We start from the raw sequence: 57,671 nt of genomic DNA, 5'->3' as shown, positions 1-57,671 counted from the left end.
CTTAAAATTTTCGCCTTTTCTTCAGAAGTACAAGATACAAGAGGTAAACGCAAATCACCGACAGCAATGCCTAAATGATTTAACACAGCTTTAACTGGCGCAGGAGATGGTACTGAAAACAGTGCATTCATCTTGGGCAGTAATTGCCGTTGAATCGCTGCTGCTTTTTTCAACTCCCCTTGATCCAGCGCTTGATACATGTTATACATTTCCGTACCAAAAACATGACTGGCTACCGAAATGACCCCTTGTCCACCTATCGCTTTATTTGAAAAAGCTAAGGAATCTTCTCCAGTATACACTAAAAAGTCTTTTGGCGCTTTCTCGACCAACTCAGTTAAGGCATCTAAACCAAAACATTCTTTGATAGCAACGATATTTTCTAATTCTGCTAAACGCAAACTTGTCGCTACATCAAGGCTTGCTACTGTTCTTCCCGGTACATTATACAAAATGATCGGCAAATCACTCGCCTCAGCAATGGCTTTAAAATGTTGGTATAGTCCTTCTTGATTTGGTTTATTGTAGTAAGGAACAACGGCTAAACCAGCATCGATGCCGCGAATAGCAGAAATTTCCTTCACAAATTCAACCGAATCTCGTGTATCGTTGGTTCCCACACCACAAATGATCGGTACACGTCCATCGACTAAACGAATCACTTCATTGAACAATTCAATTTCTTCATCATGGGTCAACGTAGGTGACTCTCCTGTTGTACCTGCTAAAATTATTCCTTCTGTATGATTATCAAGCAGATGATTCACCAATTGAGGCAATCTAGAAAAATCGATTGCACCATTTTCGTCAAAAGGTGTGACCATAGCTGTGATGATCGTTGCATTTTCTAAATTCATACTTACTTCCTCCTAATTTAAAAGCGGAACAAATCGTTTAATTCTGTAGAAAATTAAGAAATTGACTTTGAGACACTTCTTGTCTCACTGGCAATTTGTCTATTTTCCTAAGGATTGATTTGTGCAGCTAGATAACATTTAAAAGCGGAACAGGCTCGTCAAGCTCTGACAGAAAAATAGGAAAAATCGATTGAGACGCTTTTTGTCTCACTCTATTTTTATCTTTTTTCCGAAGAGCTAGCCTGTGCAGCTAGATAACATAACTGATCAACACTTTCTTCGAAAGTCTTGTACTGTTCAACATCAGTTCATTTCATTCACTGTGATTCTCAGCAAAAGCGGAATGAGCCTGTTTAGTCTCGACAAGAAAATAGGAAAACATGAATGAGGCGCTTTTTGCCTCATTCAGGTTTTATCTTTTTCTCGAGAGACTGGCTCATGCAGCTAGATAACAATAGATGCTGAACAGGCTCGTCAAGCTCTGACAGAAAAATAGGAAAAATCGATTGAGACGCTTTTTGTCTCATCTATTTTTATCTTTTTTTCGAAGAGCTAGCCTGTGCAACTGGATAACATAAATGATCAACACTTTCTTATGAAAGTCTTGTACTGTTCATCATCAACTCAAATACTTTTTGTTGTGATTCTCAGCAAAAACTGGCTCATGCAGCTAGATAATAACAAGCTCTCATTTCCCAAAGATCCAATTTTTGGAGCGATCTATTCAACACCAACCAAATTCATTGCATGCAATGTTTCAGCAATTTGAACGGAATTCCACGCTGCACCTTTTAACAAGTTATCAGAGACGACCCACATATGGTATCCTTTATCGATATCGATATCTTTGCGAATCCGTCCAACAAAAGTTTCCTTACGATCGATACTTGTCAAAGCCTGCGGATAAATTTGCTGACTTGGATCATCTTGTAATACAGCACCAGGCGCTTCTGCTATCAATCGCTTGATTTTAGCAACATCTGCGCCATCTTCTTTGACTTCGATATACACAGATTCTGAATGTCCAGACAACACCGGAATCCGTACACATGTCGCAACAACTTTGATGCTGTCATCTTCCATGATCTTCTTCGTTTCGTTGATCATTTTCCATTCTTCATATGTGTAATCCTCATCTGAAAAAACATCGATCTGCGGTAACGCATTAAACGCGATCGGATAATGTTTTTTATCTCCACCACTCGGTAAAATCGTTGCTTTCAGCTGATCGGCCGGTGTTCCATTGATATAGTCTACTGCTTGTGATTTTAGCTCTTCCATTGCGTGGATACCAGCTCCGCTAACTGCCTGATAGGTCGATACGATCAACCGGTCTAAGCCATATGCTTTACGGATCGGCTCAAGTGCCACCATCAATTGGATCGTTGAGCAGTTTGGGTTAGCAATGATTCCTTTGTGACGTTTCAATGCATGCGGATTGACCTCTGGAACTACTAGAGGAACTTCTGGATCCATTCTAAAATGACTCGTATTATCAATAACCACTGCTCCGCGTTTTACCGCTTCAGGAGCAAATTGTTTAGAGATACTTCCGCCTGCACTGAACAAAGCGATGTCAACATTTTCAAATGACTCAGGAACTAATTCTTCGATTACTAATGTCTGCCCTTTAAACATTAGTTCTTTACCAGCTGAACGTTTCGATGCCAAAAGTTTGACATGGTTCAACGGCAATGTCGAATCAGCCAACATCTCGATCATCTTTGTCCCAACAGCCCCAGTTGCTCCTACTATGGCAACATTATACTTTTCTTTCATACTTATTTATCTCCTCTCGTCTTCCTGAAGAAAGTTGCTTTTTTCATTTTACCATAGTATCGACTATTACTACATAGGAAGTAAAGTGATTTTTCTCCATTTTATTGAAATAATTCATTCTACTCATCGTCAAAGAAGTCCCTACGTCAATCTATTGACATTTGAAACGTATTTGTTATAGTTAAAAGCGACATTTACTTAATTTGAAGGAGTGAATACCATGGCACGTGTTGAAAGTTTTGAATTAGACCACAATACAGTAAAAGCCCCTTATGTGCGCTTAGCTGGTACAGAAAAAAATGGGGAAGCGCTGATCGAAAAGTACGACCTACGTTTCTTACAGCCAAATGAAGATGAATTGCCGACAGCAGCGGTTCATACACTGGAGCACTTATTAGCAGTGAACTTACGTGATCATTTAGAAGGAATCATCGACATCTCTCCAATGGGCTGCCGCACTGGTTTTTATATGATCATGTGGAATGAACATTCACCAAAAGAAATTCGCGATGCATTAGTAAACGTGCTTAATTTTATTGTTGAAACAGATTTCGTTCCTGCTGTTTCTGCAAAAGAATGCGGAAATTATAAAGACCATTCTTTATTTTCTGCACAAGAATATGCAAAAATCGTTTTAGAAAAAGGAATCAGCTTAGATCCTTTTGAGCGTGTGCTTTAAAACGACTAAAAAACAAGTGCTTGGATACTTATCCTAAGCACTTGTTTTTTTGATGCCGTCCATTACCCCAACGCCACATCTAAAATCATCATGATAATGAAACCAAGCATTACACCAAAGACAGCAAAGTGTCTTCTGCTGGTTACTGTTTGCTGTGCTTCCGGGATCAGTTCTTCGACTACCACATAAATCATTGCTCCTGCTGCAAAAGCTAGTGCATACGGCAATAGCATGGTGACCTTCGTTACCAAGATAGCTCCGATGATCCCTGCGATCGGTTCTACAATTCCTGAAGCTTGACCATACAGAAAGGCTTTTTTCCGACTTAGATTTTCTTGACGCAAAGGAATCGACACTGCTGCACCTTCCGGAAAATTTTGAATCCCGATTCCTAGAGCAACAGAAACTGCCGCCAAAACAGCTTTTGTTGGATCATCCGCTGAATTGGCTGCGCCAAAGGCTACTCCGACTGCTAATCCTTCTGGAATATTATGTAATGTAATAGAGAAAACGAGTAAAATCGTACGTTTTAGATGACTCGGTAACCCTTCTTTTTCATGATTAGGGCCGAAATGCATATGTGGCAACGTCTTATCAGCAATATATAAAAACAGTCCGCCTAAACCAAACCCGAAACTTACGACCAGCCAAGCAATACTGCCGTTCTCTTCTGCTTGTTTGATTGCCGGGTCAAGTAAAGACCAGAAACTCGCAGCGATCATCACACCTGAAGCAAATCCCAGCATCAAATTCAAAATATCTTTTTTTATTTCCTTAAAGAAAAAAACCAATGCTGCCCCCAAAGCAGTCATGAAATAGGTAAATCCTGTCCCAACCAACGCTTGCTGCCAAGCATCCATCGACAATAACCAATCAGTAAACACTCATATCCCTTCCTTCCACACTCTACTCCCTTAACTTTATCATATCAATGATTTTATGACTACGCTTTACAACAAAAATAAGGGCAAAACAAAACGAATCGTACGCTTTTGTCTCACCCTTATTCAATATTATTTGGTTATACAAGTAAACTTTGTCAGTTAAAAACTGCTTCTTAGTTTTTCAAATTACTACTTATCATCATGTTTGTGGAATTTTTCTTTGATATCTTCAAAGCCTTCTTTGATCTTATCGCCTAACTTTTCAGCACCGTCTTTGATATCATCACCGGCATCACGAGCTTTATCTTTTGCATCTGCAAAAGTTGATTGCGCTTTGCCTTCAAGTTCTTTCCCTTTATCATCGGTTACTTTCCCTTGAACTTCTTTAGCGGTACCTTCAACTTTATCCTTTGCATCATCTAAACGTCCATTTAAATCTGCCATGTCAAAATCCCTCCTAATATTTTTTAGTACACTATTACAATAGCACCATTTTAGGGTTGCCACAAATATTTAGCTTTTTTTGGGAGACGTGATCTTTATATAGGATAAAAAAATTTATTCTTCATACCTTTTGATTATCTTATTTTCTCTTTGGCCAAAGCTAAACACCCTATCGTACCCGGATCATCCACTAAGGCTGGCGTAACGATATACTCTTCTAATGGCGGAGTTTTCACATACCCATTCACTAGTTTTTTAAACTCTTTACGAACCTTTTCCAGCATATGTTCCTGCTTCATTACGCCACCACCAAAAATAATGACTTCAGGTGAAAACATCAGCGTTGTGTTATAGGCTACCTGAGCGATATAATACGCTTCGATCGACCAAAATGGATGGGATTCTTCTAATTCTTGTCCTTTGCTTCCTGTTCTTTTTTCAATTGCAGGACCGGCAACCATTCCTTCCAAACAGTCTCCATGAAAAGGGCAACTTCCTTCAAATAAATCGTCTGAATGTCTTCTAAGTGTTGTATGCCCCATCTCAGGATGACTGAATCCTGAGATGAAATGGCCATTTTGAATAGCACCAGCCCCTACACCTGTCCCGATCGTATAATAGACACAGCTGGATGATCCTATCCCGTGCCCTTTCACATATTCTCCATAAGCTGCAGCATTAACATCTGTCGTCCACGCAATAGGAAGATCGAAATGCTGCTTCATCTCTCCGACGAAATCAAATCCTTGCCAAGCCAACTTAGGAGTAGAAGTGATGTGACCATATGTTGGCGAATCCTCATGAATATCGATTGGTCCAAATGAACCAATACCGATCGCCTGAAGGTCATATTGCTTGAAAAAACCGATGACCAAAGCCATTGTTTCTTCTGGAGTCGTCGTCGGAAAACTCACTCTTTCTAAAATTTCTAGGTCATCTGTTCCAACAGCACATACAAATTTTGTCCCGCCAGCTTCAATACTACCTAATAACTTTTTCATTCTTTTTCACTCCTTATAATGATCTTTTTATTTTGTAGACCGTTCGGCTATGAAATGGACGATCTGGATATAATGAAATATCACCAAAACCATCAAAAACACCAGCACCAGGGCTCACTTGGGTTTCTAACGCGATTCCGCCATGGCTGACCATCTTAGTCCCTCTCATTTCTGGACTATTTTCACCAAATTGAGCTGTAAAAACAACAACAGCTGGACGATCTGTATACATTTCAATCGATACATCTGATTTAGGCGAAGTGACGATCGCCTGCGGCTTTTCAAAACCTGTTTGATTTAATAGGAATGGGTGATCTAACCCATCAACCATCATATTTTGTTTATAATTCGCCTCAAAAACTTGTTTTATTGGAGTATTGTTTCTAAAATCAAAAGGTGTATCCGTGACATTCTGCAGTTCTCCTGTGACAGAAGTCGCTTCATCTACCACTGCAAAACGATCTGCATCAATAAACAGAGAATGCTCACCAACCGTTTTTGTCACATCGCCTGTCAAATTGAAATACACATGGTTCGTCGGATTATAAATTGTAGGCTGATCTGTTATTGCCTGATAATCAATGATCCACTCATCTTCATTCGTCAAAGAATATATTACCTCTGCTTTTAAATTCCCTGGAAAACCATGCTCTTGATCAGGACTTTCATACGTAAAAATCACTGAAATTCTTTCTTCCGTTTCTTCTGTTCGAGACTCCCAAAGTCGTGATTCAAAGCTTTTGGCTCCTCCGTGAAGGGTATTTCCAGTAAGAGGATCGACTGGTAATTGGTATTTCTTATCATTGATTGTAAATTGTCCTTTTTCAATTCTACCAGCTACTCGTCCAACCGTCGCACCGATGTATAGATCTTTTTCAATATATTCTTTTGCGGAGTCAAACCCCAATACGATATTGCGCTTTTCACCGGCCACAGGCACGATCAAATCAACGATTCGTGCACCTAAATTAGATACGCATAATGTAACCCCGTTATTATTAGTAAGCGAATACAAAATTGTTGATTCGCCAAAATCTTTCTGTGTGATGTTCACTACTTCCATTCCTTCCTTCTTTTATCATGCATACTAGCTTGATTCACTGATTTTATTTTACCATTGATTTCTTAATTATAACTGAATTTCTATTTTTTTGTTATATTCATGTCGATTTATCTTCAGCGCAATAAAAAAACGAGTTTCCACAAAGGAAACTCGTACAATTGTTGAGTATTCAACAGAAATCTTATTCTGCAGCGTTTTCGTCTTTGAGACCGTATTTCTTGTTGAAACGGTCCACACGTCCGTCTGCTTGTGTGAATTTTTGACGTCCAGTGTAAAATGGATGAGAGTCAGATGTTACTTCGACACGGATTACTGGGTAAGTATTTCCGTCTTCCCATTCAACTGTTTCTTCAGAGTGCTTAGTAGAACCTGATAAGAATTTAAAACCAGTTGTTGAGTCCATAAATACGACTGGGTGATATTCTGGATGGATATCTTGTTTCATAGTCTTTTCGCTCCTTTGCCCTGATCCATTTGCTGCATCAGAGTTATTTTGTCGGTATACAACAGTACTATAATAGCATGATTCATTCATCGATGCAATTATCTTTTTACATTTCTTTTGCTTTGTTTTCCGAAGGATACATCATGGAAATCTTCAAAGAATTTTTCATTGCTTTTTGTTTTACGTAAAAATTTAACAAATTGCTCTGTATATTCCAGAGAATCGCCTGTCATATGATTACGCAACTTCCATGTTTCTTCTAGTTGCTCAGAAGACATTAACAGATCTTCTTTACGTGTTCCTGATTTTTTGATATCGATGGCTGGGAAGATACGGCGATCTGCTAAATCACGTGATAGATGCAGTTCCATATTCCCTGTCCCTTTGAACTCTTCATAGATCACATCGTCCATTCGACTTCCGGTATCCACTAAAGCAGTTGCTAAAATCGTTAGACTGCCTCCTTCTTCAATGTTTCTAGCTGCACCAAAAAAACGTTTTGGTCTATAAAAAGAAGAAGGATCGATACCGCCGCTCAATGTTCGTCCGCTTGGCGGTACGACTAAATTATAAGCACGAGCCAAACGTGTGATACTGTCCATCAGAATCACAACATCTCGCTTATCTTCAACTAAACGCATCGCACGTTCCAAGACTAGTTCAGAAACTCGTGTATGATTCTGCGGTTGTTGGTCAAATGTTGATGATACGACATCACCTTTGACGCTGCGTTCTAAATCAGTCACTTCTTCCGGACGCTCATCGATCAATAATAAAATCAATTCTACATCAGGGTAATTTTCAGTAATGCCGTTGGCAATTTCTTTTAAAACACTAGTCTTCCCAGCTTTAGGTGGCGCAACGATCAAACCGCGCTGCCCAAAACCTACAGGAGAGAAAATATCGATCATACGAGTTGATAATCTGCCGGGTGTTGTTTCTAATTTGATTTGTCTTTCTGGGTAGAGAGGTGTTAACGCTGGAAAGTGAGGACGCTCTTTAGCTTCTTCCGGATCTTTGCCATTCACACTTTCAACATGCATCAAGCCATAATAACGTTCCGATTCTTTTGGGGGGCGTGCCTTTCCAGCAACCTTATCCCCATTACGTAACCCGAATCGACGGATTTGAGAAGAGGAGATGTAAATATCTTCAGCACTTGGTCCATAATTGATTGGACGTAAGAAACCATACCCATCTTGAGAAACGATATCCAAAATTCCTTCCATAAAGAAGAAACCTTGCTTCTCGGCCTGAGCTCTAATCACTGCTAAAGACAATTCTTTTTTGTTCATTTGGCTGTAATAAGGGATCTTAAATTCCTTCGCATAGGCATAAATGTCCTTTAGTGTGCTATTTTCAAGTTCCGCCATCGTTAAATAGTCACTCATTTAGTCACCTCGATTTCTTCTTCTGTTTCGATCATTTGGATATCAGCACCTAAGGCTGTTAATTTTTCAATGATATGATCATAGCCTCGTAAAATGTATTCAACATTGTAAATCGTGGTCGTACCTTCTGCAATCAGTCCAGCAGTCACTAAACAAGCACCTGCACGTAAATCAGAAGCGACTACTTCAGCACCATGCAATTTAGCAGGGCCATTGATGACGATCATATTGCCTTCGATCGATGCATCCGCACCCATTCGTACTAATTCAGGAATATGTTTTGTCCGTTGCGTATAAATACTGTCGATCACTTCGCCCGTTCCTTTAGCTTTTAACATCAACGGCGTGATCGGCTGTTGAAGATCTGTCGCAAATCCAGGATATGGATACGTTTTGATCGTTGTCATTTTTAAATCGTGGGAAGGATGAACGATGATCTTGTCCTCTTCGATCGTCATTTTCACACCCATTTCTTGTAATTTTGCAATAAAGCTTTCTAGGTGTTCATAAATGACATTACGAACCGTTACACCTTCGCCCATTGCAGCAGCTAAAGCCAAATAGGTCCCTGCTTCGATACGATCAGGAATAATCGAATGGCGGCAGCCGTGCAGCTGTTCCACACCTTCGATACGGATAATATCTGTGCCTGCTCCACGGATATTGGCTCCCATATTGTTCAATAAGGTAGCGACATCGATGATCTCAGGTTCACGAGCAGCATTTTCGATGATCGTTTTCCCTTCTGCTTTTACAGCCGCCAGCATAACATTGATCGTTGCGCCGATCGACACCATATCCATGAAGATCCTCGTTCCATGAAGACCATCCTCTGTTCTTAGATACATCGCTCCATGTTCATTTGTCACAGTTGCTCCTAGAGATTCAAAACCTTTGATGTGAAGGTCGATTGGACGGGGACCTAAATAACAGCCTCCTGGTAACCCAACTACTCCTTCACCAAATTTTCCCAGCAATGACCCCATAAAGTAGTAAGATGCACGAAGACTATTGATTTTTCCTTTCGGCATCGGTACTGAGACGATCTCCGTTGGATCGATCACTAATGTATTATTTTCAAATGTTGTTTTAGCACCCATAATTTCTAAAATTTCAATTAATGAATGGACATCCTGAATATCTGGTACCCCATCCAATGTGACTGGTGAATCCGCTAAAATAGCTGCTGGAATCAACGCCACTGCACTGTTTTTTGCCCCACTGATACAAACTTCTCCCGTTAACGGGCGGTTCCCATTGATTACAATTTTTTTCATTTATCTTCTCACCTATCTATGTAAAACAAATAGTTTTATTTTTTGTGATATACCCAAACTATTCTAACACATCAGAAGATAATAAAAAAGCCAACACGTATTCTCTTTCTTATTTTTCTCATGTTTTAGGCGTTTTCGCTCAAAAAAAGAAACGTATTGTAAACTTTTAGAAAAAAATAAAAAAAGCCGAACTGCTTTTCAGCAGTCCAGCTCAGGGTTTAAAGAATTAGATTATGCTTTGTTAGCAGAACCGAACCAGTCGATGTGCTCTTCTGCATCTTTCACGATTGCAGCAACACCTGGTGCTAACAATTTACGTGGGTCAAAGCCTTTTCCTTCTTTGTCTTTGCCAGCTTCGATATATTCACGAGTTGCTTTAGCAAAAGATAATTGGAATTCAGTATTTACATTGACTTTAGATACACCCATTGAGATAGCTTTTTGGATTTGTTCTTGAGGAATACCTGAACCACCGTGTAATACTAAAGGAACATCAGAACCTACAGCATCAGCGATTGCTTGTAAGTGATCAAAAGCAAGGCCTTTCCAGTTTTCAGGATATTGACCGTGAATGTTACCAATACCACAAGCTAAATAGTCAATACCTGTAGCAACCATTTGTTTACACTCTTCGATGTCAGCTAATTCACCAGAACCGATGATCCCGTCTTCTTCTCCACCGATCGAACCAACTTCACACTCAACAGAGATTCCTTTAGCGTGTGCTTTTTCAACGACATCTTTAGCTAATTTCAAGTTTTCTTCAAATGGAAGATGAGAACCATCAAACATGATTGAAGTATAGCCAACTTCGATACATTCTAAAGCTGCTTCATAGTCACCATGGTCTAAGTGGATCGCAACTGGTACAGTGATACCCATTGAATCAACTAAATCAGTGATGATATCTTTAGCCACTTTATATCCGCCCATGTATTTTGCTGCGCCCATTGATGTTTGGATAAGAACTGGTGCTTTTTTAGCTTCGGCAGCTTTTAGAATTGCTTGAGTCCATTCTAAATTGTTTGTATTGAATCCACCAACTGCATATCCGCCTTTACGTGCAGCTTTTAAGAATTCTGCTCCTGATACTACTGGCATAATAAAATTCCTCCTAAGTTTTAAAAAACTTTATTTGTTAAGGGCGTCCCTTAACTAACAGTTACATTTTAGCAGACTTTTTAGTACTTTTCTACTAAAATTACCTTTTTCAGAAAATTTTTGTCCATACTTTCACAAAAGAGTAGACACTCAGGTTTATTTGTCGAAAAAAAAGAGGGGTATCAACATTTATTCCTTCAGAAATAAATGTTGATATCTCTCTTTTTGGATCTTATGATCAAGCAAAGATTTATTTTATTTGAGTTTCATTTTATGTTTTTTTAACTCTGGAAATGATCCTGTACTTTTAAAAATCCGCTGTTCATCTTCATTGGCAAATCGCCCTAAGACCGATTGCGTAGGCAAAATATTCATAAATGCATTCTCATCGACTGAATAAACGATTTGTTCTAGGTCATAGAGTTCATATCGTGTGATCACCATCATGATCATTCGACCTTCTACACCCGAATATCCGCCGATAGACGGCAATAATGTCATCCCACGAACCATTTCTTTGGAAATCGCCTGAGCAACCGTTTCAGGATTCACTGTTATGATCATCGCTGTGATTTTTTGATGACTGGTATGGATCGTATCCACGACCTGTGTTAAACAATAGATCGAAATAATCGTATATAACGCACTCTCCCAATCAAACACAACACCTGCAACAGCAACAATGATACCATTCAACATAAACATATAATTTCCAACCGTTTTCCCAGTCGTCTTTGATAAGACTAGTGAAATAACGTCCATTCCACCTGTCGTAAACCCCATCTTCAAAGATAAGCCTGCACCAATCCCGATCAACACACCACCAACGATCGCATTCATCAATGGATTTTCCGTAATCACGACGATAGGTAGAAACATGGTCACAACTGAAATCCAAGCAACATTTAGAAAACTGAAAATAGTCGATTCTTTCCCTAGTTTAATAAAGCCTAATACAAAAATCGGTATATTCAATAGTAAAATAAATAAACCTGTATCGATCGTGATTGAAAAATGTGTATACAGCAGCGTTGCAATGATTTGCGCTACCCCGTTCATTCCAGCAGAGAAGACTCTTGCGGGAATTAGAAAAAAATTCAATCCAACTGCCGCTAAAATTCCCGTGATAAAAATAACAGCAAATTTTTTCAGTAATTCATTTTGTTTATATGAAGCAGCTCGCTTGCCCACCATAATTCCTCCCATTACCAAACATACTGAATAGTCATTCTATGTCCTGTTTGTCCAAGTCAAATCCCACGAATTAGAATAACAGGTTGCCTGAAAAAAGAAAAGAAAAAAAGCCAAAAATGAGGATTCTTTTATTCTGAACGACTGATGATCAAAAAATGGTTGGGACTTGTTTCTTGGTCATTTAATGGTACTATAAAAGGAAGAAATGAATGAAAGGCGGTTAACTAATGGCAGCAAAAGAAGCAAGTTTCGACGTCACCTCTGAGATGAATATGGAAGAAGTCAAAAATTCGATCCAAATCGCATTGAAAGAAATCAAAAATCGTTTTGACTTCAAAGGTTCAATTGCAGACATAAAACTAGAAAATGGAAAATTAGTTCTAGTTGCAGAAGACGATTATAAAGTTGAGCAAGTCAAAGATGTTTTATTCAGCAAGTTAGTAAAACGGGCAGTTCCAATTAAAAACATCCATTTTTCCGATAGCGAAAAGGCTCTTGGAGGAAACGTCCGTCAATACGGTGACCTGATCAGCGGCATCGATCGAGACAATGCAAAAAAAATCAATGTAGCAATCAAAAACTCAGGAATCAAAGTAAAATCACAAATCCAAGAAGACAAAATTCGTGTGACTGGAAAAAGCCGTGATGATCTACAAAAGGTGATTACATTACTTAGAACACTTGATCTACCTGTTGAACTTCAGTTTACTAATTATCGTTGATTCAGCTACTATCTTCTTTTATTTATCTAAATGAAAAAAAGCCTGATTCTTAGCGATGATCAAAAAATCCAAGCTTAAATGGACTAGTTGATCGATCAAAAAAATCAGGCTCTTTTTATTGTCTATTCACTTAAAAAGTCTACTAACTCCTGCATATTTTTCCCACTATTCAACCCAACGATCAAGCGAATGCGGGCCTTAGGACCATTCAATCCTCTTGAAAAAATCAAGCCCATTTTTTTAAGATTCACGCCGCCGCCTTCATAATCATAGATGTCCTCAGCGATTCCATTCGAACAACGTGAAACAAGAACGATCGGAATTTTTCTTTGCAACAGTCGTTTTAGCGCAGGTAAGGTTTGCGGTGGAAGATTTCCCGCGCCAAGAGCCTCGATGACCAAACCATCCGTCTGGTCATTGTCCACTAAATCAAACAGCTGCTGATCCATCCCAGCATAAGCTTTAATGACATATACATTTCCTTCAACTTCTTGAATATCACATATTTCTTGCGGCCGCACTTCGCTTGCAAAAAAAGTTCTTTCCTTGGCGATCATACCGATCGGTCCAAAAGTTGGTGTCCGGAATGTTGCTACATTTGTAGTGTGCGTCTTCGTTACATAACGAGCCGTATGGATCTCATCGTTCATCACCACTAAAACACCTTTTCCCTGAGATTCCTCCGAACAAGCAGTCCATACAGCACTGATGAAATTATACAAGCCGTCTGTCCCGATTTCATTGCTTGACCGCATCGCACCAGTCAGAACGACGGGAATTTTATTTTCCAGCGTGATATCCAAAAAATAAGCTGTTTCTTCCAACGTATCGGTCCCATGAGTGATGACGACGCCATCGATTTTTTCAGCGTGTGCCTGCTGAATTCGCTCTTTTAGCTCAAGCATACGTGTTAATGTCATATGAGGAGAAGGAATATTAAAAATCGATTCAACGATCAAGTTGACCTTACCCTCCAGCAAAGCTTCTTGTTCGAGTAAGGGATTCATTGTATTGAGTGCTACATTACCATCTGCCTCTTTAGACATTGAAATTGTCCCGCCTGTATGCAAAACAAGAATAGTTTTCATTACTTAGCCTCTTTTCACCTATGATTCTTATTCTTCTTTTCTCTAAAAAAGAGCCGACAAATCGTCCGCCTGCTTTTTTATTTTTATAAGAAGATTCGCTTTTTTAGTATAACAGTAAACGTAATTTTTTTCTATGCTCATTCATTTGTTGAAAGCCAAAATCGTTGCTGTAATTCTTTTGAACGTTCGGCAGAATAAGCCGTTTGACTTTGATCCCAATGCGGCGGAAAAAATTGTCGCACAGCTGCAGATGAAAAACGCTGATCCAACAATAATACAACTCCTCGATCTTCGCTATCCCTGATGACACGCCCTGCTGCCTGCAGCACTTTGTTCATTCCGGGGATTTGATAAGCAAATTGAAACCCTTGATTTTTTTCTAAGTCGTAATAACGTTTGATCAATTCCTGTTCGTGATTGATCTGCGGTAAACCCACCCCAACAATGGCTGTACCAATCAATCGCGTTCCTTTTAAATCGATTCCCTCTGAAAAAATCCCCCCTAACACACAAAAGCCCAACAACGTTTCTTCTGGATCAGAAACAAAGTCAGCTAAAAAAGCTTCCCGCTCAGCTTCATTCATAGAAGAAGCCTGCAGCTTGGTTTTGATTCCTGGATTTTTTTCTCTGAATAGATCATACACGACATCCATATAAGAATAAGATGAAAAAAAGACAAAATAATTTCCAGTTCGCTGTTGGATCATATTTGTTAGACTTTCAACGATCTTTTGATAATTCCGTTCCCGTTCCTTGTAGGTCGTTTGAATATGATTTTCAATGACTAACAGCTGATTATCTTTAGTAAAAGGATTCGGAATACGGTATCTCAAACTTTCTTCTCCTCCACCCAAAACCTCTTGATAATAATCTAATGGAGTCAAACTAGCTGAAAATAAGATACTCGCTTTGCCCTTGTCTAATTTTTGCTCTAATAAATAGGAAGGATCGATGCAAAATTGCTTTACAGTCACGTCGTAGCTCTGACACTCAACGTAAGTACAATAATGATCATCATAATATTCACTGATTTTAGTATAATTCAGTACATCAAAATAAACGGATAACACTTGGTTCAATTCTTCGTATGTTTGATTCTCCGGCAGCCATTCACCGATTTTCTCAGATAGTGTGTAAGCCGCTTTTACAAGCGAATCAATGGGTGCACTTTGATGCAGAAAGTCTTTTTCTTCTTCTTTGCAGATTTGTTCGATCTTCTCAAATTCCTTTTCGACTTTCCGGATAGCTCGTGTCAGTTTTTGCTGCTCTTTCCCAAGCATTTTTCTTAATGAGCTAAATGTATTTTTAACTAAAGAAGCTGAATACATTTCTCTAGAACGGTTCACTAGATTGTGGACTTCATCGACTAGAAAAATATTTTCTTTTTCTTCTTGCTGCTCTTCGAAGAACCTTCTTAAATATACGGTGGGATCAAATAAGTAATTATAATCGCAAATCACAAGATCACACCATAAACTTACATCTAACGACAACTCAAACGGGCAAAGACTATGTTTTTTGGCATAGCGTTCAATAACTTCTCTTGTAAATTGATTTTCATTGTTTAACAGATCCCATAACCCTTCATTCAGACGGTCATAGTACCCATTCGCAAAAGGGCACGCTTCCGGTATGCAATTTCGTTCAGTCAAAAAACAAATTTTATCTTTTGCTGTTAAGGTCACACTTTTTAATTCCAGATTCTTTTGTTTCATCGCTTCTACTGCATCTTCTGCTACCTGACGTGTGATCGTTTTCGCAGTTAAGTAAAATGCACGTTCTGCTTGTTCTTCACCGATTGCTTTTAGTGTTGGAAATAATGTAGAGATCGTTTTACCAGTTCCTGTCGGTGCTTCTACAAACAACTTTTGATCACTTAAAATCGTTTTATAGACAGCGACAGCTAATTCTCTTTGCCCTTTGCGATAATCACCATATGGAAACGGAAGTTCTTTCAAGGAGGCATTTCTGATCTTTCGCCAATTCATTTTAAAAATCAGCCATTGCTCGTACTTGCTGGTCAAATCATCAAAAAATTCACACAGCTCCTGTTTTGTAAATAGCCTTTCTGTTCGCGTGATTTCTTCCGTTGTCGTTTGAAAATACGTTAGCTGTAATGTGATCGTTTCTAGCTCTTCTTGTTGACAATAGATGTGCCCGTAACACATGACTTGGTACCAGTACATATCGATCTGTTCTTCCCGCAGCTCAGAGAAATCAGGTTCTGAACTTTTTATCTCATCAATGATGATCCCCTTGTCCTCATCTATAAAAATGCCATCGGCACGTCCTTCAATGAAGTATGTTTGATCATTCATTTCTACATCGATCGAAAGCTTAACTTCCTTCTTATATCCAGCTGGAGCCGCCTTTTGCAATTTACGATGGATTTTCGCTCCTTCAGCCGCCGTATGTTCACTTGTATGTCTTGCATCGATACTACCTCTACGCAAAATAAATTCTACTAAACTGCGGACTGCGATCCGTTGTCTATCTTTCATTTTTTTCCCACCTGTCATTTCTCCATTATAGAACATACATTCGTAAATGAAAAGAGAAGCCCAAAACAAAACTAAAAACCAGTTTTGTTTTGGACTCTAATTTTGAATAAGTGGTGAGAAAAAAGCGGCTACTACGTTACGCTTCGACCACATCAGTTAACGCATTGTTTAAAGAACAAAGTGAAGCTAGCAACATTCTAAGTGCTAAAGTACTAAGAGCTGAAGGCTTCTGAAATGAGCTGAACACTTTTGTCCTATGCTTCTTAGTTTATGAAATCAAGTAGAATAATCGCTGTTTATTTTGACATACTCATAGCTCAAATCACAGCCGATCACTTGGAAATCGTGAGTTCCTTGGTGTAGATCGACCGTTAAATAGATATCTTCATTTTCTTGGATATACGATGCGATTTGTTCGATATTTTGCAGCTCTTCATGGTTTTCAGAGAAAATCGGATATTCGCCATAAGAAATCTCAACCCTATTAGGGTCAAAAATAAGTCCATCTGTTTTCCCAAGCGCCATTGCAATTCGGCCCCAATTTGGATCGTGACCAAACAAAGCGGTCTTCACTAATGGCGAATTGATTATTGATTTTCCAGCATTCTTTGCCTGTTCTTGGCTCATAGCATTTTTGACCGTCACAAACATCGTTTTTGTCGCTCCTTCAGCATCTTTCACAACATCTAATGCCAATGCATGACAAACTTGGTTTAAGGCTATTTGCAGCTCTTCCATCGAAGCTGTCTTATGACCGCTTGCTAATAAGGCAACTGTGTCACTCGTACTTGTATCTGAATCGATGCTGATTGTATTAAACGATTGGTCAACCGCGATTTTTAACATTGGATAGATATCTTCTTTGCTGATTTTTATATCTGTTAAAATATAAGCCAGCATGGTCGCCATATTCGGCTCGATCATCCCCGATCCTTTGACGATACCTAAAATTTTTCCCTCACCGACCTCAAGACTTTGCACTTTGATCCGTTGATCTGTTGTTAAAATAGCTTCGGCAAAGTCTTCATAGTTTTCTGTAAGCTCCAGCGAATGCGTCTCCAAAAATGTATTGATTTTTTCAATAGGTAATTGTGGTCCGATCACACCTGTCGATGATGGTAAAATATTTTCTTGAGCAATCGCCAGTTTAGACGAAATTTTATCTAAAATCTGAAACTCATTCTCTCGTCCTTCTTTGCCAGTCGCCACATTTGCAACCCCACTAGTTATTACGACTGCCTGTAATTCTCCATTTTTGACATGTTCTTTACCGATCGGTATACATTCACCGCAAAACGTATTTTTAGTAAAAACAGCCGCCGCATGACACACGTGATCTGCTACGATCAAACCAAAGTCTTTTCTTTTTTTCTTGATGCCGGCATGCGTGCCATAAAATTTAAATCCTTCTGGTATTTTTTCATCCATCCCTATCACTTACACCCTTCCCAAAGAGACAACCTCTAATAAACATTCCACAACAAACGTCTCATTTTTCTGATTTTCTAAAAGTATAAATCAATGTCTCATGATAGTCAATGATTTTTATGCAAAATAAAACAAATAAAAGAATTTTTATGCATAAAAACACGATAAATACGTATATTCAAAACAAAAAAAGGCACTCAGAAGAATCTGAGTGTCCTTTTCTAAGTTCTTTTATTAGTTGTTTTTACCAAAGATACGTAAGAATGCTAAGAATAAATTGATAAAATCAAGATATAATTGTAATGCCATGAAAACCGCGATCCCTGTACCTGGCTGTCCGCCTGTTTGTGTATACAATGTACGGATTTTTTGATTGTCATACGCAGTGATACCTGCAAAAATAACGACCATCAAAATTGAAATAAAGTAATCAACAGGACCACTCTTTAAAATAAATGCATTCAGGAAAATCGCAATGATCAGACCGATCAACGCACTGTATGCTGCATGTCCCATAGCAGAAAGATCACGTTTTGTAAAAATCCCAACTAATGACATTCCTCCAAACGTAGCTGCTGCACTAACAAAAGCCGCTACAACGGTTCCTTCTGTATACATCGCTAATGTTACAGCCAATGTAATGCCATTCAGTATAGAATATACAACAAATCCGCTGATTGCCAGTGTCGGATTTTTAGCTGCTTTAAAACCTAAGAAAACAACTAACGCTAATTCTGCAATCCAAAATCCATAAAAAGCCATTGGATATTTGTATAAAAACATCACTACTTCAAAGAAATATACATTCAATATTAGATATGATACTAACGCACTAATACCGATTCCCATCGCTAAAAACGCGTAAATTTTTGAATAAAACTTATTCAAACCAACATTTGCTACTGCTCCGTTATTCATTCATTTCTCCTTCTTTCTCTTCCAGTTCGTCTATTGTCACTTGAGGCGGCTGAACCATGACAACTGCATCAAGCACACGGTCTCCTTCTTCATTGACAGCTTCGATCGAAATCGTCACAACATCTTTCATTTTATCCACCTTGATCACTTCAAATTGAAATGTCAGTGTTTCGTAATGAAAGACTGGTCCTACAAAGTTCACCGAAAAATTGACCACATGAGAGCCTGGTCCTGGTAAATGCTTTGAAATCGCACTGGTAATGATCCCCATCAGCATGATCGATGGAACGATCGGCTTGCCGTATTCTGTTTTTTGGGCATAATCATGTTGGATATACAAAGGATTGGCATCATTCGTTAAGCCCAAATAAAGAAGTAAATCTTTATCTTCGATCGACTCAGTTAAAGACAGCGAATCGCCTTCCTCAATATCTTCGATGGTTTTGCCTAATTTTCTCGGTTTTCCGATATTCAAATTAGTACACCTCCACTAATGATAAGATTATTGTACCAAAATGACGACAAAAGGCAAGTTAAAAAGAAGCTTCGGCAAAACGCCAAAGCTTCATATCATCGTCTTGAACAATAAATTATAGAACGTTTCTTGTTGTATTACTCAATAATGTTTCATAGGCTTGCTCAAATTTTTGAACATCTCCGGCACCCATAAAAATAATCACAGCATTTTCATGGTCTAATAGCGGTGAAACATTATCCTCTTTGATTACTTGACCGCCTTTTTCGATCTTATTACCCAAATCTTCGATTTTTACATCACCTTTTTGTTCTCTTGCCGATCCAAAAATATCACACAAGTAAACATGATCTGCTAAATCTAATGCATCTGCGAATTCATCCATCAATGCAATCGTCCGTGTAAAGGTATGAGGTTGGAACACAGCGATAATTTCTTTATCAGGATATTTTTGACGTGCGCCATCGATCGTCGCCATGATTTCAGTCGGATGATGTGCGTAATCATCAACAATGATCATATCTGATACTTTTTTCTCAGTAAAACGACGTTTAACACCTGAAAAAGTTAGCATTTCTGCTGCAACTTTAGACATATCCAGTTTTTCAAAGTAGGCAACTGCGATCACACCAAGTGCGTTCATGATATTGTGTTGACCAAAAGCCGGTAAAACAAAGTGCCCTACAAATTCATCTTTATGGTAAACATCAAAAGAAGAACCTTGTGTTGTTCGTTGAATATTTTTAGCCTGAATATCATCATCATCATTCAACCCATAATAATAAATCGGCACATCTGCTGATAATTGGCGCAAATATTTGTCATCTCCATAAGCAAAAATACCTTTTTTCACTTGTGCTGCCATTGTTTGGAATGCTGAATAAACATCTTCGATACTCTTATAATAATCAGGATGATCGAAATCGATGTTCGTCATGATTGCATAATCGGGTGAATAAGCAAGAAAATGACGGCGATATTCACAAGCTTCAAAAGCGAAGAACTGCGCTTTAGGATCCCCATGTCCTGTCCCGTCACCAATCAAATAGCTTGTTGGTGCGATTCCTGTCAATACATGAGAAAGTAAACCTGTCGTACTTGTTTTCCCATGAGAACCAGTCACTGCAACGCTTGTATAAGGCTGAATAAAACGTCCGATAAAATCATGGTAACGAATGATTTCAGCACCTAACTCTTTTGCACGAACCAATTCTTCATGTGTATCTGGAAACGCATTTCCAGCGATAACAACCATATCTTTCGTGATATTGTCTGCGTTGAATGGTAGGATCTTCACTCCAGCCTTTTCTAGATCACGCTGTGTAAAGAAATATTCTTCTACATCAGACCCTTGCACACGATACCCTTTCTCAAATAAAACAAGAGCCAATGAACTCATTCCAGAACCTTTTATGCCAACAAAATGATGTAATTTTTCTTGATTGCTCATTATAATCCTCTTTTCCTGAAATCTCTATGTAAATTCTGTTTTCTTATAATAGTCAGCAAATGCATGCTACCCATTATCGTACAAAATCACAAAATAATCAACCCAAAAATAGTTGTGCTGCTTTACTATTTTAAAAGACACAAAAAGTTGAGACAAAACCAGTGACTGTTTTGTCTCAGAATACTACTAATTAAAATACTTGCTATTTTCTAATTCCATACTTGAATCTTCAATGATACCACTTAATGGTTTATCTAAAATACCGCGTTTTTTTTCGCTTTCGGCCTCTGCTACTTTTTGACCATAAGCTGTTTGGCTCTTCGCATTTGCTTTGGCTGTTTTTAACTCTTTTCTAGAACGCGGCAGTGTTTGGCTGATATCATCTTTACCAAAACGTTCCATATCTGGTTTGATTTGTTGGTACTGACGTCTTGTCACAGGAATCTCAGGTGTTTCTTTCGGAATGTTGAATTTTTTTACCGTCGGATCTTCATTTCCTTTGACTTGAAACGCTGCTGGCTCATCATCAAATAACAGATACGAATTTTTATCTTTTTTCATCGCCGTAGCCAGCTCTTGTTCTGTTAGCGCTGGCGTTTTTTTTTCCGGGATCACAGACGCCGGGATATACTTTGGTACGAAGTAAGAACGAGCTTCATACGTATAATCTCTTGATGTTGCCTTTTTGTCTCGGTTCGTAGATGAGCTGCCAAATCCATAGCTATTTCTTTTCGGCATATTACCAAATAGATTTGTTTTTTGCTTTGTTGTTGTTTTATTGTGACTCATCATATAGTTTGGCAGATTCGACTTGTGTTGGGCAAGTTCGGCCATCTGCTCTGGGCTATGAGAGACATTGTTATTATTCGTTTGAGTCGGTTGCTTTGTCATTGTCGGCTGAACTGTGATTGGATCGATCACTGGCGCCTGAGGTTGTACGGATGTCGTATTTGTCAACATTGGTTCATCTTGAAACAATGTTCGTTTATTTTCTGAAGTTAGTTTTACACCTAAATCATCGTCATAAGCTGGAAAACGAAAATGTTTTCTTTTGATTTGTGCTGGGTTTTCCATTTGGATTCAGTCCTTTTATTGTACTTTCTGTCAATTCTACCATAAGTTACTGGATTTCTAAACAATTTGCCTTAACTTTTCTCTTTTCTTCTTGATCTTTTACGTCAGTTCATTTTTTCATTGCGCAAAGTAAGAGATGTTTTTCGCACAAAAAAAAGCCATCGAAGCAAAGTAGCTACTTTGTTTCGACAGCTTTTCATAAGAATTTTTTATGGATAAATACGATTCAATAAGCGTGGGAATGGACTTGCTTCACGAACATGTTCGATCCCAGCGAGCCAAGTCACTGTACGTTCTAAACCTAAACCAAATCCTGAGTGCGGTACTGAGCCGTAACGACGTAAGTCTAAATACCAAGCGTATTCTGCTTCATCTAGATTATGGTTACGAATTTGCTCTAATAGATAATCATGATCGACAGCACGTTCTGAACCGCCAATGATTTCGCCATACCCTTCCGGTGCGATCATATCCGCACAAATCACAACATCATCACGTGTAGGATGTGGTTTCATATAAAAGGCTTTGATCGCTTTTGGATAGTTCAAAATAAATACAGGACGATCAAAAGAATTTGCGATAAAGGTTTCATGCGGTGAACCAAAATCATCTCCCCATTCAATATCATCAAATCCATTTTCTTTCAGTAATTCAACCGCTTCGTCATAAGAAATACGCGGGAATGGTAATTGTGTATATTTTTTCAAGACTTCTCTATCACGTCCTAAAACATCAAGAGCGTAATCACAATTATCCAATACACTTTGAACCAAGAAAGCTACATACTGCTCTTGGACTTCCAAACTTTCTTCTTGATGCATAAAGGCCATTTCAGGCTCGATCATCCAAAATTCGATCAAGTGACGGCGTGTTTTAGATTTTTCTGCTCTAAAGGTCGGTCCGAATGAGAATACTTTTCCAAAAGCTAAAGCTGCTGCTTCCATATACAATTGACCACTTTGAGATAGGTACGCTTTTTGATCGAAATAATTCGTTTCAAATAAATCTGTCGTGCCTTCTGCTGTGCTTGCTGTTAAAATCGGCGGATCGATTTTTACGAAGTTGTTTTTATTGAAAAATTCATATGTCGCACGAATGATTTCGTTACGGATCTGCATAATTGCATGCTGACGGGATGAACGTAGCCATAAATGACGGTGATCCATCAAAAAGTCTGTTCCATGCTCTTTAGGTGTAATTGGATATTCATGACTTTCACCGATCACTTCGATCCCAGTCACACCGATCTCATAACCAAATTTTGAGCGGCTATCTTCTCTGATTTCACCAGTGATCCAAACAGAGGTTTCTTGCGTTAAGCTTTTCGCTAATTGAAAGACCTCTTCAGGAACTTCACTTTTGACAACGATCCCTTGAAAATAAGCTGTCCCATCACGTAATTGTAAAAAAGCGATCTTCCCGCTTGAACGTTTATTGGCGATCCAAGCACCGATTTTTACGGTTTCCCCCACATGATGTTTTGAATCAATAATTTGAATTTGTTCCACAATCGTCTCTCCATTCATTTCTTTTTTGCCATCCCGAATTGAGTATTTATTTTGCTGATTTTGCTTCAATAAATGCGGTGATCCGCTTTGCCGCTTCTTCTAATGTTTGCAGATCTGTTGCATAACTGATCCGAACATTTTCCGGCGCACCAAATCCTGCTCCAGTGACTAATGCGACATGTGCTTCTGCCAATAAGTCATCCACCCATTTTGTCACATCAGTATAGCCGCAAAGATCCATCGTTTCTTTGATATTTGGAAATAGGTAAAAGGCACCTTGAGGCTTTTCCATTCTGAAGCCTGGAATTGCTGCAAAAAGTGGGTATATTTTGTTTAGACGCTCTTCAAAAGCCTGTCTCATTGTTTCTACAGTATCCTGTTCACCACTCAAAGCCTCAATTGCGGCATATTGACTGACTGCTGTCGGATTGCTCGTTGATTGTGAAGCTATGTCATTCATTGCACTAATGATTGCTTGATCTCCTACTGCATAGCCAATTCGCCAGCCGGTCATCGCATAGCTTTTAGAAACACCATTGATAATGATGGTCTGCTTTTGGATTTCTTCTGATAAGGTTGCTATGGGCGTAAAAACAGCGCCATTATAAACCAATTTACCATAAATATCGTCTGAGACAATCAAAACATCATGGGAGACAGCCCAGTCACCGATTTTTCTTAATTCTTCTTCTGTGTAAATCATCCCTGTAGGATTGGAAGGTGAGTTTAGAATCAAAATTTTTGTTTTGTCTGTACGTGCTTTTTCTAGCTGTTCCACAGTGACCTTAAATTTTTCTTCCTGTGCACATGTAATGAATACTGGTACTCCCTCAGCTAATTTCACCTGTTCACCATAACTCACCCAATAAGGAACCGGAATGATCACTTCATCCAATGGGTTTAAGACTGCTTGAAAAAGTAAATATAAAGCAAATTTAGCGCCATCAGTGATAATAACATTTTCCATCTGATATTTTAATTGATAATTGCTTTGAATATATTCTGCGACTGCTTGCCTTAATTCTTTAATACCGGCAGATGGTGTATAGTAGCTGGCTTGACCACTCTCGATCGCCCGAATCGCTGCCTGCTGGATATTTTTAGGTGTCATAAAATCTGGTTCACCAACTGTTAAACTCAACACATCCTGGCCTTGAGCTTTTAGGGCATTTGCTTTGGCTGAAGCCGCCAAGGTTACTGAAGGTTCTAATTTTTGTGCACGCGTTGATATCTCCATACGGTTTACTCCATTCATTTTTTTATTCTTCATTTTTCATGTGTTGCGTTACCTGTTTTTTTACTTCTTACAATAGCATAAAACGTCTCGTCAGACATTTTTTATGATCATGATTTCTTCTGCTTTTTCAAATGACAATAAGTAGTAGGATAAGGAACCGTCATCGTTTTTAGTAATAACTTCCCATGTAGGCTTATCCTCGTATAGACCTAAGCTGATTTTTCGTATGTCTTTTTCTTTGTAATCCGTGCTCATGATCTGGCGAATGTGCCCTTCTTCTACCCCGTCTTTTTGATTTAGTACAGTAATGTTCTTCCCTGATTTCGGAATGATGACGATTAATTCTTCTCCTTTAGCATCTTTTCCCGTCACTGCAAAGGAGGTTTCTTTCCTAGTAAACCAGTAAAAGTTATCGACTGATTCAAGTTGAGCATACTCTTTTGCGATTGCTGTAGCTTCTTTTTCAGCTTGTTTCCACGGATGAGTTGCCCGTACATAGAAAATGACAACCAGAACGATCATCACTAATAAGGCTGTAATGATTCCTAAAAGAATCTTTCTTTTTCTCACTTCATTTTGTTCTTTTTTTTCCTGCAATCGCCTCGCCCTTTCCTCACTTACTGGCTATCATTATAGCAGAAAACTATTTTTAATTTAATAGTTAGCAAGTAAATTTCTTTTTGTCAGCTATTTAAAAAATCAGCTAATTCTGTCGTTATTTCAGTTAATGGTGCTTCTTTCACAGGTAAATTCTTTGGCAGAGCCTTGATCATTTGTTTCCCGTATTTTGCCGTGATCAAACGACGATCTAAAACGATCATCGCACCTTTATCTTTATTTGAACGAATCAAGCGACCTAATGCTTGCCGTAAACGTAAAGTTGCTTTCGGTAATGCTTCATGGGCAAACGCCTGGATGCCTTTTTCCTCTAAGTACTCATAACGTGCTTTTACAAACGGCCGCTGAGGATTTTCAAAAGGCAAACGAGTAACGATCAGAAGGGATAAAGTATCACCTGGCAAATCTACCCCTTCCCAAAAGCTATCTGCTCCTAACAAGATACTATTTTTAGAATGAATGAATCGTTTTAAGATTTTTTCTCGACTTCCGCTGATTCCTTGGGCCAAAAGTTCCCGCCCATCACTAAGAAAAGCCTGATGCAGGCGATGATAGACGCTTGAAAGAATCTCATGAGAGGTAAAGAGCACTAAAATAGAACGATCCTGCTTTGAAATTTCCTGAATAACCGTTGCAATGTAGGCTGAAAATTCAGCATTATTCACTTGATTGACGGCAATACCATCCGTTGGAATATACAAACGCGCATGCTGTTCATAGTCATAAGGATCAGGCAGTGTCTTGAATAAGGCATCGGGCACACCTAATTTATTTGGCAAATATTTTTTATCTCTACCAAACTTTAATGTCCCACCAGTATATAGAATATGCTGATACCGCTCATACCAAGTTGTTGTAGGTAAAATACTCGCTTCCAGATCATTGATAGCTAAAGCACCATATCCTTGCGAAGTACAGCTGTACTCCTTGATCCAGCGCGGCTGCCATTCATTTACATAAATATCAAAACACTCGTGTAAACGGTCGATTTGTTCAAAAAACTGCAGCAACCGTACAAAAACGATTCGATCAGAGGAGGTATATTTTTCTAAATGTTCTTCAATTGATTGCTGAATTCTTTTTTGGATCTCTCTCATTTCAGATAATAAGATCTCGATTTTTTGAATTGAAGATTCTCCTTCTAAAGACAGCTGATCGAACAATGATTTGACTAACAGTTCTGTCTCCATCGATTGTCGCTTTTGCTTTGGAAATAAAGTATTGATTTCATAAAAAAGATCACTGAATTCCTCAACTAAGTCAGTAGCTGCTTTACAATAGATTCGCAACAAGCGCCGTTCTTCCTTAGCCTCATCGAAGATATGCGTCACTTGATCAAATAACTGTTCTTCTTCTAAATAGAGTGCTAATTGCTTTTTAAATGATGCATAATTAAATTGACGGTGAGAAATCTTGCCTGCTATGTCTGGTAAATGATGAGCCTCATCAATAATCAAATAAGGGCTTTTGGGCAAAAGTGCTGTTTCTCTAAGCGATTCTTGTGCTAAAAATGCATGATTGACAATCAAAACATTGCTTTGTTTGACTCTCTTATAAAGAAAGCGGACAAAATCTTCCTGATACAGCGCATCTTTACTGGATAGAAAATCAATTCCTCGATGAGCAACATCACGCCAAAAAATATGGTTAAAATTGATCAGCTGCAATTCGTCTAAATCACCAGTCAGCGTTTCTAGGAGCCAGACCAAAACACCCATTTGATAAAGAGCATATTGCTTTTGCGGCAAAGGATCATTCAATGTCGCTTTAAAACGCTGTAAATCAATATAGTGGCGGTGACTTTTGATGATCGTCGCCTGAAGTGGTCTGGGACAAATTCGATTAGCCAGTTGGATATCCTTCTCCAGCAATTGATTTTGTAAAACAATCGAAACCGTACTAATGATCAATGGCTTTTCTGGTGTTGCTAGATAGCTCAGAGGAAATAAATAACCTAAGCTTTTCCCAGTACCTGTTGCAGCTTCGATAAACAAGTCTTTGCTTTCATCCTGAGTAAAATGCTCATAAACCAAATTCATCATACGACTTTGTTCCGAACGATAACTTATCGTTTGACCAAAAATCTTTTCTTTGGTCTTTTTCTTCTTTGGAAATGCCGTTTGACCATACAATTTTTCTTCAAAAAGCGGGACTTCTTTTTTTCTTAATGCGATTCCTGAAACGACTCGATACTCTTTAGATAATGGTAAAATCTCCTGTTTCATCTCTTCGTAAATGTAATGGATATAACGACTAGTATCCATGCCGGTTTGCTGACTCAACTTATCGATAGCTTCCATCGTGATCAGCGGCAATCGGCGCATCTTCGCTTCGATCAATAATAGCAATTCCGCAGTGACCTGTGCATCACTATCTGCTTGATGCGGATTATCGTGAACTAATCCTAAGCTTTCAGACAAATCACCCAAACGAAAACTTTTTTCCGTTGGTAAAAAAATTTGTGACAGCTCAACTGTATCGATTCCAGGAATCTCTAGTTTTGGTGCACCACAGCGAACTAACTCCTGTGCTAAAAATGAATAGTCAAAATAAATATTATGAGCGACAAACACAGTATCTGCTAAAAGATTGTAGATCGTCAGTGCAACATCTTCGAAATAAGGAGCTTTTTGGACTCTACTATTACTGATACCTGTCAGTTTTTGAATTTGTGGAGAAATAGCTTGATTGGGGTTGATATCTGTTGCAAATCGGGAAATGATTTTTCCGTCTTGGATCAGCACGCAGCCGAATTGGATGATTCGGTCAATTGTCGCATCTGTACCTGTTGTTTCAATATCGACCACTGCATATATTTGACTTTTCTTCATTGCTTCCCCGCCTTTCTCTACCCTTGACGATTATACTACAAAACGACATTTTTTTTTAGTCTTAGTTGATAGCATTTAATAAATTAAAAAGGCTTGAGAGACAACGTATTACGTTATCTCTCAAGCCTTTTAACCGCCACTTATCATTTTTAGGCTGAATACGATCAAAAATTTATTTTTCGACAGGCATCAAGCTTAGATTTTGCATATATTGATCCATTAAAATATATCCTTCCAAACGGCGTAATAAATCAACAGAACAACGAACTTTCTTCCCAAATAAAGAACGACTGTATGCAAGTTCACGCATTTCTTGTAAAAATTCATCTAAAGAAGAAACCAAACTAGCGCAGCTAAGGCGCCCGCAGATCAATACATCTTCTTTACGTATACGAACGACCTGTCCCCAAGAATAATTTAAATATTCCGCCTGATTGATTTGTGCTAATAATTCAGAACGCAAGATGCTTTTCTTTTGAACATGATTTTTCTTAGCACCTAAGCGCATCCGTTTATTCATAAAACGTAAATAGATTTCATCTTCTAAATTCTCCATTTCTGTTTTAGAGAAATTAGGAATTTTCGCAGGCGCATCTACTGTTTTACTACTCTTAAGCAGTTTTGAAAAACGCGGCCAGTTACTTGGCGTGGCCTTTTTTGTATTCCTTTTCTTGAAAACTAACGAAGACAGATCAACAGGTGTAAAGGCTGGGCTTTTCACCTCATTTTCATCGACTACAGGTTTTGGCTCTAGCGCTGATTTATTGCGTTTGAGCTTTATTGTATTTCGTTCTTTTTTTGAAACTGAAGGTTCTACTTCCTCTGTCTTATCTTCTACTTCTTGATTTGGATAAACTGTAGGTTCTTCTGCTGGGAAATCTTCTTGAACTGGTTTTTCCGCCAATTCGTTCGCCAACTTTTTTTCAGGTTCTCTTGCTGCCTCATCTTCTGTTTTTGTTTGGACTTCTTCTAACGTCTCTGGTGTTTCAGTCTCATCGATCAATTCAGCTTCTACGGCAACCTCTGAAGGTTCCGCTGGTGTTTCTGTATCCTTTTTTTCTTCCTCGATCACTAGAGGCTGTGCTCTTTTTAGGTGAATGGTTTGGATATTTCTTGATATGACTGGATGACTCTGTTTATTTTGCAGCTGCATTTGACTTGAATTAATTGTTTCAGTCAGCTCATTGATCATTTTGCGCAAACGAAAAATCTCATTTGATGTTTCGATCATTTGTTTCATCATTCCCTGAATCTCACCTGTGTTCAACTCAGACTGGCTTTTAGAAACTAGAGAACGCTCAGTTGGCTCCAGCGTGATTTCTTCAAACCATTTTTTCAGATTCATTCGTAATTCTCTTCTTGTCGGTTCGAAACTACCCATCAACAGAGTATAATACATCACTTCTGTTTCGACATACATATAGATTTTTTTTACTACTAGTTCTTCAAAATCTTCTGTTTCATCCCAGCTATCACAAATCGCATCAAAAAAAGCTTCTCCTTCAGCTAAATTTTGATAATCTTTTGCTAGGTTCAGCTTTCGAACCAGATAAAAAGCATATGGAGTTTCTACATCATCGGCATACACTTCACGGCCTAAATAATCCGGATCAACCTCTTTACAGAGAACTGTTGACCGTTCTTCTTTTTCTGATTGACGTTGTCGTTTACTAATCGTTCTCACTTCCTCAATTTTTTTCCTTTATAAATCGTATCATTTTTTTAGAAAAAAGAACACAGTTTCTATTCTATTATACCGATAAATTCGTAAAATTGTTCTCATTTTTTTACAAATATCTTCAATTAAACGAAAAACACAGATAATACATACATTTAAACAACATTTATTTATTTTTTATTCGCCAATTGAGGAATTCCTGCATCAGAAATGTTTAGTTATCATAAAAATATCAAGCATCACGTTTCTATTTTTCACTTCGGTTCCTTTATTTAGCTGATGTATACTAAATAAAAAAAAGAGAAAACACTCTACTTGAGCATCTTCTCTCTTTCATTCCGCTTATGCGTTTGCTTTCCTTTTATCCCGACGTGCAAGTGCAGGTAAAATCATCCCTAATAAAATCAGCACAACAGGTGTAATAACATTTGAAGCTAATTGGAAAAACCAAGCTTTAGGATTTGCCGCAAAATCTACTTTTGGCACCATCCCCAAAATACAAGCGAAAGCAGTAAACAAGAAACACCACAATCCAAAACCAAAGGCGATTTTCGGATTCTTGATGAATTTATATTCTGAACTGTAATTTTTATACGCTTTATTCAACATCATATAGGCAAAGAATACCCATAGATAACGCATCGGCATTACAACAGAGTTCAAGTTTGTCAGCCATTTTACAAGCTCTTGAATATTTTCAATACCAAACATCGGTAATACGATGATGATACTTACTAGAATACCTGTTAATAAGTAGCCGTTGACCAATGTTCCTTTTTTACTTCTTTTACGCAAGGCTTCCGGCACAAATTCAGGATCAGCATCTGCTAAAAGAATTTGCAGTGGAGCATCGATCGAAAAGGCTAAGGCTGAAATTTGTCCAATACCATTTGTGATAGCATAAATGATCATTAGTAAATTTCCAACACCATAATACTCTCCTAAAAGTTGGAAAGCAGTATAGGCACCATTGGCCATTAAATCTTCCGGAATGTTATTACTTGCAAATAGCATCCCCATCGCAAATGAACCTAAAACAGCAGAAACACCAACCATTGCTGCTAAAAAGATCATTCCTTTTGGAAATTCTTTTGATGGATTTTTCATTGAGTTTACATAAGGAGAAATCTTTTCCGCTCCTCCGACTGCAAAGACCAGCATGGAGACAGTCGTAAAATAGCTAAAATCAAATTTAGGAATATACGTACTGACTTTATCCATATGAGGTGTTGCAAATTCAACAGTCGAGTTCATCATAGGTGCACCGATCGCTAATAATATAAACAGCATAGACATTACGAAAATAGCTGTCCCGGCCATTCCACCAATGACTTTTAGGGTCATCAAACCTTTTGTTGATAGTAGTAAAAAGATCAAAAAGATCGCTAAAGAAATCAATGTGATCCCTACAACAGAAAAATTACTTACAATATTGCCATTTCCTTGAATCGCCCAACCAAAGGCGATCAAAACTAATTGCGGCTTCTGTGCTAGATATGGGATGTGTACGACCCAATACGTCCAGGCAGCATAATATGCTAACCGTTTAGTACTAGTGTTTTGCACCCAAGAGCTGACACCCCCGCTGCTGTCTTTAAACGTTGAACCTAATTGACCGACGATCAACGCATAGGGAATAAAATATAAGACCAAAATCAAAAGCCATGATGTTACAACAGAGATTCCCTGTTGTGCATAGTTATTCACAACATTTCCTAATCCCCAAACCATGTTAAAAGCAATTAAACCTACAGTAAACCAACGTAATTGCTTTTGTTCCATCGAATCACTCCTATTCATTCTATGATGTATAAAATATCTTTTTAATCATAATCATTTTCGCATTTTTAGACAAGCACTTCTCTGGGGAAATGTTGATTTTATCAGCAATTTATTAGATTAATAATAATACATTCGTTTTTTCTAATTTACAAAAATCATTTTTGATGGTCAGTGTCTTATATAATCAGAAAAAAGTGCTGTAAACATAAGAGATCATAAAAAGACAACCATCTCTTACCCTCTCATCAAATCATCATCTTTCTAATCCTTTGGAAAATAGCTAGCTAACCTTTACATTATAAAAAAGACGAGCTGTACTACTTTTCTGCTTTACGCAGTAAGCTATTATACTAGCTAATTTTTTTCTTTTCATTATTTGTGTTTTTACTTACTGTCAAGAAATAACAGTTTTTAAAACACTAAGATTCCTAAACAGTTGCTTCTAAAACTGGCCTTTAGCTTAATCGTGTAACCAATTTCCAACTATAAGCTTCTTACTTTATCGATCAGAATAAATAATAAGTAAAAATACATTCTCATTATTTTGATTAATTGACAAATAAACTGATAATTTATCCTATTTTTATGTGATATCATACATATAGTCGACTTAACAACACATATTTTCCATTGATAAAGCACTACAAACAGTGAAGGAGGCGCATTTTGCCTATTATTTATACTATTTCTTTAATTTTGATCAGTATCTACTATATTTATATTACGATCATTAAACATGCAGATGAACTATATATCGAAAATGCCGGGCTGATGAGTCCGACTTTACAATATGTAGTCGTGATTCCTTGTTTCAATGAAGATAAGGTCATTCGGGCTACGCTCTCTTCCTTATTGGATTTTTCGTTACCTAATTTGGCCATCTACGTTATTGATGACGATTCATCTGATGATACGATAAAAATAGTAAATGATTTCAATGATCCAAGAATCAACCTGATTGAAAAGCACAAACCGAATGCTCAAAAAGGAAAAGGCCACTCCTTGAATACTGCTTACCAAAGGATTCTTAAAGATTATTCTCACGCTGATCCAGAAAACGTTATCATTACCATTTTAGATGCCGATGGTTTTTTGTGCCCCAATGCATTTGAAATAGCTGATCGAATTTTTAGTCATCCGACGATCCATGGTATTCAAGCACGAGTACGAATCATCAACAACTATAAACAGGGAAATCTCCTTTCATTATTACAGGATATCGAATTTTATGAGGTTATTGGCGCTATGCAAAAATTTAGAATGAAAACAAAAACGGTGGGCTTAGGGGGGAATGGTCAATTCACTCGTTTATCTTCACTAAAGAAATTATCTGAAACACCATGGACAGATTGTTTACTTGAAGATTATGATCTAACCATTCGCTTGCTATTAAATAAAGATCGACTAGTTTATTCGGATCAACTGGTTATTTATCAGCAAGGATTGACAAGCTATAGACGCTACTTGAAGCAAAGAAGCCGCTGGATCCAAGGTAGTCTACAATGTCATTCCTATATTAGAAGAGTGATCATCTCGACCTCACTGACAGGTTCTGGAAAACTAGAAATGCTCTTCTTTCTGATACAACCTTATCTTAATCTACTGAATAGTATCATCGTGATCATTTCTATTGAACTTCTTTGTCGGGCTTTATTAGATGGTGCTACCTTGCGTTCATTTTTTACTATCACCATCATGTTTCTTATAACTATTTATCCTGGACTTTCATTTACCAAACGCTATATTAATGCAACAACTAAAATTGATATGATCGATAATTCGCCAAAAATCAGAAGCTATATAGGAGGAATGCTTATGTATATTTATATCTTTTTGACGATCCCCAGTATTGTTCTAGCATTCACTCGTCAACTATTGGGGAAAACATCCTGGTTCAAAACGACAAGGGAAGAAAATGTTTCTATTAAATAAAATGAATCACCTCTTTGACGAACGATTATTTTCAATTTTTCCACTTATTATTATTTTATTTAGTATCATCTTAGGAAAGCTCATGGGGATATTTTTTTTCAAGACTGAAGAGAAAATGCAATTGAACGAACATCCATCTACATGTTCAACTGAAAATTTATCCACATCTTTTTTAGATGCTGACAAGAAAAAGCTGCTTTTATCTAATTTGAAAACGAGTTTGAGCGGTCTCGTGCTATCTCAATCAAAAATCAGTCAAATTCAGTTGATTGCTGTTCAGGATATTCAAGCAACAACTTTTGTTCATTTTTATCATGAAGAAAAAGAAGCGTTCATCTGTACTGGAATCATCAGTAACAACAATACTATTACCTTTTCCCATAAAATCGATGAACAATTTCTTACCCAGCTACAAGACAACTTACATTTAAATTACGAAGAATCCATAACATCAGAGCTTGGAGCTGTTTTTTCTATACTGTATCATCACACACAATTGACTAATGAAAATGAACACACGCTATGTGAAAAAGCAAAGCTTTTTTTCTATCAAACAAGTAAAGAATCATCTGCTCAAATTTTAGGTTCCTCTTTGGCTTCTGCTAAAGACCATTCGTTCGATCAGTATGACTAATAAAGACTTGTTTTACTAATAATTTATTGGAGGTTAACTAATGCACGCTAAAAAATTGGTTTTACCACTTATTTCATGCTTGATTTTTAGTATCTTCTTTACTAAATCTGCTTATGCAAATGTGGATTTTGGCAATTTGTATGTTTCAAATCCAACGATCATGATTGGCAACACGATCGTTGATGAACAGACTGAGATCAGCTATCATCAAAACGTTTCGCTCACTTTCCCTTATGCAGTTCCTAATGAAGTTACGATCACTTCGGGCGATACGATGCGTTTAGACGTACCCGCAAATTGTCTGATCGCTTCTAGTTTTTCTTATGATATTAGAGCTGCTGACGGAACCGTGATCCTGACGATCACGGGAGATGATCTTACCAATACAGTCACAGCGACTTTTGGTCCATATTATGAATCTCACACAGCAAACCGTCAGGGTGAAATCATTTTTTATGCGCGTGGATCAAGTACTGTGGAAAATTCAGATTGGGTAATGAATATGGTCGGCTGGAATAGCTATGACAATACAGCTGCTGTTTGGAATATTATTATCAATCCAGATTCAAAATATATTACAAACACTGTACTCACTGATATACTTGGTCCCGATCAGCAGTTTGACGAAGGATTTTTCGTTCAGGCGGCTCTTGGAACCTATGATAAGACAACACAAGTCTTTCAAGAACAAGAAGCAATCGATCCTGCCAAAATCAGTACAGCAACAGACAGTTTCGTCATCGATCTAGGCACATTGAATCAAGCTGTTTCATTAACTTTTCTTTCAAATAAATTAGCTGATCCTAATTTACCTTATCGAAATAAAGCGATTCTTGAGGCTGATGGTGAAGGAGAGCCTGTAATAATCGAAGCAGAAACGCCAGCTATAGGCGGTGGAGGCAGTGGTACGGGAGAACCTGGTGAATCCTCTCAAACAAGCGATACCTCGACAGAGGAAACATCAGAAACAACCACTGAAGAAACAACGACAGACCTAACTTCTGAAAGTACCAGTAGCGAAGTAGAGTCTTCCATATCCAGCAACACCGAATCAACGACAAATGAAACGATCGATACGAGTCAAACATCAAACAGTAGTGGGAAACAACCAGAAACAACGAGTACTACTTATAACGTAAGTAAAAAGCCTGATAGCTTACCAAAAACAGGAGAACAGAGAACTTTGTTTTTCTTAATCAGCGGTAGCTTTTTATTAGCTGGATCAACCATTTTTTTCGTAAGTAGAAATAAAAAAGCAAAGCATAACGGATAGTAAAAGAGCCCCTGGCGACACATGAATTTACCATTCATGTATCGTCAGGGGCTTTGTGAAATTTGTATTCAAACTTGATTAGATCTTGAAGCGTCTCTAAAATATCCGAACTCGATCAGATAATAATATCGATCGTCAAAATTTCCATGATTCTTTTTGCTAGAAATTGCTGTATATTCTCTGGACTAACACCCTTTATTATTAGTCATCTTCCAATGTTTCTCTTTTTTCTTTTCTTACTGCATGCAGCTCTGACTGGATCTCTCTTCTTTTCTCGATCACAACAAAAATGAACCCGATCAAAAATGGCAAGACAAAACTGCCAAAACGATACAGTAACAATGATGACACTGCATCAACTGTACCTACTAATGGTTTGAATAACAGTAAATAAACGAATTCAAAAGGTCCGATCCCAGCTGGTGTTGGAAATACACCTGACAAAATAACAGCAAAACTAGTAAACGAAAAGACTAATAGAAAATCGACAGTTGGATGATTTTCTACTAAAACAATATACGGAATCACGTACCAAAAAAGCAGCTTGACAACATTCCAGCCAAAAATCAGGAGCATTGCTGAGCGGTCTTTGATAATCGTTTGTACGGTTTCTCTCAATGAATAAATTTGTAAATTACATTTATCCACCCAATCACGTAAGGCTTTGCGCTTAAAGAACTTATTCGCCCAAATGATCAAAATAATTTGAAGATTGATACTACTTGAAAGTACCAATAATGAAAGGATGATCATTCCAGTCAAAATCACACCGATCAAAATAAATGGAATCATTTTAGGAGAGCGCTCATAGAACAACGAAAATTGAAAAATCAGTCCTAGAATTGCCCAAAAAATCACAGCAAGCTTATACATGATCATGTGTAAAGCTGTTACCCCGATCCCTTGAGACACAGCCAGCCCTTTTTTCTTATAAAAGTAAATTTCCGAAAGAAGGGTCCCAGTCCCAAATGAGATCACTCGATAAAAAGCCACATAACAAGAAGTAAAAAAACCATCCTTACTGCTGAAATCCTTTTGAAAATGTCCCGCGATCTCTTTGATCGAACGACCTTCAACAAGTTGATAAACAACGCCGAATATAATCACTAATAATAAAACGAGCCAGCTCGTCTCCATCAATTGAGCAAAAATATCACTCAATGAATTGTCCATTACGTAAATGATGACTCCAATAAAAATAGCTAGTAAACCGATGTTAAAGAAAATTTTTGTTTTAGAATTGCTTTTCATAGTTTCTCCCAACTAACAATTGTTTTCACTACTATCCTTGATAACTAAAACAGATAATTGCAATAGCTACAAGTGTACCAAAGATAAAGAAAAAATAAAAGCGTAATTTCCGAGTTTTATGATGAAACAGCTGCTGCGCCAGCAATCCGCCAATTCCTCCACCAATGATCCCAATAAACAAAAGATCGAATTCAGGGACCCGCCAGCGTTTTTTCTCCGCTCGTTTTTTATCTAAATACATTGCAAAAAATTCAAATACATTGACAATCACTAAATAAACCCATGGCAAATGCCTCAACAAACCCATCATACCTTCTCCTCCACAACCAATCTGCTACTAGCATACCTCGAAAGAGCACAAATTGTAAAGGTAATTAAACAATTTTATAGCTTAGCCTTCTTGACTTTCGGGGACTAATACCGTCATCCCATGTTTGACAACTTTCATTTTAACTGGCAAGTCCTCGCTAGGATCTCCATCGACTCGCGTACCGACTGTCTTATCCGAATAACTAGAAATCTCTATTTGTGAAGCACTCAGATAATAGATACCTGGGACTTCATAAACTTTTCCTAAAATGATTTTAGGCAGATAGAATGCTAATTTGAAAAAATTCAATTTAGGCAAGATCGTCATATGGAACAACCCATCATCTGGCGATGCTGAATCGTCGAAATTCGTAAAACCACCAACTGAATTCGTCATCGTGACCGTGACAAGCTGTGTTTTCCCACGCCAATTTTCTTTTTCTGTCTTGATCGACAGACGATATCTTTTTTTCTTTGCTAACAGCTTGAAAAAATTTCTAATGAAAATCAACTTTCCATATTTTTGCTTCTCCTTTTGACTGATCCTAGCCGCTGTATCTGCTAAGATCCCGATCGTCATCGTACTCACGATCACTTTATCATTGATCATACCATAGTCGATCTTTCGGGTATTCCCATTTAAAATCACTTCTGCAGCCGCTTCAAAGTCTAAAGGGATATTTAAAACCCTCGCCATATTATTGACTGTCCCTCCTGGAAGCAGACCAACATTCAAATCAGGCAACTGCTCCTTGAAGTCTGCTACATTATGATTGATCGTACCGTCACCGCCAATAAAGATCAATGTATCGATCTTTTCATTTTTGGCTTTTTCCACTGTTTTATCACTGTCACAATCTGGTCCTACTTGCTCTAAGAAAAAATGTGCGTTCGTTTGCCCATGATTTTTAGCATAGTCGACAAATTTTTCTGCCAACTCTTTTCCTTCGTCTTTTCCTGAGGTTTCATTAAAAAGAATCATTACACGTTCCATTGTGTTCCTCTCCTTCCGTATTTTCTCCCATCAAAATAGGAAGTACGTCACGTTTATGTAACTGTACTCCCTAATTCGATTTTTTGCTATTATTAGCTATTATTTGGCGTTATTCTCGGCAATTTTCACAATCACATTCGTTGCTTTTTCCATCGCCTGTAGAGAAACGAATTCAAAACGACCATGCATATTTTCGCCGCCAGCAAATATATTTGGTGTAGGGATTCCCAAATAAGATATTTTAGATCCGTCCGTTCCACCACGAACAGGTTCGATCACAGGATCGATTTCTAACTCGATCATCGCATTTTTAGCTAATTCAATAATGCTCATATCTTTTTCGATGATCTCTCCCATGTTGTAGTATTGATCATATAAGTTGATTTGGACACGTTCTTGGTCAAAAGGCTGATTGATGATCTCCTGAACCTTTGTGATCAAGGCTTTGCGCGCTTCGAATTTTTCGCGGTCATGGTCACGGATGATATACGTCATTTTAGCTTCTTCAGGCGTTCCGCTCAAATCTGCTAAGTGGAAAAAGCCTTCATAGCCATCTGTTTTTTCCGGTACTTCATTTTTAGGCAGCTGATTATGAAAATCGATCGCTAACTGCAGCGCATTGATCATTGTATTTTTAGCCGTACCCGGATGGACATTTTTTCCTTGGATCGTGATATCTGCTTGTGCGGCATTGAAGGTTTCATATTGCAATTCCCCCACAGGACCGCCATCCATCGTGTAGGCAAAATCAACATTGAACTGTCCAACATCAAATTTATCTGCGCCAACACCGATCTCTTCATCTGGACCAAAAGCAACACGAATCGTTCCATGCTTGATCGATGGATTCTTGATCAAGATTTCCATAGCCGTCATAATTTCTGCAATACCTGATTTATCATCAGCACCAAGTAATGTCGTACCATCTGTGGTGATCAACGTTTGACCTGCATAATTTTTTAAATTAGGAAAGTCTGTTGTGTTCAGTGTAAACTTCCCTTCTGAATCTAATTTTATCGTTGATTCTCCGTCGTAGTTTTCAAGAATTTGCGGATTCACATCAACTGCGTTGAAATCTGCCGTATCCATGTGCGCAATAAAGCCGATCGAACGAACTTCTTTTTCGATATTGCTTGGCAAAGTAGCAATCACAAAACCGTTTGTTTCGTTGTATGTGACATCATTCATGCCAAGCTCTTCTAATTCTTTTTTCAGTGTTTGAGCAAATGCAACTTGAGTCTGTGTAGACGGAGTTGTTTCGCTCTTAGGATTTGAGCGTGTTTCTGTTTTTACATAGCGCAAAAAGCGCGGTAATAGATTTTCATACATCGGTTCAGTTCCTTCTTTCCTTTTTATCTAAATTGAAATGGGTTGGTATCCACCTGTGATTCAATAAAGGTCACATCCCAATTATATGCTTTTTTCCATTGATTGAATAGCTCGACCAATTTTGGTTTGCATAATTGTTCGATATAGTGCCCCGGATCGATGACAGCCAACTCTTCTGTCAGCATATCATGACCCGTGTGGTAGTAAACATCCCCCGTAATATAGACATCTGCCTGTTTTTTGATCGCATCACGGAAAAATTTTTCACCGCTGCCGCCGCAGATCGCAACACGCTGAATCATTTGTTCCTCATCTGCACAAACAATCCTCAAGCCCTCTAAGTCAAAAACATGCTTTACCTTCTCAACAAATTCACTAAAAATCATTGCTTTTGGCAGCTCACCGACACGTCCAAGACCAAACTCCTTCGTCATATTTTCGATCGTATATACGTCATAAGCAGGTTCTTCATACGGGTGCGCTTTAAGCATTGCTTCAATGACATCCGCTTGGATCGTTTCCGGAAAAATCACTTCGATTTTTGCCTCTTGAACCGCTTCTTCCTGACCGATACGTCCGATTGTTGGATCTGCTCCTTCAAGCGGTGTAAATCTTCCCGTTCCAATCAATGAATAGCTAGTATTCTGATAATCACCTTGTGAGCCAGCGCCGACTTGACCTAACGCCTGACGCATTTGCGGTGCAGCCTCAACTGGTACAAAGACTGCTAATTTTTTATAGCCTACCGTATGAGTTTTTGTCAAATAGGTTGTATTCTCGATTTCCAGCAATTCACAAAACCAGTCATTCAACCCGTTGTCGATAATATCCATATTCGTGTGTGCCGCAAATACGGCAATGTCATGCTTAAGCAGATCAGCATACATTTTTGTCTGCGGATCATCGGTGTCAAGACGCTTGACCGCTCTAAAAATCGGCGGATGTTTAGCAATGATCAGATCTACTTGCTTTTCGACCGCTTCTGCTACAACTTCCGGACGCACATCCAACGTTACCATGATTCGGTTGACTTCTTTATTCAATGTACCGATATGCAAGCCAACAGGATCTCCCGGTTCCGCTAGCCATTGAGGACAATAGGCTTCAAAATGCTCAATAAATTCTTTTCCATTAAGACTCATTCGACAATACCTCCTGAATTTCAAGGATTTCCTTTTGAAGTTGTACGATTTTTTCTTGCGGGTCTCCAGCAGCTTTTTCCAGCTGCGCCAAAATAGTTTCTCTTTGTTTCAGCTCACGCTGCCATTTTTTTTGAAACACTTCTGAGCGCTTGTTTAGTAAAATCGGACCAAACCGTCGTTCTTTTTCAGAATAAGCAATTCTAGTCGTCTCTCTTTTCGCCACAATGATTTCATAGATTTTTTTATTTTCTTCTATGATATCTTCTTCAAGTATAGTATAGCCATGTACTGTCAACCAATCACGAAGCGTTTTTTCTCCTATATTAGGTTGTAAGATCAGACGCTCATTTCCGGCTAAACGCTGGTTCTTCCAACCAGCGTCTAAAATATCGCGGATCAAAGCGCCGCCCATTCCGCAAATCGTCACAGCTGAAATTTGGTCAGCCGTTTCTACAGCAGCTAATCCATCCGCCAAACGAACAGTGATTTGCTCTTCTAAGCCATTCTTTCGTACCTGTTTTTTGGCTGCTTGATACGGTCCTTCTACTACTTCACCGGCAACTGCAAATGTAATTTTTTTTTGTAATACTAACGCGACAGGTAAATACGCATGGTCTGAACCGATATCTGCCAGGCGGCTATGTTCAGGTACTAATTCACCTACACGCTCCAAACGTTTTGATAATTGATTTTCATTCATTCGTCTTAATCCTCCATGGGTATTATACCATTGAAAAAACAGGAAGAAAACGTAGAAGCTATTTATTTTGCGCCTTTATTTTTTCATTTAGCGCTTTTCCTCTGCTGCTCTTTTGGCTTGTCTTTGCTGCATTTCTTTCCTTAGCTGCTTGTGCGCTTTTTTCGAGCCTCGTTCTAAGTCTTTGCGTTTTTTCCGTTCTTGGAAGTTTTCAAATAGAGAATCCAGATCATAATTTGGCGGATACAATTCTTTCGCGCTTCTATCTAACTTCAACTGTCGTTTGTGCACAGTGATCTTTTGTTGATCTACATAAATAACTGCTTCATCAGACATTTCAGGGATTTCATAAATCAACCCAATTTTCTTTTGCTCTGTCCAAAATACTCGATCCCCTTTTTCATAGGTAGGAAAATGGGTTTCGATTTGTTTTTTCTCTTTACTGGCAAACAAGGTTTTCTCAGTTCGATAATTGCGGTCATGTAAATATTTTTGCGCTTGCTTCACAACGTTAGCATCCAACTTCATTTTGTTCGCGATCCAAAAAGCATTGCTCTCTCCAGTTTCGCCGAGGATCAGTTGATATTTTGGTGTTAAGCGCTCTGAATCGAAAGCCATTGCTGCTGTCAAAAAATCTTCGTGCAGTTCAGAGAAACGTTTGATTTCACCATAATGGGTCGTTGTGATCAGCAGACTGCCTTTTTGATAAAAAGCTTCCATAATAGCGATCGCTAAAGCCGCCCCTTCATTAGGTTCTGTTCCACTGCCGATTTCATCCAATAGAATCAAACTATTTTTCTTGGTTTTTGCAAGAATCTCAGAGATGTTATGCATGTGACCTGAAAAGGTACTCAAAGCATTTTCGATACTTTGCTGATCACCGATGTCTACAAAAATTTGATCGAACAATGCAATGTTCGTCCCTTCATCCGCAATGATTTGCAGACCGATCATCGTTTGTAAGCTGATCAATCCAACAGTTTTTAAAACCACTGTTTTTCCTCCAGCATTTGGTCCGGTGATCGTTAGTCCGCGATACTCTTTGCCTAGTAACAGATTCAAAGGAACCGCCGTTTCTCCCAATAAAGTGTGTTTTACATTGACGAATTCAATGATTCCATCTCTATTGATTTTAGGTTCGATACCATTGATTTCCCGACTAAATTTAGCTTTAGCAAAAATCATGTCATATTGTGCGACTATCTCAATGTTTGATTGTATGCTCTGCATTTGTTCAGCGATCATCCCTGTCAACGTTGAAAGGATCTGATAGACCTCTGTCGCTTCTTCCATTTTCAGCTGGTACAATTTATCATTCAACTTGGCTACAGCCACGGGTTCGATAAAAACAGTCGTGCCTTTAGACGATGCTTCAACAATAGTACCAGCAATTTGATTTTTATAGCTGGCTTTGATCGGAACAGTGAAGCGGTCATTTTTTTTCACGATGATCGCTTCTTGAAGTTTTGGTTTATTTTGTGTATTTCGCATAAAACTATTCAGCTTTGACTCAATTTCCTTTTCACATTCCTGCAGGCTCTTACGGATTTTACGTAGCTCACGACTAGCATCTGTTTCGACTTGGTTATTACGGATCACTTGGTAGATTTCATCTTCGATCATCGGAAAAACATGCAGCGCTTCACTATATTTCGCAAGTAATGGTGCAATAAATTGATTTTTTTGCATAAAGGATTGGATCAATCGACTGCTGCGAATAAAGTCCGCGTAGTTCACCAATTCTTTAGGCTCTAAAACAAAACCTTTTTCCACTTGTTTCGTTAGATGTTCAATGTTGTTCAGTCCCATAAATGGAACATGCAGATTCGCCATCAGCAAAGCTTTCGCTTCCGCTGTTTCCTGAAGACGTTTTTCAACGACCTCAATACGGCTGCTCGGCTTCAATTGCTCGATTCGTTCTTTGCCATAAGAACTGATCGCATAAGTCATCAATTTTTCTTTGATTGTCGTAAATTGTGTTTTAATATATGTTTCTTTATTCATTGGTCTCTCCTTCTTTTTAGAGACACCCATCTTTAAATGAATAGATCAAAAAATTTAGCCTTTTAAATGATTTCAGTATTTATTCATGAAAAAAAGGGATGAAGATTCCCTTCATCCCAAAACATCAATAAATATAGACCATAAATCATCTAGTAGATCGGCCATTGATAAGAGGTAAGATAGGTATCAAACATAGGTATGCTAAAGAAGCCATCTAAAAATGGTCATTTATTCTCCAGCTATTCATTTCCTTAAGTTAGATACTTACACTCACAAAAACACCTCTATGGCTTTCTTTGACTATTCATTTCTCGCTAAGAGTATACCTTGTTTTTTTTGTCTCGTCAATAAAAATCAATAGTCCCCAGCAATAAATCAGTAGTGATGACTCATTTCTTTCTTAGCATAGCTGATCGTTTACTACTCTTCTTTTTTATCCAAGAGTTGCTTGTACAGCTCTAAATAGTTCTGTCCTGATTTTTTCCAGCTAAAATCTTTTGCCATTCCCTGCTTCATCATCTTTGTCCAGACTTCTTGGTCATTTTGATAGATGTTCACCGCTGTCACTGTAGTAGATAACAAAGAATCAGCATCAAACGTTGAAAAGCTAAAACCTGTCCCGGAATTCGTAACTGGATCAAACGAAACGACTGTATCTTTCAATCCACCAACCTCATGAACAATCGGCAATGTCCCATAGCGCATCGCGATCATTTGAGATAAGCCGCAGGGCTCCGCAGCTGATGGCATCATGAATAAATCGGCGCCTGCATAGATCAGCTGAGCCAAAGATACATCAAACGATATATTTGCACTCAGCTTATGCGGGTATTGCGTAGCAAAAGAGCGGAAAGACTGTTCGATGTCAGGATCTCCTGTTCCCAGTAAAACAATTTGAACCTCTTTTTCTAATAAACGATCTAGCTCCTCTAAAAGTAAGTGAAATCCTTTTGTATGAGTTAATCGACTCACGATCCCGATCAGTGGAACATCTGGGTGAAGCGGCAAATTCATTTTTTGCTGAAGCATTTGTTTATTTTGTTTCTTGCCTGCTAAATCAGAAATCGAAAAATGATAGGTGAGTTGCTCGTCTGTTTTTGGGTCATATACTTGCGTATCGATCCCATTTAAAACCCCACTCAATTTATTTTTTTCCAATCGCAAAATACCATCAAGCCCAAAGCCAAACGCCTTGGTTTGGATTTCTTTCGCATAGCTTGGACTGACTGTGGTCACAAGATCAGCGTAAATGATTCCAGCTTTCAAATAATTGATGCCATCATTTAAACGAACAGAACCATTATAAAAATGTTCTAGCTCTAAATTAAATAGGTCTGGCAATAACTCCTTGCTGTACGCACCTTGAAATTCAATATTATGAATCGTCAACATTGTTTTCACAGAATGGTAAAAGTCTATCTCTTGATATTTCTCTTTTAGTAAAAATGGCACCATCGCACTGTGAAAGTCATTGACATGGATCACATCTGGTCTAAACTCTAGTTTAGGTAGCATTTCAAGAATCGCTAATGAATAAAAAGCAAAACGTTCCGCATCATCCTGATAGCCATAAAGATGATCACGATCAAAGTAATAGCGATTATCGATAAAATAATACGTAATTTCTTCCAATACTAGACGTTTGATCCCACAATATTGATGTCTCCAGCCTACTTCTATATAAAAATCGCAAACCTCCTCACATTGATTTTTATATATTTCGGACATCTTTGTAAAAAAAGGCAGTACAACTGAAATCTCCACTCCTTTTTGTACCAGTTCTTTAGGTAATGCTCCCGCGACGTCACCCAATCCGCCAGTTTTAAAGAATGGGGCACATTCTGCAGAGGCAAACAAAACCTTCATGCCATTTCACCTCCAATAATATCAGCAGTTACAACTTGATTTTTTTGAATGATCACGGGCTGATCTTTTGTTCCTATAATTTTTATGCCCGCTTCGATCGTGATATTTTTATCTAAAATAGCATATTCGATCTGAACGTCTTCCTTGATTTTCGCATTGGCCATGATGATCGAATGCTTGATAACTGTTCCTTTTCTGATCACAGCACGTCTTGAAACTAAGCAATTCTCTATCTCTCCTTCAATGATACAGCCAGTGGCACATTGGCTATTTTTTACTTTAGAATCCTGTGAATAAAAGGTTGGCACTTCATTTTTGAGCTTTGTGTAAATTTTTTGTCCTGAATATAGTAAGTCCTTGAAATTTTTTGGGTCCAGCATATCCATATTCGCTTGATAATAAGATTTGACGTTATAGATGTCACTTAAATAGCCAGTATATTCGTAAGCAGTCGTCGTTTCTTCTTTGATTTTTTGCTGCAAAAAAGTATAGATGCTTGGAGAATCTTCCTTTTTTTGCCCTGCTTCTAATTGCTTGATCAGCCAATCGGTTTGAACGATATACATATCCATACAAAGGTTTACGAACTCTGTTTCATGGACTTGCTCGTCTAATCGGTCTACGCTCAATGCTTCCGCCGAATCATTCAATTTGATAATAGAGGTATCTAAAGAAACTTTTCCTTTAGGCATTTTTTTATAGACCACTGTCATCTTATTATTTTGTTTTAGATGCTGCTTTAAGACTTTTTTGAGATCGATATTGCATAAATGATTACTGCCTAGAAAAACTGTATACTCAGATTCAGCTTTCTGAAGATACTCGATCATTGAAGCAAAAAATGGCAACCCTTGTGCCTTTTGTTTTAAAAAGTCTTGGTAAAAATACACGAAATAGCTATTTTGAACCGAATCTAAGTTCCATTCTTTCCCCCCGCCGATATGGTCGAATACCGATCTAGTCTCCCCTTCATTGAACACCATTAAAATCGAATGAATGTTGGCATTGGCTATACTTGAAAGAGGAAAATCAAGCAAACGATATTTACAATCAAAGGGTAATGTATCCAACGGTCGATTTTCAGTCAAGGGCCAAAGCCCTTCAAACCTTGAAATATTTCCTAAAACAGCGCACATGCTATTGGTTTTCATCTTGTTTTCCCCCTATTACTTCGGAATAGCCAACCACTTTGATTTCATTTTCTTTATAGATTACTGCATCGTCTCCGATAATCGCATTTTCCCCAATGATCGCATTTTCGATCCAGACATTTCTGCCGATTTTAGCCCCAGGCATGATCACACTATTTTTTACTGTGGAACCACTTTTTACCTCCACATTCGTCGACAGAATACTATTCTCAATATTGCCTGCAACATAACATCCATCGACGATCAAAGAATGAGCGACAGATGCTGTTTCTGTTAGAAAATGAGGCGGAGAAATCATATTTTTGGAAAACATCCGCCAGCTTTTATCTCGCATGTTCAATTCATTATCTAACTGAATAAATTCCATACTTGCTTCCCATAAGGAATCGATCGTTCCAACATCTTTCCAGTAACCATTGAAACGATAAGCATAAACTTTTTCTCCCGCTTCTAAATAAGAAGGAATCACATGTTTACCAAAATCTAGTAAATGATCCTCATCAGAAGAACTATCCATTAAAACACTTCTCAAGCGATCCCAATTGAAAATATAGATGCCCATTGAGGCCAGATTACTTTTAGGTTTTTCAGGCTTTTCATCAAATTCAATGATTTGGTCATGTTCATCTGTATTCATGATCCCAAAGCGAGAAGCTTCTTTTAACGGTACTTCAATTACACCTACAGTCAACGAAGCACCATTTGCGATATGTTCCTCTAACATGGCTTCATAATTCATTTTATAAATATGATCCCCTGATAAAATCAACACATACTGCGGGTCCATCTGATCGATATAGGAAATATTTTGATAAATGGCATGGGCAGTTCCTTCAAACCATTTTTCGCCATCCGTACTAGAATAAGGATGTAAAATAGTTACACCAGCATCGATCCCATCCAAGCCCCAGCTAGCGCCGTTTCCGATATGATTGTTCAATGCAAGCGGCTGATATTGTGTGACCACACCTACATGTTTGATGCCGGAATTTACACAGTTACTTAAAGTAAAATCAATAATTCGATATCTTCCGCCAAAAGGTACTGCTGGTTTGGCAATCTCTTTTGTCAATTTTCCTAAACGGGTCCCTTGTCCCCCTGCTAAAATCATTGCAAGCATTTCTGTACTCATTTGTCTACGGGCAAAAATCACCCTTCTCCCCTTTCAAGGTCTGATTATTTTACAAGTAAATCCTTGATGACTTATTCTAAAAGGCTCATGATTTGATTCGAGTATTGATTTCTTTTGGTTTTAGGATGATTCCTCCCAAAGCAGGAACGATCGTTTGTATTTGATACTCAAAGCTTTTAAAGCTTTTTTTCTGCGTTTGGCAATCTTGATTTTTTCTTGTCCATGTCCCTCCAAAATCAGTCATTTCTGTATTGAGCACTTCTTGATATGTTCCCGGAAATGGGACACCTAGAATAAACTCCTTATGCTCGACTGGAGAAAAATTTAAAGCAATGATCAGAAAATCTTTTTTCCGTTTTCCTTTTCGGATAAAGCTCAAAACCGTTGCTTCTGCATTGTCTGCATCGATTATTTCGATCGTCTTTTCGGACTGCTCCAGCTCCCACAACGCTTTTTCTTCTGTATACAATCGATTGAGCACTTCTGTAAAATACTGCATACGCTGATTCAACGCATCATTCAAATCGATCCATTCCAACGCTTCATCATGTTTCCATTCTAAAAATTGTCCCCATTCACTTCCCATAAATAAAAGTTTTTTCCCCGGAAAAGTCATTTGATACATATATAAATTCCTAAGTTGGGCAAACTGTTTATAACGATCGCCCCACATTTTATGCATCAGGCTCCGTTTTCCATGAACGACTTCATCATGGGAAAGTGGAAGAATGTACTTTTCCTGGAACATATACATCAGTGAGAAAGTCAATCGCTGGAAATTATACTTCCGAAAAGCTGCATCCATTTGATAAAAACAAAGCGTGTCGTTCATCCAGCCCAAATTCCACTTATAATCAAAGCCCAACGCATCATCTGAGATATTTCCAGTAATTTTTATCTCGGAGGAACTTTCTTCTGCAATCATGATGATCTCAGGATGCTTCTGTTTTATCACCGCATTCAACTTCTGCAAAAAATAAAAACCTGCCCAATTGCGATGATCACCCGAGCCGATGACAGCCTCAGTTGGCTTATCATAATCAAGATAAAGCATGTTCGAAACAGCATCTACCCGAATCCCATCGATATGAAAGGTGTCGATCCAATAAAGCGCGCTGGAAATCAAGAAGCTTTGTACCTCAGGCTTAGCTAAATCAAAATTCAACGCCCCCCAGCGGATGTTTTTAGCTTGCAATTCGTTGGCATATTCAAATTGGGCGCTTCCATCAAAATAAGCCAGACCATCATCATTGATGCAAAAATGTCCCGGCACCCAATCAATAATGACGCCAAGATCGTTTAAGTGGCAAGCTTCCACAAACTCTTGGAATTCCTCGCTTGTTCCATAATTGGAACAGAGAGCAAAATAGCCGGTTAGCTGATACCCCCAAGACGCACCAAGCGGATGCTCCATCAATGGCATGAATTCTATATGAGAGTACCCTAGCTTTTTCACATATGGAATCAATGTCTCCTTAAGCTCTTTAAACGTCAATGGAGTACCATCTTCTTTCGCCTGCCAAGAACCAGCATGTACTTCATAGATATTCAATGGTCGTTCAGACGAATTCATATTTTTCTGCCTTTTCCGCCAAGTATGATCGGTCCATTTCCTTTCATCTACAGCTTGAACGATCGCTGCAGTATTCGGTCTTTTTTCAAAAGCGGTAGCAAATGGATCTATTTTATAAATTTCCCGACCATTGTTCTGTTTAACTAAATATTTATAAAGGTCCCCAATTTGCGGCCGTTCACTAAATCCTTCCCAAATCGCCGGCTGTTCCGTTTTTACCAATGGTATCGTATGGTCCCACTCATTAAAATCACCTACTAGCCAAATTTGCTGCGCATTCGGTGCCCAAACTCTAAAGACAAATCCTTGTTTGCCATCTACCGTTTTTGGATGACAACCAAAATAAGTATGGCTGGCGAAATTTTCGCCTGTTTCAAAAGATCGCGCCGGATGTTTTTCAGAACTCATTTCGCTCAACCCCACTCTCTTAAAAAATGTTGTTTAGTTTAATCAATGGATACCTATTTTTCTATTTTCAAAGAAATTTTCAAAAAATGCTTTCGTTGAAAATAGAGCCGTGAATCTACTTTCTAAGCACCTCTCTATTACATATAAATGAGACTTATTAAAATAAATCTAACAACAAAATGAAAAAAAAGAAAGAAATAGACCTCTGAATCATAAAAAACAACGAAACAAAAGAGTGCGGGACAAAACTAAAAATCAGTTTTGTTTCGCACTCTAAATCTTAATAAACGGTGGAAACAGAAGAAACTCCTTCGGAAATAAGCTGAAATTCACAAAAATTTGAAGAGTAATTTTCGTGAATTCCCTCTTATTTCTCGGAGTTTGACACTTCTGTCCCATCCTCTTCAGAATAAAAATTAATAGACGTTATTTTGTCAGCCAATTAGTGACTTCATTCAACGCATCCGCAATCCCCGCTGGATTTTTACCGCCAGCTTGTGCCATATCCGGACGGCCGCCTCCGCCTCCGCCAACTTTCGGCGCGATCGCTTTGATCAAATCTCCAGCTTTCAAGCCTTTATCATTTGCTGATTTGGTCATTGCAGCAAGCAAGCTAACTTTTTCATCCTGTGCTGTTGCTAAAACCAATACATCTGACAATTCCTTTTGTTTCCATTGATCGGCTAGTTGTCGTAATTGATTCATATCTTTCACGTTGACTTGCGCCGCAATGTACGTCGTACCTGCAACTTCTTTGATATCCTTGAAAATATCTCCCGCTTGTTGATTCGCTAATTTTCCTGCAAGCTGTTCATTTTCTTTTTGCAGCTCACGTAATTGCTGTTGTAATTGCTCTGTCTTTGACACAACTTCTTTTAGTTGAGGTGACTTAACGATTCCAGCAATAGTTTTCAATTGTTGTTCTTCTTCATTCATCAGTTCATAAGCTTCTTTACTCGTCACAGCTTCGATTCGACGCACACCAGCACCGATCCCTGATTCAGAAACAATTTTGAAAATACCAATATCTTCTGTATTTTTCACGTGTGTTCCACCACATAATTCAATTGAATACCCGTCAATATTCACGACACGGACTTCCTTGCCGTATTTTTCACCAAAGAGCGCCATTGCTCCCATGTTTTTCGCTGTATCGATATCCGTTTCGATCGTTTCAACTGGAAGAGCTGCCCAAATTTTTTCATTGACGATTGCTTCCATCTGTACTAATTCTTCAGGTGTCACCTGTCCAAAGTGAGTGAAGTCAAAACGTAAATGTCCAGGTGCGACTAATGATCCTGCCTGATTTGCGTGATCGCCTAAAATATCTTTTAACGCACGATGCAATAAATGAGTTGCCGTATGATTTTTCAAAATACGGTTGCGCATTTTTTCATCTACATGAAGTTCATAAGTTGCTCCTTCAGTTACTGTTCCTGTTACTTGAACTGTATGCAGGAATTGGCCGTTTGGTGCTTTTAGGACATTCTCCACATGAGCCACGATCGTTCCGTTTTGATCTTTGATCGTTCCTTTATCCGCAACTTGTCCACCCATTTCAGCATAAAAAGGTGTTTCTGCAAAAATCAATTGGGCAGTACCATCCGAAAGTTCATTCACGATTTCTTCGTCTTTCAAAATGATCAATAATTGACTTGATGCTTGTAATTCTGTATAACCGACGAATTTGCTTTCTACTTTGATATCCGTTAAAACAGCAGACTGCACACCCATCGATGTTTCTTTGCTGCGGGCAGAACGAGCACGTTCACGTTGGGCTTCCATTTCTTTTTCAAAACCGGCATGATCGACTTTCAACCCTTCATCCTCAGCGACTTCTTCTGTTAGCTCTACTGGGAAACCATACGTGTCGTAAAGTTTGAAAATATCTTTTCCGTTCAAAGTATCTTCATCAGCTGCTTTAACTTTAGCTAGAAGTTCATTTAAAATATCTAATCCTTCATTGATCGTTTCATGGAAACGTTCTTCTTCTGTACGCACAACTTTTTCAATGAATTCTTTTTGTTGTAATACTTCCGGATAATAACTTACCATCACTTCGCCAACAACTGGAACCAATTTATATAAGAAAGCTTCATTGATGCCAAGCTTTTTCCCGTGCATGACTGCACGACGTAATAGACGACGTAACACGTAGCCGCGGCCTTCATTTGAAGGAAGCGCACCGTCACCGATCGCAAACGATAATGCACGAATATGGTCAGCAATGACTTTAAATGAAATATCTGTTTGCGGTGATTGTCCATAAGTGACTTGTCCACTTAATTTTTCTACTGCCTTGATGATCGGCATAAATAAATCTGTTTCAAAGTTGGTCGGCGCATTTTGAACGATCGATACCATACGTTCCAGCCCCATGCCCGTATCAATATTTTTATGTGGTAATGGTTCGTAGGAATCATCCGCTTGATGGTTGAACTCAGAAAATACAAGGTTCCAAATTTCTAAATAACGTTCATTTTCACCGCCAGGATAATTTTCTGGATCATCTTCTGCTACATCATTGAAGCTTTCTCCCCGATCATAAAAAATCTCAGAATCGGGACCACAAGGACCTGCACCAATATCCCAGAAATTATCTTCAATGTCGATAATATGATCCATCGATAAGCCCACTTCTTCATGCCAAATACGTTTTGCTTCTGTATCTTTCGGATAAACTGTTACATATAATTTTTCTGGATCAAACGCCATCCACTCCGGTGCTGTTAAAAATTCCCAAGCCCAGTGGATCGCTTCTTTTTTAAAGTAATCACCGATCGAAAAGTTTCCCAGCATTTCAAACATCGTATGATGACGAGCAGTTTTGCCGACATTTTCGATGTCATTTGTCCGAATTGATTTTTGCGCATTCGTGATTCTTGGATTTTCCGGAACTACTGAACCATCAAAATATTTTTTTAATGTGGCAACACCTGAGTTGATCCATAATAAAGTGGGATCATTGACAGGCACTAATGATGCACTCGGTTCGATCGAATGACCTTTTGATTTGAAAAAGTCTAAATACATTTGACGCACTTGACTACTTGATAATTCCTTCATTCTCTAATGACCTCTTTCTTGGTTTGCTTAGTTTTGTCGGTTGACGCAATAAAAAAGGCGCTCTCCATTGCAACACAAGGACGATAATTCGCGGTACCACCTTGTTTGCAATGAAGCCGCCTGACATTCATTACCTCTTAAACGATCCGATAACGCAGGATCTGCGGCGCTGTTTCCAGCACGATTATTAAAAGAGAGCAAAATCAACACACACGGGCATTTCTTTTCAGCCAGGAGAAATGTCTCTACATCCACGTATTTTTGGTCAATCCATTCTTTTAGACACTTGAAATTATAAGGATTTTTGACTGTTTTGTCAATAAGTAGCCGGAATTATCCTTTTGCCTATGCCTTTGCTCCAAAAAAATCAGCTATTTTTGTCTTTCATTATATTGATAATCATACAGATAGAGCAGTTGCCCATTCTGTTCATCTATCTTATATTGCTTGCGTCCGGTTACAGCATAGACCGCATTATTCTCCTTGAAAAGCATCACCGGCTCTTCATCGTCGGCCTCCTGCTCCAACACAGTCCGCCAGAAAATTTGTGCTTTCTCTAAGGATACCTTAGCTACGATTTTTTCCTTTGAATTTCGCTTTGCTTTATAAACAACAAAAGCCATATCTTGTTCGTTCATGCTAGGTTCAACTTCAAGGTCAAGAAACTCAGGATATAATTTCCCAAGTGCGGCTAACTCCTTTTGAGTATCTAATGAATTCCAATGTTCTTTCATGAAACCATTATGCTGATCTACAATTTTTTCATAGTCAGGATTTTGAATGACCTCTTTCGTTTTCAAATCAACTTTATAATATCGACCATCTAAGCCATAAAAATAAATCGAAGATTCATCGATGATCGCATAGTCTGTTTGCTGATAGCTTAAATTATCCTTTAGTTCTGGGATTTTTTCTATCCATTCTTGTTCAGTCAGACTGACTTTTCCCGTTGTTTCATCAATAAAATAGACCCGTTCTTTTTTACTATCGACTGTAAATAGCCCTTCCTTTGTGCTGCCGATGAGATACTCCTGCCATTTAGAATGTTTTGTCCACGTCGTTTCACCCGTTTTTAAATCCACTGCGCTAATCAAAAAGTAAGTCATACTCGTAGAAATTCCAGAGCTGGATCTGCCGTTAGGAATTCGTTGTCTGATTTTATTGATGGATATCGTATTACCTGCCTTATTTTTTGTCACGATCGTTTGAGCATCTTGTTCAAAAACGATCCTCGAAAAAGCGCCAGCAAAAACAGCCATCACAAATGTTGCTACTAGAAATTCAACAATAAAAACCATAGTATAAATTTGTATGCTTTTTTTGACCCCTGCTTTATTCTTTTTAAACAAAGAACGCAGCATGAATATAAATGTTACAACTATCACCCCATAAATGATCCCCAGCATGACATCATTAAATAACCAGCCGTTAAACTGCCACTTTTTGAAAAACGAAGGCTGTAACAAGGCTAATAGAAACGAGCCCAATAATACATTTATAATGAAAACACTGATCAGCTGAGGAATCCGCCTCTTTAAACTGACCCGTTTTAGCTTGAGATCTTTTCCTAGATCGATGAATAAACGAGTAAAATAGAAGATCGACCATCCATAAAAAAGGGTCAACAAGCCATTGTGAACGACACTGTCGGTATATCTAAATAAATTCATCCAGCTGGTCAAAAATGCCTGCATAATTTTTCCTGCCTTTCACCTATAAGTCAACGATAATACTTTTACGATAAAGGTATTTTTCCGGCTTTACTATTTGTTCCGGCAACACTAAATGCTTGGAACAATAATAAGTGGACAATGGTAGCATCTGCTCGATCAAATGACGATCTTTTTTTTCTTGGATGCTCAGTTTTGAAACAGCAGGATCCTGAGTCAGTTCGTAGCGATTTCTTTGTGTATCGATCACTAGACCAAACATGTTGGCCCCGCTCATTTTTTCCTTGATCTGTCTACCCGATTCATTATTTTGTAAGAGTAATTCGTTGCCCCAGCGAAATAACCTTCTAGTCCCTGCACCGACAGCAAACTCCCATTGATCTTCTGTTAAAAGATCAAATCCTTGTTGCTGTACAGCCTCTCTTAATTGTGTATGGGTACACGTCTTATGACTATAAACAAAATAACACTCTGCATTGGGAACAAATTCCAAGTAAAAGTGGTTCTCTTCCAAGACTGTTTTGGGAAAAGACCAGATCAAGCTCTCTTGTGCTGTCAGCTTAGGAAATAGTTGTGCACAAATATCTGCTTCAAATACTGCAAATTTTTCAACTTCCCCTTCAAATGCACCTGTGATCGTATCAACGATTCCTAAAAATTCAGTTCCGGCGGGCAAAGCATATTTTTGAACAAACATTGCCGGGATCTCAGCTTTTCTTAAGGGTGACGTATGGTCATTGATATAATTCGAAATTCCTTCTAATGTACACAAATCATGTGCTGCTTCTTCCTCCAGCTGTTGAAACGCGGGATCGATCATTTCATTTGTCAAAGTTGTTTTGAACGTTTTCTTTCCAAGGTCAGCAACATCAAAATCCAGAAGCTCGTGAGGTCGTAATCCCTCAGCTCCCAGATCCCAACCGAGGATCGCTTCACTATTTTTAGGGATAAAAACAAATAATTCCCCGTCTAATTCGATCTCAAATGTTCGACACTTGATTCCGTAAAGCTCAAAATCAACTAGCTCGATCATAGTGATCTCCATTTTGGGTGGAATAAAATACATCAATAATTGCTGCAAACACGCTGTCTTTTCAGTATCATTCATTTTTTTCCATTGTACCCATTCAATTTGTTCAAATAGCTCCAAAACGGCCCCTCCTCAGAAATAGAAAAATATCTGCTCAATCAAGTATACCATTGAAACCGATTTTCATTAACAAAAATCGACAATCCCTTACACTCGTATTTGCTCCAACAAAAAAACTGGGCCATAACTCTATGAGTTACGACCCAGTCCTTTAAAAAAAGAATAAGCGGTAGGTTCAGAAGTAGCTCCCTCTTCTTGAATACTTCTATCTCAAACTCAGCTCAACTATTTATAACTGTTTTTCTTTGCTTTTTTTGCTGTTCTCGTTTGTTGACGACGTTCAACTTTACGTTTTTGTTTATTGCTGGCAGAAATCGCACGATCGATTTTTTTCTTGTAGCCTGGCTTGATTTTTTTCTTTTTCTTCTTGACTAAGCCAATCAACGTAGGATCTTCAAGTGCATCTTTGCTTTTCTCACGTTTTGTTCGACGGTTACGGTCATATGTAGCAACAACTTCACCATCTTTGATTTCTTTTGGATGAAATTCAATACCTAATTGCTCTACTTCGGAAATCGCTTCTTCATCTGCTGGCGAATAAAGTGTGATTGCAGTGCCATCTAAGCCATTTCGACCTGTTCTTCCAACACGATGGATAAAGAAATCTAAATCGCTTGGTACTTCTGCATTGATTACATGAGAAACCCCTTCAATATCGATTCCGCGAGCTGCTAAATCAGTAGCAACTACATATTGAAATTCTAAGTCCTGCACTTGACGCATCACTCGTTTACGTTCTCTTGGAGAAATATCGCCGTGGATCTTCGCCACTTTTAGGCCTTGGCCTTTCAAGTACTCCGTGATTTCATCCACACGCTGTTTTGTATTCGCAAAGACGATCGCTAAATAGGGATGACCTATTGTCAATAATTGATAAATCAAACGGTTCTTATCTTTGCCTTTCGTTGAAATCAACCAATTATCGATCGTTTCAGAAATGATGTTCTTCGGCTGAATATGCTCAACAACAGGATTTTCCATATACTTTTTAAGGAATGGTTTCAGTTTTTCAGGAATCGTTGCAGAAAAAACCAGCATCTGTAAGTTGTTCGGCAGACGGCCGGCAATTTGATCTACATCTTCTAAAAAGCCCATATCCAATGTCATATCCGCTTCATCCACAACGAAAGCAAATGCCGTGTGTGCTTTTAAAGCCTGTTCATTGATCAAATCCAAGATTCTTCCTGGTGTTCCGATTACAACATGAGGCTGCTGATTTTTTAGTTTAGCAATCTGACGCTGTTTGTCTGTTCCCCCAACAAAATTCGTCACACGAATTTCCGGCTGGCTGAATTTTCCGATCTGGCTTGCTTCTTGATAAATCTGATTCGCCAGCTCTCGACTTGGCGCCGTGATCAAGATTTGCACCTCATCTAATTGAGGATTTATCTTATTCATCAATGGGAGTAAAAAAGTATGTGTCTTCCCGCTCCCTGTTTGAGATTGACCGATCACACTTTTGCCTTTTTTTATTACAGGAATCAGCTTTTCCTGTACTTCTGTTGGCTGTTCAAACCCTTTATCTGCTAATGCTTCCATAATAAAATCATTGAATTGAAATTGTTTAAATGAACTCATTTTCTCACCGCTTTCTATCCTTGTTGTCTAAGTCCTCATGCATTATACCACAAAAATGTCGGGAGCTTAGTCATTTTCGATTTTTTTCTCTCTTTCTATCGTACTGACCGTATAGGTGTGACTAGCCTTCTCATAAAACAAGCGTCGTTTCTTACGTAAAAGCACGTAGGTAACATTAAGAACAAATAGCAGCAACAACAGCATACAAAATAAAAAGATCATCAAGGTGACTAGTTGGAGCATCTGGTTGGTAGAATTAAGTAATTCAGCCGGTCCAGCAATGAACAAGCTGATCAAGCCATAGACAAAATATAGATATCCATAACGGATAAATAACGCATTAAAACTGATCTTCTCACGTCCTTCTTGGACGATTTTGATACGTACGATTTTTTTACCGATCGTTTCACCGTTCGTAAACGTTGGCAGCACCATAAATACTAAGAAAACCATAACAAAAAACCAGCCGCGTGTTTCGATCAAAGGATAGGCTGACACCAGTTTACGATATTCTGGAATTAGCTTAAGCGAAAATGTCACTATAGCTTGCACGATCGAAATGACAAACCAGTCGATCAAAAATGCTGCAAAACGTCGAAACAAGCTAACGGACTGTCCTTTTTCATACGCAGCTTCATCCAGCTCATCTCTTGTCGGAAATAAAAAGGTCAGCATAGGAGTGATCACATAGCCGATGATTCCGCCGAAGGTATTGTTGATCAAGTCATTCACATCTGCTAAGCGGTATGGTCTAGGATAAATAAAATATAAGCCACTCAATTGCGTCAACTCGAAAAATAAGGATAATAAAAAACTAGCTATCACAACTTTTTTAAACGTAAATTTATAATAGTAGCGTAAATAAACCCCAAAAGGCACCAAAAGTAACATATTAAATACGGGCTCTAAAACGACACTTTGCTTTAAGGCAGGCACAAATGTACTAGGGTCATGTATATTCAATACCGTTCCATTTAAGAAGCGTTCCACAAAATAAAAAGGTCGTAACTCCAAATATTGCCCCGTATACTGAGCAACTTCTGCTCTTGGCGGTAAGGGTAAAATCACTAAAAAATAAGCACAAAGT

45 protein-coding genes (2 of these 45 only partly in view) are annotated in these 57,671 nt (G+C 38.3%); 5 read left to right on the top strand and 40 right to left on the bottom strand.

Translation table 11 applies throughout. The annotated features are described in order from the left end of the window. Positions 1-857: the 5' portion of a 4-hydroxy-tetrahydrodipicolinate synthase gene (dapA, locus tag H3T55_RS10430; RefSeq protein WP_225534414.1), read on the bottom strand. It extends 16 nt beyond the left edge of the window; only the first 857 of its 873 coding nucleotides appear in the window; the start codon lies at positions 855-857; its stop codon lies off the left edge, out of view. A 720-nt stretch (positions 858-1,577) separates the two neighbouring features. Next, positions 1,578-2,636, bottom strand: a complete 1,059-nt coding sequence (locus tag H3T55_RS10425; RefSeq protein WP_225534413.1) for an aspartate-semialdehyde dehydrogenase — start codon at positions 2,634-2,636, stop codon at positions 1,578-1,580. A 220-nt stretch (positions 2,637-2,856) separates the two neighbouring features. Between H3T55_RS10425 and H3T55_RS10420 the strand changes: the two genes are divergently transcribed. After that, positions 2,857-3,315: an S-ribosylhomocysteine lyase gene (locus tag H3T55_RS10420; RefSeq protein WP_087641406.1), complete on the top strand. Its 459-nt coding sequence runs from the start codon at positions 2,857-2,859 to the stop codon at positions 3,313-3,315. A 62-nt stretch (positions 3,316-3,377) separates the two neighbouring features. On the opposite strand, the gene H3T55_RS10415 is transcribed toward H3T55_RS10420, so the two are convergent. The 9 genes from H3T55_RS10415 to H3T55_RS10375 form a co-directional block, all read right to left on the bottom strand. Further along, on the bottom strand, positions 3,378-4,175 hold the full coding sequence (locus H3T55_RS10415) for a ZIP family metal transporter (protein WP_225534510.1): 798 nt from the start codon (positions 4,173-4,175) through the stop codon (positions 3,378-3,380). A gap of 213 nt (positions 4,176-4,388) precedes the next feature. Further along, positions 4,389-4,643, bottom strand: coding sequence for a YtxH domain-containing protein (locus tag H3T55_RS10410; RefSeq protein ID WP_087641404.1), 255 nt, complete (start codon positions 4,641-4,643; stop codon positions 4,389-4,391). A 134-nt stretch (positions 4,644-4,777) separates the two neighbouring features. Further along, positions 4,778-5,644 (bottom strand): fructokinase ScrK, encoded by an 867-nt coding sequence (scrK, locus tag H3T55_RS10405; protein ID WP_225534412.1) that lies wholly within the window; start codon positions 5,642-5,644, stop codon positions 4,778-4,780. Between the two features lie 13 nt (positions 5,645-5,657). Further along, positions 5,658-6,707, bottom strand: a complete 1,050-nt coding sequence (locus H3T55_RS10400) for an aldose epimerase family protein (protein ID WP_225534411.1) — start codon at positions 6,705-6,707, stop codon at positions 5,658-5,660. A 181-nt stretch (positions 6,708-6,888) separates the two neighbouring features. Next, complete coding sequence (locus tag H3T55_RS10395) at positions 6,889-7,152, bottom strand: type B 50S ribosomal protein L31 (RefSeq protein ID WP_087641402.1); 264 nt, start codon at positions 7,150-7,152, stop codon at positions 6,889-6,891. 98 nt (positions 7,153-7,250) lie between these two features. Beyond that, complete coding sequence (gene rho, locus H3T55_RS10390; RefSeq protein WP_087641401.1) at positions 7,251-8,543, bottom strand: transcription termination factor Rho; 1,293 nt, start codon at positions 8,541-8,543, stop codon at positions 7,251-7,253. Further along, on the bottom strand, positions 8,540-9,820 hold the full coding sequence (locus H3T55_RS10385) for a UDP-N-acetylglucosamine 1-carboxyvinyltransferase (RefSeq protein WP_225534410.1): 1,281 nt from the start codon (positions 9,818-9,820) through the stop codon (positions 8,540-8,542). The genes rho and H3T55_RS10385 overlap by 4 nt, the downstream gene beginning before the upstream one ends. Before the next feature lie 231 nt (positions 9,821-10,051). Beyond that, positions 10,052-10,921: a class II fructose-bisphosphate aldolase gene (locus H3T55_RS10380; protein ID WP_225534409.1), complete on the bottom strand. Its 870-nt coding sequence runs from the start codon at positions 10,919-10,921 to the stop codon at positions 10,052-10,054. Between the two features lie 255 nt (positions 10,922-11,176). Beyond that, the gene (locus H3T55_RS10375) at positions 11,177-12,115 is read right to left on the bottom strand and encodes a YitT family protein (RefSeq protein WP_225534408.1); all 939 of its coding nucleotides are present in this window, start codon (positions 12,113-12,115) and stop codon (positions 11,177-11,179) included. A 227-nt stretch (positions 12,116-12,342) separates the two neighbouring features. Between H3T55_RS10375 and H3T55_RS10370 the strand changes: the two genes are divergently transcribed. Continuing rightward, on the top strand, positions 12,343-12,837 hold the full coding sequence (locus H3T55_RS10370; RefSeq protein ID WP_087641397.1) for a YajQ family cyclic di-GMP-binding protein: 495 nt from the start codon (positions 12,343-12,345) through the stop codon (positions 12,835-12,837). A 122-nt stretch (positions 12,838-12,959) separates the two neighbouring features. On the opposite strand, the gene H3T55_RS10365 is transcribed toward H3T55_RS10370, so the two are convergent. The 13 genes from H3T55_RS10365 to H3T55_RS10305 all read right to left on the bottom strand — a co-directional run bounded on the left by H3T55_RS10365 (position 12,960) and on the right by H3T55_RS10305 (position 31,425). Further along, positions 12,960-13,925: an asparaginase gene (locus H3T55_RS10365; RefSeq protein ID WP_225534407.1), complete on the bottom strand. Its 966-nt coding sequence runs from the start codon at positions 13,923-13,925 to the stop codon at positions 12,960-12,962. A gap of 137 nt (positions 13,926-14,062) precedes the next feature. Continuing rightward, positions 14,063-16,426, bottom strand: coding sequence for an ATP-dependent DNA helicase (locus tag H3T55_RS10360; protein ID WP_225534406.1), 2,364 nt, complete (start codon positions 16,424-16,426; stop codon positions 14,063-14,065). A 276-nt stretch (positions 16,427-16,702) separates the two neighbouring features. Continuing rightward, the gene (gene argJ, locus H3T55_RS10355; protein WP_225534509.1) at positions 16,703-17,854 is read right to left on the bottom strand and encodes a bifunctional glutamate N-acetyltransferase/amino-acid acetyltransferase ArgJ; all 1,152 of its coding nucleotides are present in this window, start codon (positions 17,852-17,854) and stop codon (positions 16,703-16,705) included. A 234-nt stretch (positions 17,855-18,088) separates the two neighbouring features. Beyond that, positions 18,089-18,772 carry a Bax inhibitor-1/YccA family protein gene (locus H3T55_RS10350; RefSeq protein ID WP_225534405.1) on the bottom strand — a complete coding sequence of 228 codons (684 nt, stop codon included), beginning with the start codon at positions 18,770-18,772 and terminating at the stop codon, positions 18,089-18,091. Further along, positions 18,765-19,247, bottom strand: a complete 483-nt coding sequence (locus H3T55_RS10345) for a MaoC family dehydratase (RefSeq protein ID WP_087641393.1) — start codon at positions 19,245-19,247, stop codon at positions 18,765-18,767. Before H3T55_RS10345 ends, H3T55_RS10350 begins: the two co-directional genes overlap by 8 nt. Before the next feature lie 115 nt (positions 19,248-19,362). Beyond that, the gene (murC, locus tag H3T55_RS10340) at positions 19,363-20,697 is read right to left on the bottom strand and encodes a UDP-N-acetylmuramate--L-alanine ligase (protein WP_225534404.1); all 1,335 of its coding nucleotides are present in this window, start codon (positions 20,695-20,697) and stop codon (positions 19,363-19,365) included. A 186-nt stretch (positions 20,698-20,883) separates the two neighbouring features. Continuing rightward, positions 20,884-21,771 carry a hypothetical protein gene (locus tag H3T55_RS10335; RefSeq protein WP_225534403.1) on the bottom strand — a complete coding sequence of 296 codons (888 nt, stop codon included), beginning with the start codon at positions 21,769-21,771 and terminating at the stop codon, positions 20,884-20,886. A 209-nt stretch (positions 21,772-21,980) separates the two neighbouring features. Next, positions 21,981-23,279 carry an asparagine--tRNA ligase gene (asnS, locus tag H3T55_RS10330; RefSeq protein WP_087641562.1) on the bottom strand — a complete coding sequence of 433 codons (1,299 nt, stop codon included), beginning with the start codon at positions 23,277-23,279 and terminating at the stop codon, positions 21,981-21,983. A 46-nt stretch (positions 23,280-23,325) separates the two neighbouring features. After that, positions 23,326-24,516, bottom strand: coding sequence for a pyridoxal phosphate-dependent aminotransferase (locus tag H3T55_RS10325; RefSeq protein ID WP_225534402.1), 1,191 nt, complete (start codon positions 24,514-24,516; stop codon positions 23,326-23,328). Between the two features lie 90 nt (positions 24,517-24,606). Next, complete coding sequence (locus tag H3T55_RS10320) at positions 24,607-25,113, bottom strand: DUF5590 domain-containing protein (protein ID WP_225534401.1); 507 nt, start codon at positions 25,111-25,113, stop codon at positions 24,607-24,609. Positions 25,114-25,199: 86 nt separating this feature from the next. Continuing rightward, positions 25,200-27,965: a helicase C-terminal domain-containing protein gene (locus H3T55_RS10315; RefSeq protein WP_225534400.1), complete on the bottom strand. Its 2,766-nt coding sequence runs from the start codon at positions 27,963-27,965 to the stop codon at positions 25,200-25,202. 172 nt (positions 27,966-28,137) lie between these two features. Continuing rightward, positions 28,138-29,649: a hypothetical protein gene (locus H3T55_RS10310; protein WP_225534399.1), complete on the bottom strand. Its 1,512-nt coding sequence runs from the start codon at positions 29,647-29,649 to the stop codon at positions 28,138-28,140. 336 nt (positions 29,650-29,985) lie between these two features. Next, a complete protein-coding gene (locus H3T55_RS10305) occupies positions 29,986-31,425 on the bottom strand; it encodes an amino acid permease (RefSeq protein WP_225534398.1) in 1,440 nt (479 codons plus the stop codon). 666 nt (positions 31,426-32,091) lie between these two features. On the opposite strand from H3T55_RS10305, the gene H3T55_RS10300 reads away from it, so the two are divergent. The 3 genes from H3T55_RS10300 (at position 32,092) to H3T55_RS10290 (ending at position 35,264) form a co-directional block, all read left to right on the top strand. Continuing rightward, on the top strand, positions 32,092-33,357 hold the full coding sequence (locus tag H3T55_RS10300; RefSeq protein WP_225534397.1) for a glycosyltransferase: 1,266 nt from the start codon (positions 32,092-32,094) through the stop codon (positions 33,355-33,357). 115 nt (positions 33,358-33,472) lie between these two features. Then, complete coding sequence (locus tag H3T55_RS10295; RefSeq protein ID WP_225550158.1) at positions 33,473-33,991, top strand: hypothetical protein; 519 nt, start codon at positions 33,473-33,475, stop codon at positions 33,989-33,991. 40 nt (positions 33,992-34,031) lie between these two features. Next, on the top strand, positions 34,032-35,264 hold the full coding sequence (locus H3T55_RS10290; RefSeq protein WP_225534395.1) for an LPXTG cell wall anchor domain-containing protein: 1,233 nt from the start codon (positions 34,032-34,034) through the stop codon (positions 35,262-35,264). 201 nt (positions 35,265-35,465) lie between these two features. Here H3T55_RS10290 and H3T55_RS10285 read toward each other — a convergent pair whose 3' ends face one another. The 16 genes from H3T55_RS10285 to H3T55_RS10210 all read right to left on the bottom strand — a co-directional run. Next, positions 35,466-36,515: a lysylphosphatidylglycerol synthase transmembrane domain-containing protein gene (locus H3T55_RS10285; RefSeq protein WP_087641382.1), complete on the bottom strand. Its 1,050-nt coding sequence runs from the start codon at positions 36,513-36,515 to the stop codon at positions 35,466-35,468. Positions 36,516-36,546: 31 nt separating this feature from the next. Beyond that, the gene (locus tag H3T55_RS10280; RefSeq protein ID WP_225534394.1) at positions 36,547-36,825 is read right to left on the bottom strand and encodes a DUF1294 domain-containing protein; all 279 of its coding nucleotides are present in this window, start codon (positions 36,823-36,825) and stop codon (positions 36,547-36,549) included. Between the two features lie 81 nt (positions 36,826-36,906). Continuing rightward, positions 36,907-37,818: a diacylglycerol/lipid kinase family protein gene (locus H3T55_RS10275; RefSeq protein ID WP_225534393.1), complete on the bottom strand. Its 912-nt coding sequence runs from the start codon at positions 37,816-37,818 to the stop codon at positions 36,907-36,909. Positions 37,819-37,917: 99 nt separating this feature from the next. After that, positions 37,918-39,147 carry a peptidase T gene (gene pepT, locus H3T55_RS10270; RefSeq protein ID WP_225534392.1) on the bottom strand — a complete coding sequence of 410 codons (1,230 nt, stop codon included), beginning with the start codon at positions 39,145-39,147 and terminating at the stop codon, positions 37,918-37,920. Positions 39,148-39,170: 23 nt separating this feature from the next. Further along, a complete protein-coding gene (locus H3T55_RS10265; protein ID WP_225534391.1) occupies positions 39,171-40,289 on the bottom strand; it encodes a Nif3-like dinuclear metal center hexameric protein in 1,119 nt (372 codons plus the stop codon). Next, entirely contained in the window at positions 40,279-40,989 is a 711-nt protein-coding gene (locus tag H3T55_RS10260) for a tRNA (adenine(22)-N(1))-methyltransferase (protein WP_225534390.1), read from the bottom strand. Before H3T55_RS10260 ends, H3T55_RS10265 begins: the two co-directional genes overlap by 11 nt. Positions 40,990-41,076: 87 nt before the next feature. Continuing rightward, positions 41,077-42,990 carry an endonuclease MutS2 gene (locus H3T55_RS10255; RefSeq protein ID WP_225534389.1) on the bottom strand — a complete coding sequence of 638 codons (1,914 nt, stop codon included), beginning with the start codon at positions 42,988-42,990 and terminating at the stop codon, positions 41,077-41,079. Positions 42,991-43,410: 420 nt separating this feature from the next. Then, positions 43,411-44,856: a glycogen synthase GlgA gene (glgA, locus tag H3T55_RS10250; protein WP_225534388.1), complete on the bottom strand. Its 1,446-nt coding sequence runs from the start codon at positions 44,854-44,856 to the stop codon at positions 43,411-43,413. After that, positions 44,853-46,007: a glucose-1-phosphate adenylyltransferase subunit GlgD gene (glgD, locus tag H3T55_RS10245; protein ID WP_225534387.1), complete on the bottom strand. Its 1,155-nt coding sequence runs from the start codon at positions 46,005-46,007 to the stop codon at positions 44,853-44,855. The genes glgA and glgD overlap by 4 nt, the downstream gene beginning before the upstream one ends. Further along, entirely contained in the window at positions 45,994-47,139 is a 1,146-nt protein-coding gene (locus tag H3T55_RS10240) for a glucose-1-phosphate adenylyltransferase (RefSeq protein WP_225534508.1), read from the bottom strand. The genes glgD and H3T55_RS10240 overlap by 14 nt, the downstream gene beginning before the upstream one ends. An 85-nt stretch (positions 47,140-47,224) precedes the next feature. After that, positions 47,225-49,120: a 1,4-alpha-glucan branching protein GlgB gene (gene glgB, locus H3T55_RS10235; RefSeq protein WP_225534386.1), complete on the bottom strand. Its 1,896-nt coding sequence runs from the start codon at positions 49,118-49,120 to the stop codon at positions 47,225-47,227. Between the two features lie 426 nt (positions 49,121-49,546). Next, entirely contained in the window at positions 49,547-52,186 is a 2,640-nt protein-coding gene (gene alaS, locus H3T55_RS10230; protein WP_225534385.1) for an alanine--tRNA ligase, read from the bottom strand. 371 nt (positions 52,187-52,557) lie between these two features. Further along, the gene (locus tag H3T55_RS10225; RefSeq protein WP_225534384.1) at positions 52,558-53,880 is read right to left on the bottom strand and encodes a PA2928 family protein; all 1,323 of its coding nucleotides are present in this window, start codon (positions 53,878-53,880) and stop codon (positions 52,558-52,560) included. 19 nt (positions 53,881-53,899) lie between these two features. After that, positions 53,900-55,006, bottom strand: a complete 1,107-nt coding sequence (locus tag H3T55_RS10220) for a hypothetical protein (protein WP_225534383.1) — start codon at positions 55,004-55,006, stop codon at positions 53,900-53,902. A gap of 225 nt (positions 55,007-55,231) precedes the next feature. Further along, positions 55,232-56,584 (bottom strand): DEAD/DEAH box helicase, encoded by a 1,353-nt coding sequence (locus H3T55_RS10215; RefSeq protein WP_225534382.1) that lies wholly within the window; start codon positions 56,582-56,584, stop codon positions 55,232-55,234. 66 nt (positions 56,585-56,650) lie between these two features. Continuing rightward, a protein-coding gene (locus H3T55_RS10210) for a VanZ family protein (protein WP_225534381.1) crosses the window boundary here: on the bottom strand, positions 56,651-57,671 show its 3' portion. Its footprint extends 155 nt past the window's final position; 1,021 of the gene's 1,176 nt are visible here — the last part of the coding sequence; the start codon falls outside the window, past its right edge — the gene reads right to left on this strand; the stop codon is at positions 56,651-56,653.

The organism is Enterococcus sp. S22(2020), assembly GCF_020295385.1.
In the GTDB taxonomy this organism is placed as follows: domain Bacteria; phylum Bacillota; class Bacilli; order Lactobacillales; family Enterococcaceae; genus Enterococcus_L; species Enterococcus_L dunnyi.
This window is presented reverse-complemented; position numbering and strand designations above follow the sequence as displayed.

Coding starts and splice junctions, on each gene's coding strand:
- H3T55_RS10425 (WP_225534413.1), bottom strand. CDS start 2,636: ATGAAAGAAAAGTATAATGTTGCCATAGTAGGAGCAACTGGGGCTGTT.
- H3T55_RS10420 (WP_087641406.1), top strand. CDS start 2,857: ATGGCACGTGTTGAAAGTTTTGAATTAGACCACAATACAGTAAAAGCC.
- H3T55_RS10415 (WP_225534510.1), bottom strand. CDS start 4,175: ATGGATGCTTGGCAGCAAGCGTTGGTTGGGACAGGATTTACCTATTTC.
- H3T55_RS10410 (WP_087641404.1), bottom strand. CDS start 4,643: ATGGCAGATTTAAATGGACGTTTAGATGATGCAAAGGATAAAGTTGAA.
- scrK (WP_225534412.1), bottom strand. CDS start 5,644: ATGAAAAAGTTATTAGGTAGTATTGAAGCTGGCGGGACAAAATTTGTA.
- H3T55_RS10400 (WP_225534411.1), bottom strand. CDS start 6,707: ATGGAAGTAGTGAACATCACACAGAAAGATTTTGGCGAATCAACAATT.
- H3T55_RS10395 (WP_087641402.1), bottom strand. CDS start 7,152: ATGAAACAAGATATCCATCCAGAATATCACCCAGTCGTATTTATGGAC.
- rho (WP_087641401.1), bottom strand. CDS start 8,543: ATGAGTGACTATTTAACGATGGCGGAACTTGAAAATAGCACACTAAAG.
- H3T55_RS10385 (WP_225534410.1), bottom strand. CDS start 9,820: ATGAAAAAAATTGTAATCAATGGGAACCGCCCGTTAACGGGAGAAGTT.
- H3T55_RS10380 (WP_225534409.1), bottom strand. CDS start 10,921: ATGCCAGTAGTATCAGGAGCAGAATTCTTAAAAGCTGCACGTAAAGGC.
- H3T55_RS10375 (WP_225534408.1), bottom strand. CDS start 12,115: ATGGTGGGCAAGCGAGCTGCTTCATATAAACAAAATGAATTACTGAAA.
- H3T55_RS10370 (WP_087641397.1), top strand. CDS start 12,343: ATGGCAGCAAAAGAAGCAAGTTTCGACGTCACCTCTGAGATGAATATG.
- H3T55_RS10365 (WP_225534407.1), bottom strand. CDS start 13,925: ATGAAAACTATTCTTGTTTTGCATACAGGCGGGACAATTTCAATGTCT.
- H3T55_RS10360 (WP_225534406.1), bottom strand. CDS start 16,426: ATGAAAGATAGACAACGGATCGCAGTCCGCAGTTTAGTAGAATTTATT.
- argJ (WP_225534509.1), bottom strand. CDS start 17,854: ATGGATGAAAAAATACCAGAAGGATTTAAATTTTATGGCACGCATGCC.
- H3T55_RS10350 (WP_225534405.1), bottom strand. CDS start 18,772: ATGAATAACGGAGCAGTAGCAAATGTTGGTTTGAATAAGTTTTATTCA.
- murC (WP_225534404.1), bottom strand. CDS start 20,697: ATGAGCAATCAAGAAAAATTACATCATTTTGTTGGCATAAAAGGTTCT.
- H3T55_RS10335 (WP_225534403.1), bottom strand. CDS start 21,771: ATGGAAAACCCAGCACAAATCAAAAGAAAACATTTTCGTTTTCCAGCT.
- H3T55_RS10325 (WP_225534402.1), bottom strand. CDS start 24,516: ATGGAGATATCAACGCGTGCACAAAAATTAGAACCTTCAGTAACCTTG.
- H3T55_RS10315 (WP_225534400.1), bottom strand. CDS start 27,965: ATGAAGAAAAGTCAAATATATGCAGTGGTCGATATTGAAACAACAGGT.
- H3T55_RS10305 (WP_225534398.1), bottom strand. CDS start 31,425: ATGGAACAAAAGCAATTACGTTGGTTTACTGTAGGTTTAATTGCTTTT.
- H3T55_RS10295 (WP_225550158.1), top strand. CDS start 33,473: ATGCAATTGAACGAACATCCATCTACATGTTCAACTGAAAATTTATCC.
- H3T55_RS10290 (WP_225534395.1), top strand. CDS start 34,032: ATGCACGCTAAAAAATTGGTTTTACCACTTATTTCATGCTTGATTTTT.
- H3T55_RS10285 (WP_087641382.1), bottom strand. CDS start 36,515: ATGAAAAGCAATTCTAAAACAAAAATTTTCTTTAACATCGGTTTACTA.
- H3T55_RS10280 (WP_225534394.1), bottom strand. CDS start 36,825: ATGATGGGTTTGTTGAGGCATTTGCCATGGGTTTATTTAGTGATTGTC.
- H3T55_RS10275 (WP_225534393.1), bottom strand. CDS start 37,818: ATGGAACGTGTAATGATTCTTTTTAATGAAACCTCAGGAAAAGACGAA.
- pepT (WP_225534392.1), bottom strand. CDS start 39,147: ATGTATGAAAATCTATTACCGCGCTTTTTGCGCTATGTAAAAACAGAA.
- H3T55_RS10265 (WP_225534391.1), bottom strand. CDS start 40,289: ATGAGTCTTAATGGAAAAGAATTTATTGAGCATTTTGAAGCCTATTGT.
- H3T55_RS10260 (WP_225534390.1), bottom strand. CDS start 40,989: ATGAATGAAAATCAATTATCAAAACGTTTGGAGCGTGTAGGTGAATTA.
- H3T55_RS10255 (WP_225534389.1), bottom strand. CDS start 42,990: ATGAATAAAGAAACATATATTAAAACACAATTTACGACAATCAAAGAA.
- glgA (WP_225534388.1), bottom strand. CDS start 44,856: ATGAAGGTTTTGTTTGCCTCTGCAGAATGTGCCCCATTCTTTAAAACT.
- glgD (WP_225534387.1), bottom strand. CDS start 46,007: ATGAAAACCAATAGCATGTGCGCTGTTTTAGGAAATATTTCAAGGTTT.
- H3T55_RS10240 (WP_225534508.1), bottom strand. CDS start 47,139: ATGAGTACAGAAATGCTTGCAATGATTTTAGCAGGGGGACAAGGGACC.
- glgB (WP_225534386.1), bottom strand. CDS start 49,120: ATGAGTTCTGAAAAACATCCGGCGCGATCTTTTGAAACAGGCGAAAAT.
- alaS (WP_225534385.1), bottom strand. CDS start 52,186: ATGAAGGAATTATCAAGTAGTCAAGTGCGTCAAATGTATTTAGACTTT.
- H3T55_RS10225 (WP_225534384.1), bottom strand. CDS start 53,880: ATGCAGGCATTTTTGACCAGCTGGATGAATTTATTTAGATATACCGAC.
- H3T55_RS10215 (WP_225534382.1), bottom strand. CDS start 56,584: ATGAGTTCATTTAAACAATTTCAATTCAATGATTTTATTATGGAAGCA.